General features: G+C 72.1%; 68 protein-coding genes and 3 tRNA genes (1 of these 71 only partly in view). 34 read left to right on the top strand and 37 right to left on the bottom strand.

The annotated features are described in order from the left end of the window. From EXE57_RS11175 to EXE57_RS11160, 4 genes are all read right to left on the bottom strand, one after another. On the bottom strand, positions 1–429 hold the start of the coding sequence (locus EXE57_RS11175; RefSeq protein ID WP_244246791.1) for an adenylate/guanylate cyclase domain-containing protein. 642 nt of this gene lie to the left of the window's left edge; the window shows 429 of its 1071 coding nt (coding positions 1–429); it begins with the start codon at positions 427–429; its stop codon lies off the left edge, out of view. A gap of 20 nt (positions 430–449) precedes the next feature. Continuing rightward, positions 450–818 carry a cyclic nucleotide-binding domain-containing protein gene (locus tag EXE57_RS11170; RefSeq protein ID WP_135077514.1) on the bottom strand — a complete coding sequence of 123 codons (369 nt, stop codon included), beginning with the start codon at positions 816–818 and terminating at the stop codon, positions 450–452. Between the two features lie 77 nt (positions 819–895). Then, positions 896–1486, bottom strand: a complete 591-nt coding sequence (locus EXE57_RS11165; protein WP_135077512.1) for a TMEM165/GDT1 family protein — start codon at positions 1484–1486, stop codon at positions 896–898. Further along, a complete protein-coding gene (locus EXE57_RS11160) occupies positions 1486–2328 on the bottom strand; it encodes a prephenate dehydratase (protein ID WP_135077510.1) in 843 nt (280 codons plus the stop codon). The genes EXE57_RS11165 and EXE57_RS11160 overlap by 1 nt, the downstream gene beginning before the upstream one ends. A 69-nt stretch (positions 2329–2397) precedes the next feature. Here EXE57_RS11160 and EXE57_RS11155 point away from each other — a divergent pair, with 69 nt between their 5' ends. Both EXE57_RS11155 and EXE57_RS11150 read left to right on the top strand, forming a co-directional pair. Then, a complete protein-coding gene (locus EXE57_RS11155) occupies positions 2398–2793 on the top strand; it encodes a DUF4446 family protein (protein ID WP_244246790.1) in 396 nt (131 codons plus the stop codon). Positions 2794–2856: 63 nt separating this feature from the next. Beyond that, a complete protein-coding gene (locus tag EXE57_RS11150; protein ID WP_135077508.1) occupies positions 2857–3711 on the top strand; it encodes an endonuclease/exonuclease/phosphatase family protein in 855 nt (284 codons plus the stop codon). A gap of 28 nt (positions 3712–3739) precedes the next feature. Here the strand turns inward: EXE57_RS11150 and EXE57_RS11145 are convergent, their stop codons facing one another. The 4 genes from EXE57_RS11145 to EXE57_RS11130 form a co-directional block, all read right to left on the bottom strand. Further along, complete coding sequence (locus EXE57_RS11145) at positions 3740–5317, bottom strand: bifunctional phosphatase PAP2/diacylglycerol kinase family protein (protein WP_244246789.1); 1578 nt, start codon at positions 5315–5317, stop codon at positions 3740–3742. A 199-nt stretch (positions 5318–5516) separates the two neighbouring features. Then, the gene (locus EXE57_RS11140; protein ID WP_135077506.1) at positions 5517–5825 is read right to left on the bottom strand and encodes a hypothetical protein; all 309 of its coding nucleotides are present in this window, start codon (positions 5823–5825) and stop codon (positions 5517–5519) included. Between the two features lie 46 nt (positions 5826–5871). Next, positions 5872–8247, bottom strand: a complete 2376-nt coding sequence (locus EXE57_RS11135; protein ID WP_135077504.1) for an AAA family ATPase — start codon at positions 8245–8247, stop codon at positions 5872–5874. Then, on the bottom strand, positions 8139–8951 hold the full coding sequence (locus EXE57_RS11130) for an AfsR/SARP family transcriptional regulator (protein ID WP_167305880.1): 813 nt from the start codon (positions 8949–8951) through the stop codon (positions 8139–8141). Before EXE57_RS11130 ends, EXE57_RS11135 begins: the two co-directional genes overlap by 109 nt. Before the next feature lie 55 nt (positions 8952–9006). Between EXE57_RS11130 and serS the strand changes: the two genes are divergently transcribed. Genes serS through EXE57_RS11105 form a run of 5 tightly spaced genes read left to right on the top strand, consistent with a single transcriptional unit; the run spans position 9007 to position 12934 of the window. Then, positions 9007–10278, top strand: coding sequence for a serine--tRNA ligase (serS, locus tag EXE57_RS11125; protein WP_135077500.1), 1272 nt, complete (start codon positions 9007–9009; stop codon positions 10276–10278). Next, the gene (locus EXE57_RS11120; RefSeq protein ID WP_135077498.1) at positions 10275–11093 is read left to right on the top strand and encodes an HAD family hydrolase; all 819 of its coding nucleotides are present in this window, start codon (positions 10275–10277) and stop codon (positions 11091–11093) included. Before serS ends, EXE57_RS11120 begins: the two co-directional genes overlap by 4 nt. Further along, on the top strand, positions 11087–11563 hold the full coding sequence (locus EXE57_RS11115) for a GNAT family N-acetyltransferase (RefSeq protein ID WP_244246788.1): 477 nt from the start codon (positions 11087–11089) through the stop codon (positions 11561–11563). The genes EXE57_RS11120 and EXE57_RS11115 overlap by 7 nt, the downstream gene beginning before the upstream one ends. A gap of 1 nt (position 11564) precedes the next feature. Then, the gene (locus EXE57_RS11110) at positions 11565–12353 is read left to right on the top strand and encodes an HAD family hydrolase (RefSeq protein ID WP_135077496.1); all 789 of its coding nucleotides are present in this window, start codon (positions 11565–11567) and stop codon (positions 12351–12353) included. A 17-nt stretch (positions 12354–12370) separates the two neighbouring features. Beyond that, positions 12371–12934, top strand: coding sequence for a hypothetical protein (locus EXE57_RS11105; protein ID WP_135077494.1), 564 nt, complete (start codon positions 12371–12373; stop codon positions 12932–12934). Positions 12935–12948: 14 nt separating this feature from the next. Here EXE57_RS11105 and EXE57_RS11100 read toward each other — a convergent pair whose 3' ends face one another. The 4 genes from EXE57_RS11100 to mobA are packed head-to-tail and all read right to left on the bottom strand — an operon-like array spanning position 12949 to position 15473. Continuing rightward, positions 12949–13551 carry a bacterial proteasome activator family protein gene (locus tag EXE57_RS11100; protein WP_135077492.1) on the bottom strand — a complete coding sequence of 201 codons (603 nt, stop codon included), beginning with the start codon at positions 13549–13551 and terminating at the stop codon, positions 12949–12951. 16 nt (positions 13552–13567) lie between these two features. Further along, complete coding sequence (locus tag EXE57_RS11095) at positions 13568–14545, bottom strand: NAD(P)H-quinone oxidoreductase (RefSeq protein ID WP_135077490.1); 978 nt, start codon at positions 14543–14545, stop codon at positions 13568–13570. Further along, positions 14542–14868 carry a DUF6457 domain-containing protein gene (locus EXE57_RS11090; protein ID WP_208542826.1) on the bottom strand — a complete coding sequence of 109 codons (327 nt, stop codon included), beginning with the start codon at positions 14866–14868 and terminating at the stop codon, positions 14542–14544. The genes EXE57_RS11095 and EXE57_RS11090 overlap by 4 nt, the downstream gene beginning before the upstream one ends. 56 nt (positions 14869–14924) lie before the next feature. Continuing rightward, complete coding sequence (mobA, locus tag EXE57_RS11085) at positions 14925–15473, bottom strand: molybdenum cofactor guanylyltransferase (RefSeq protein ID WP_135077488.1); 549 nt, start codon at positions 15471–15473, stop codon at positions 14925–14927. A gap of 57 nt (positions 15474–15530) precedes the next feature. On the opposite strand from mobA, the gene EXE57_RS11080 reads away from it, so the two are divergent. The 4 genes from EXE57_RS11080 to EXE57_RS19965 all read left to right on the top strand — a co-directional run bounded on the left by EXE57_RS11080 (position 15531) and on the right by EXE57_RS19965 (position 18327). After that, positions 15531–16286: a carbon-nitrogen hydrolase family protein gene (locus EXE57_RS11080; protein WP_135080854.1), complete on the top strand. Its 756-nt coding sequence runs from the start codon at positions 15531–15533 to the stop codon at positions 16284–16286. Positions 16287–16390: 104 nt separating this feature from the next. Beyond that, the gene (locus EXE57_RS19760) at positions 16391–17503 is read left to right on the top strand and encodes a hypothetical protein (RefSeq protein WP_167305879.1); all 1113 of its coding nucleotides are present in this window, start codon (positions 16391–16393) and stop codon (positions 17501–17503) included. 24 nt (positions 17504–17527) lie between these two features. Then, positions 17528–18136, top strand: coding sequence for an alpha/beta fold hydrolase (locus EXE57_RS11070; RefSeq protein ID WP_208542825.1), 609 nt, complete (start codon positions 17528–17530; stop codon positions 18134–18136). Next, positions 18019–18327, top strand: a complete 309-nt coding sequence (locus EXE57_RS19965; protein WP_208543126.1) for a hypothetical protein — start codon at positions 18019–18021, stop codon at positions 18325–18327. Before EXE57_RS11070 ends, EXE57_RS19965 begins: the two co-directional genes overlap by 118 nt. Positions 18328–18353: 26 nt before the next feature. Here EXE57_RS19965 and EXE57_RS19755 read toward each other — a convergent pair whose 3' ends face one another. Next, positions 18354–18494, bottom strand: coding sequence for a hypothetical protein (locus tag EXE57_RS19755; protein WP_167305878.1), 141 nt, complete (start codon positions 18492–18494; stop codon positions 18354–18356). A gap of 82 nt (positions 18495–18576) precedes the next feature. Between EXE57_RS19755 and EXE57_RS11065 the strand changes: the two genes are divergently transcribed. Beyond that, positions 18577–18807 carry a biotin/lipoyl-binding carrier protein gene (locus tag EXE57_RS11065; protein ID WP_135077486.1) on the top strand — a complete coding sequence of 77 codons (231 nt, stop codon included), beginning with the start codon at positions 18577–18579 and terminating at the stop codon, positions 18805–18807. Positions 18808–18910: 103 nt separating this feature from the next. Here EXE57_RS11065 and EXE57_RS11060 read toward each other — a convergent pair. Beyond that, positions 18911–18999 (bottom strand) — tRNA-Ser (locus tag EXE57_RS11060). A gap of 48 nt (positions 19000–19047) precedes the next feature. After that, positions 19048–19407, bottom strand: coding sequence for a hypothetical protein (locus EXE57_RS11055; RefSeq protein ID WP_135077484.1), 360 nt, complete (start codon positions 19405–19407; stop codon positions 19048–19050). A 114-nt stretch (positions 19408–19521) separates the two neighbouring features. Here EXE57_RS11055 and EXE57_RS11050 point away from each other — a divergent pair, with 114 nt between their 5' ends. The 3 genes from EXE57_RS11050 to EXE57_RS20365 all read left to right on the top strand — a co-directional run bounded on the left by EXE57_RS11050 (position 19522) and on the right by EXE57_RS20365 (position 20459). Beyond that, positions 19522–19971, top strand: coding sequence for a hypothetical protein (locus EXE57_RS11050; RefSeq protein WP_135077482.1), 450 nt, complete (start codon positions 19522–19524; stop codon positions 19969–19971). Positions 19972–20047: 76 nt separating this feature from the next. Next, positions 20048–20137: transfer RNA gene (locus EXE57_RS11045), tRNA-Ser, on the top strand. Positions 20138–20327: 190 nt separating this feature from the next. Then, complete coding sequence (locus tag EXE57_RS20365; RefSeq protein WP_279633132.1) at positions 20328–20459, top strand: hypothetical protein; 132 nt, start codon at positions 20328–20330, stop codon at positions 20457–20459. Positions 20460–20604: 145 nt separating this feature from the next. Here EXE57_RS20365 and EXE57_RS11040 read toward each other — a convergent pair whose 3' ends face one another. Further along, positions 20605–21639: a phospholipase D-like domain-containing protein gene (locus EXE57_RS11040; RefSeq protein WP_244246787.1), complete on the bottom strand. Its 1035-nt coding sequence runs from the start codon at positions 21637–21639 to the stop codon at positions 20605–20607. A 41-nt stretch (positions 21640–21680) separates the two neighbouring features. Further along, positions 21681–23495, bottom strand: coding sequence for a phosphoenolpyruvate carboxykinase (GTP) (locus tag EXE57_RS11035; RefSeq protein ID WP_135077480.1), 1815 nt, complete (start codon positions 23493–23495; stop codon positions 21681–21683). 258 nt (positions 23496–23753) lie between these two features. Between EXE57_RS11035 and EXE57_RS11030 the strand changes: the two genes are divergently transcribed. Together EXE57_RS11030 and EXE57_RS11025 are read left to right on the top strand one after the other, a co-directional pair. Then, the gene (locus tag EXE57_RS11030; protein WP_135077478.1) at positions 23754–24413 is read left to right on the top strand and encodes a response regulator transcription factor; all 660 of its coding nucleotides are present in this window, start codon (positions 23754–23756) and stop codon (positions 24411–24413) included. Between the two features lie 199 nt (positions 24414–24612). Further along, positions 24613–24685, top strand: a tRNA-Arg gene (locus EXE57_RS11025). Positions 24686–24798: 113 nt separating this feature from the next. Here the strand turns inward: EXE57_RS11025 and EXE57_RS11020 are convergent. Genes EXE57_RS11020 through EXE57_RS11010 form a run of 3 tightly spaced genes read right to left on the bottom strand, consistent with a single transcriptional unit; the run spans position 24799 to position 26760 of the window. After that, a complete protein-coding gene (locus tag EXE57_RS11020) occupies positions 24799–25137 on the bottom strand; it encodes a hypothetical protein (RefSeq protein ID WP_135077476.1) in 339 nt (112 codons plus the stop codon). After that, entirely contained in the window at positions 25134–26513 is a 1380-nt protein-coding gene (locus tag EXE57_RS11015) for a DUF4331 domain-containing protein (protein WP_135077474.1), read from the bottom strand. Before EXE57_RS11015 ends, EXE57_RS11020 begins: the two co-directional genes overlap by 4 nt. A 1-nt stretch (position 26514) precedes the next feature. Then, positions 26515–26760, bottom strand: a complete 246-nt coding sequence (locus EXE57_RS11010) for a twin-arginine translocation signal domain-containing protein (protein ID WP_135077472.1) — start codon at positions 26758–26760, stop codon at positions 26515–26517. Positions 26761–27260: 500 nt separating this feature from the next. Between EXE57_RS11010 and EXE57_RS11005 the strand changes: the two genes are divergently transcribed. The 4 genes from EXE57_RS11005 to EXE57_RS10990 all read left to right on the top strand — a co-directional run bounded on the left by EXE57_RS11005 (position 27261) and on the right by EXE57_RS10990 (position 29070). Then, positions 27261–27614 (top strand): hypothetical protein, encoded by a 354-nt coding sequence (locus EXE57_RS11005; protein ID WP_135077470.1) that lies wholly within the window; start codon positions 27261–27263, stop codon positions 27612–27614. Between the two features lie 112 nt (positions 27615–27726). Then, on the top strand, positions 27727–28113 hold the full coding sequence (locus EXE57_RS11000; RefSeq protein WP_135077469.1) for a nuclear transport factor 2 family protein: 387 nt from the start codon (positions 27727–27729) through the stop codon (positions 28111–28113). Between the two features lie 177 nt (positions 28114–28290). Continuing rightward, positions 28291–28647, top strand: a complete 357-nt coding sequence (locus EXE57_RS10995) for a hypothetical protein (protein ID WP_135077467.1) — start codon at positions 28291–28293, stop codon at positions 28645–28647. A 135-nt stretch (positions 28648–28782) separates the two neighbouring features. Beyond that, entirely contained in the window at positions 28783–29070 is a 288-nt protein-coding gene (locus EXE57_RS10990) for a hypothetical protein (protein WP_135077465.1), read from the top strand. Positions 29071–29274: 204 nt separating this feature from the next. On the opposite strand, the gene EXE57_RS10985 is transcribed toward EXE57_RS10990, so the two are convergent. The 7 genes from EXE57_RS10985 to EXE57_RS10955 form a co-directional block, all read right to left on the bottom strand. After that, the gene (locus EXE57_RS10985; protein ID WP_135077463.1) at positions 29275–29760 is read right to left on the bottom strand and encodes an SRPBCC family protein; all 486 of its coding nucleotides are present in this window, start codon (positions 29758–29760) and stop codon (positions 29275–29277) included. A 134-nt stretch (positions 29761–29894) separates the two neighbouring features. Beyond that, positions 29895–30239, bottom strand: a complete 345-nt coding sequence (locus EXE57_RS10980) for an ArsR/SmtB family transcription factor (RefSeq protein ID WP_135077461.1) — start codon at positions 30237–30239, stop codon at positions 29895–29897. Beyond that, a complete protein-coding gene (locus EXE57_RS10975; protein ID WP_135077459.1) occupies positions 30236–30694 on the bottom strand; it encodes an SRPBCC domain-containing protein in 459 nt (152 codons plus the stop codon). Before EXE57_RS10975 ends, EXE57_RS10980 begins: the two co-directional genes overlap by 4 nt. A gap of 92 nt (positions 30695–30786) precedes the next feature. After that, positions 30787–32097 carry a chloride channel protein gene (locus EXE57_RS10970; RefSeq protein WP_135077457.1) on the bottom strand — a complete coding sequence of 437 codons (1311 nt, stop codon included), beginning with the start codon at positions 32095–32097 and terminating at the stop codon, positions 30787–30789. A gap of 51 nt (positions 32098–32148) precedes the next feature. Beyond that, the gene (gene gad / locus EXE57_RS10965) at positions 32149–33519 is read right to left on the bottom strand and encodes a glutamate decarboxylase (RefSeq protein WP_135077455.1); all 1371 of its coding nucleotides are present in this window, start codon (positions 33517–33519) and stop codon (positions 32149–32151) included. After that, positions 33516–34112: a hypothetical protein gene (locus EXE57_RS10960; RefSeq protein WP_135077453.1), complete on the bottom strand. Its 597-nt coding sequence runs from the start codon at positions 34110–34112 to the stop codon at positions 33516–33518. Before EXE57_RS10960 ends, gad begins: the two co-directional genes overlap by 4 nt. Before the next feature lie 314 nt (positions 34113–34426). Further along, the gene (locus EXE57_RS10955; RefSeq protein ID WP_135077451.1) at positions 34427–35035 is read right to left on the bottom strand and encodes a TetR/AcrR family transcriptional regulator; all 609 of its coding nucleotides are present in this window, start codon (positions 35033–35035) and stop codon (positions 34427–34429) included. A 54-nt stretch (positions 35036–35089) separates the two neighbouring features. On the opposite strand from EXE57_RS10955, the gene EXE57_RS10950 reads away from it, so the two are divergent. Then, positions 35090–35371, top strand: a complete 282-nt coding sequence (locus tag EXE57_RS10950; protein ID WP_167305877.1) for a glutaredoxin domain-containing protein — start codon at positions 35090–35092, stop codon at positions 35369–35371. Positions 35372–35600: 229 nt separating this feature from the next. Continuing rightward, complete coding sequence (locus tag EXE57_RS10945) at positions 35601–35921, top strand: VOC family protein (protein WP_208542824.1); 321 nt, start codon at positions 35601–35603, stop codon at positions 35919–35921. Positions 35922–35939: 18 nt separating this feature from the next. Here EXE57_RS10945 and EXE57_RS10940 read toward each other — a convergent pair whose 3' ends face one another. Continuing rightward, on the bottom strand, positions 35940–36404 hold the full coding sequence (locus EXE57_RS10940) for an SRPBCC domain-containing protein (RefSeq protein ID WP_135077447.1): 465 nt from the start codon (positions 36402–36404) through the stop codon (positions 35940–35942). A gap of 185 nt (positions 36405–36589) precedes the next feature. Between EXE57_RS10940 and EXE57_RS10935 the strand changes: the two genes are divergently transcribed. Together EXE57_RS10935 and EXE57_RS10930 are read left to right on the top strand one after the other, a co-directional pair. Next, positions 36590–36946, top strand: a complete 357-nt coding sequence (locus EXE57_RS10935) for a YciI family protein (RefSeq protein ID WP_135077445.1) — start codon at positions 36590–36592, stop codon at positions 36944–36946. Further along, a complete protein-coding gene (locus EXE57_RS10930; RefSeq protein ID WP_135077443.1) occupies positions 36943–38184 on the top strand; it encodes an RNA polymerase sigma factor in 1242 nt (413 codons plus the stop codon). The genes EXE57_RS10935 and EXE57_RS10930 overlap by 4 nt, the downstream gene beginning before the upstream one ends. Before the next feature lie 50 nt (positions 38185–38234). Here EXE57_RS10930 and EXE57_RS10925 read toward each other — a convergent pair whose 3' ends face one another. Continuing rightward, positions 38235–38861 carry a TetR/AcrR family transcriptional regulator gene (locus EXE57_RS10925; RefSeq protein WP_208542823.1) on the bottom strand — a complete coding sequence of 209 codons (627 nt, stop codon included), beginning with the start codon at positions 38859–38861 and terminating at the stop codon, positions 38235–38237. 94 nt (positions 38862–38955) lie between these two features. Here EXE57_RS10925 and EXE57_RS10920 point away from each other — a divergent pair, with 94 nt between their 5' ends. After that, positions 38956–40512, top strand: coding sequence for an MFS transporter (locus EXE57_RS10920; protein ID WP_135077439.1), 1557 nt, complete (start codon positions 38956–38958; stop codon positions 40510–40512). A 24-nt stretch (positions 40513–40536) separates the two neighbouring features. Here EXE57_RS10920 and EXE57_RS10915 read toward each other — a convergent pair whose 3' ends face one another. The 3 genes from EXE57_RS10915 to EXE57_RS10905 form a co-directional block, all read right to left on the bottom strand. Beyond that, complete coding sequence (locus tag EXE57_RS10915) at positions 40537–40896, bottom strand: MmcQ/YjbR family DNA-binding protein (protein ID WP_135077437.1); 360 nt, start codon at positions 40894–40896, stop codon at positions 40537–40539. Between the two features lie 91 nt (positions 40897–40987). Beyond that, a complete protein-coding gene (locus EXE57_RS10910) occupies positions 40988–41803 on the bottom strand; it encodes a hypothetical protein (RefSeq protein ID WP_135077433.1) in 816 nt (271 codons plus the stop codon). A gap of 9 nt (positions 41804–41812) precedes the next feature. Next, on the bottom strand, positions 41813–42154 hold the full coding sequence (locus EXE57_RS10905; RefSeq protein ID WP_208542822.1) for a PepSY domain-containing protein: 342 nt from the start codon (positions 42152–42154) through the stop codon (positions 41813–41815). A gap of 79 nt (positions 42155–42233) precedes the next feature. Between EXE57_RS10905 and EXE57_RS10900 the strand changes: the two genes are divergently transcribed. Then, complete coding sequence (locus tag EXE57_RS10900) at positions 42234–42914, top strand: response regulator transcription factor (protein WP_208542821.1); 681 nt, start codon at positions 42234–42236, stop codon at positions 42912–42914. Further along, positions 42911–44263 carry an ATP-binding protein gene (locus EXE57_RS10895; RefSeq protein ID WP_135077429.1) on the top strand — a complete coding sequence of 451 codons (1353 nt, stop codon included), beginning with the start codon at positions 42911–42913 and terminating at the stop codon, positions 44261–44263. Before EXE57_RS10900 ends, EXE57_RS10895 begins: the two co-directional genes overlap by 4 nt. A 22-nt stretch (positions 44264–44285) precedes the next feature. Here the strand turns inward: EXE57_RS10895 and EXE57_RS10890 are convergent, their stop codons facing one another. The 5 genes from EXE57_RS10890 to EXE57_RS10870 form a co-directional block, all read right to left on the bottom strand. After that, positions 44286–44636: a hypothetical protein gene (locus EXE57_RS10890; protein ID WP_135077427.1), complete on the bottom strand. Its 351-nt coding sequence runs from the start codon at positions 44634–44636 to the stop codon at positions 44286–44288. A gap of 66 nt (positions 44637–44702) precedes the next feature. Continuing rightward, positions 44703–45185: a hypothetical protein gene (locus tag EXE57_RS10885; RefSeq protein WP_135077425.1), complete on the bottom strand. Its 483-nt coding sequence runs from the start codon at positions 45183–45185 to the stop codon at positions 44703–44705. After that, the gene (locus EXE57_RS10880; protein WP_208542820.1) at positions 45182–45340 is read right to left on the bottom strand and encodes a hypothetical protein; all 159 of its coding nucleotides are present in this window, start codon (positions 45338–45340) and stop codon (positions 45182–45184) included. The genes EXE57_RS10885 and EXE57_RS10880 overlap by 4 nt, the downstream gene beginning before the upstream one ends. A gap of 65 nt (positions 45341–45405) precedes the next feature. Continuing rightward, positions 45406–46527 carry an O-antigen ligase family protein gene (locus tag EXE57_RS10875; RefSeq protein ID WP_135077421.1) on the bottom strand — a complete coding sequence of 374 codons (1122 nt, stop codon included), beginning with the start codon at positions 46525–46527 and terminating at the stop codon, positions 45406–45408. After that, positions 46524–47639: a hypothetical protein gene (locus EXE57_RS10870; RefSeq protein WP_135077419.1), complete on the bottom strand. Its 1116-nt coding sequence runs from the start codon at positions 47637–47639 to the stop codon at positions 46524–46526. The genes EXE57_RS10875 and EXE57_RS10870 overlap by 4 nt, the downstream gene beginning before the upstream one ends. A 148-nt stretch (positions 47640–47787) precedes the next feature. Here EXE57_RS10870 and arr point away from each other — a divergent pair, with 148 nt between their 5' ends. The 6 genes from arr (at position 47788) to EXE57_RS10840 (ending at position 52651) form a co-directional block, all read left to right on the top strand. Next, entirely contained in the window at positions 47788–48216 is a 429-nt protein-coding gene (gene arr, locus EXE57_RS10865) for an NAD(+)--rifampin ADP-ribosyltransferase (RefSeq protein WP_135077417.1), read from the top strand. Between the two features lie 70 nt (positions 48217–48286). Beyond that, positions 48287–49096: a helix-turn-helix transcriptional regulator gene (locus EXE57_RS10860; RefSeq protein WP_135077415.1), complete on the top strand. Its 810-nt coding sequence runs from the start codon at positions 48287–48289 to the stop codon at positions 49094–49096. Positions 49097–49426: 330 nt separating this feature from the next. After that, on the top strand, positions 49427–50038 hold the full coding sequence (locus EXE57_RS10855; protein ID WP_135077413.1) for a hypothetical protein: 612 nt from the start codon (positions 49427–49429) through the stop codon (positions 50036–50038). Further along, complete coding sequence (locus tag EXE57_RS10850; RefSeq protein WP_135077412.1) at positions 50023–51279, top strand: DUF3892 domain-containing protein; 1257 nt, start codon at positions 50023–50025, stop codon at positions 51277–51279. The genes EXE57_RS10855 and EXE57_RS10850 overlap by 16 nt, the downstream gene beginning before the upstream one ends. Before the next feature lie 52 nt (positions 51280–51331). Further along, entirely contained in the window at positions 51332–51712 is a 381-nt protein-coding gene (locus EXE57_RS10845; protein WP_135077410.1) for a DUF1304 domain-containing protein, read from the top strand. Between the two features lie 75 nt (positions 51713–51787). Then, on the top strand, positions 51788–52651 hold the full coding sequence (locus EXE57_RS10840; protein WP_135077408.1) for an SGNH/GDSL hydrolase family protein: 864 nt from the start codon (positions 51788–51790) through the stop codon (positions 52649–52651). Positions 52652–52663: the final 12 nt, after the last annotated feature.

Raw genomic sequence — 52663 nt, 5'->3', positions numbered from 1 at the left:
GGCGCTCGCGAGGTGGCGACGCCAGACGTAGTCCTGCAGCTCCTCGACCCGCGGCGTCACCTCCCGCACCAGGTCGACGATGGCCTGCTCGGGGTGGTCGTCGGCGAGCGCGAGGCCCGCGAGCAGCTCGGCCTGCCACTCGGCGAGCCGGGCGTAGCTGCGGCCCCAGGTGCGGACCAGGGCGGCCTGCGAGCCCGAGCCGAGGATGCCGAGCGAGACCAGCTCCGCCGTACGCCGCAGCGCCTCGACGTCGTGGGTGGTGAACGCGACGTCGTCGTCGGCGGTCCGGGCGAAGCCCAGCTGCCCCCACAGCTCCTCGGCCAGCTCGAGGGGTACGCCGGCCTGATCTGCGACCTCGACCCGCGTGAGGGTCGGCCGCGCGCCCAGCAGGAAGCGCTCGATGTCGTCGAGCGGGACGTCCTCACCCACCGCAGCGTCCTCGTGGCTCGTCAGGAGGTGCCGAGGCGATCCTGCGCCACCCGGTCCAGGGCGCGGCCGAAGGCCGGGATCTCCTCGCGGAGCCGGTTGACCTGCTCGCGGCTGAAGTGGATCAGCTCGAGCTTGGTCAGCGTGACGATGGAGGCGGACCGGAGGGCGTGGTTGACGATCGCGGACTCCCCGAAGATGTCACCCTCCCCGAGGCGCGCGATCTCCTCGCCCCTGCGCCGCACCGAGGCCTCGCCGGAGACGATGATGTAGGCCTTGTCGGCGGGGGTCTTCTCCCAGATGGGCGACCAGTCCGCGGGGAGCGTGACGTGCGTGCCGGTGTTCTTGATCGTGTCGATCTCGCGGTCGCTGAGGTCGTCGAAGATGGTCATGCAGGCGCCTCTCTCACGTCAGTCCTCCCGGTCGGGATCCTTGCCCACCGGTGAACAACTGTCCAGCGTGTCAGGCGTCACGCCAGCAGCTCGTAGGCCGTGAAACCGGCGAGCGCCAGGCACACCGCTGCGCCGACGTAGTGGAGGGTGTGGAGCGGCACGACACGCAGCAGCGCCCGGCCGATCAGCACCGCCAGCCCGCTCACGGCGAGCAGCGCGCCGAGGGCTCCGACGAAGACGCTGACGGGGTCCTCGTAGCGCGCGACCAGGGTCAGGGTGAGCAGCTGGGACAGGTCGCCCCACTCGGCGGCGAAGAGCACCACGAAGCTGGCACCGATCGCCTTGAGGCCCGACGCGTCGCCGGCCTTCTCGGCGTACTCGTCACCGGAGTCGAGGTGGTGGCTGCGTCCCTGCCGGAACAGGATCACCGCGCCGACGAGGAACATCACGAGGGCGACCAGCCGCACCACGTCGGTGGGCAGGAAGGAGGCGGCGTGGCCCAGCGCGACCGCGACCAGGGTCTGCACGGTGAAGGCAAGCCCGACCCCGATCCAGACCAGGATGGGACGGAACTTCGTCGCCAGCACGAGGGTGGCGATGAAGGTCTTGTCGGGCAGCTCGACGACGAAGATCGCGCCGAAGGTCAGCGCGACGACCACGAGATCCATCAGTGCTGGACCCTCTCGGGTGCGGCGGGGTAGACGCCGAGCACCTTGACGTCGGTGGTGAAGAAGGCCAGCTCCTCGAGGGCGTGGGCCACGCCGGTGTCGGCGGGGTGGCCGTCGACCTCGGCGAGGAACTGGGTCGCGGTGAACTGGCCGTCGACCATGTAGCTCTCGAGCTTGGTCATGTTGACGCCGTTGGTCGCGAAGCCGCCCAGCGCCTTGTAGAGGGCGGCCGGGATGTTGCGCACGTTGAAGACGAAGGAGGTGACGACCGGGCCGTCGCCGTGGGGCGCCTCGACGTAGTCGCGGGCCAGGACGACGAACCGGGTGGTGTTGTGGTCCTCGTCCTCCACGTCCTCGCGGAGGATGTCGAGCCCGTAGATCTCCGCTGCCAGCGGCGGGGCGATCGCGGCCTGGCTCGGGTCGGCGATCTCGGCGATCTCGCGTGCGGCGCCGGCGGTGTCGCCGGAGACGATCGGCGCGAGGCCGAGCTCGCGGATCACCTTGCGGCACTGGCCCAGCGCGTGGACGTGGCTGTGGACGGTGCGGATCGCGTCGATCGAGGCGCCGGGGATCCCCATCAGCGTGAACTGGATGCGCAGGAAGTGCTCGCCGACGATGTGGAGCCCCGACGTCGGCAGGAAGTGGTGGATGTCGGCGACCCTGCCGGCGATCGAGTTGTCGATCGGGATCATCGCGAGCTCGGCCTCACCGGCCTCGACGGCCGCGAAGACGTCCTCGAAGGAGGCGCAGGCGACGGCCTCGTGGTCGGGGTGGTGTCGCCGGCACACGAGGTGGGAGTTGCTGCCGGGCTCCCCCTGGTAGGCGATGCGTCGCGCTGTCACTGCCTCATTTTCCCATGCCCCCCTCGCGCCGCCGACGTCCGCCCGGTCCGCGGTCATAGGGTCGGCCCCGTGTGGATCCTGTCCGTGGCCGCGCTCGTCGTCGCCCTGCTCACCCTGGTGCTCGCCGTCGTCGCGCTGCGTCGTACGCAACGCTCGCGGGGCGGGGGTGCCGACGCCCTGCCCGAGGACGTCCGCGGACTGCGCCAGGAGGTCGCCGCGCTCAAGCGCGAGGCGGGCGACGCGCTGCGCCACCTGGCGGTGGTGAGGTACGACGCCTTCGGCGACATGGGCGGGCACCTCTCCTGGTCCCTCGCGCTCCTCGACGACGGCGGCCACGGGGTCGTCGTCACCTCGATCCACGGCCGCAGCGAGGCGCGGACCTACGCCAAGAACATCAGCGGCTGGACCTGCGAGCAGCAGCTCTCCCCCGAGGAGGACGAGGCGATCTCGCACGCCCGTCCCTGACCGCCCCGACGCGCTTGCCCTAGGCTCCGACCCGACGTTGCCTCTTCTCGGGAAGGACCACGCATGTCGTACCTCGGCAGGCTCACGTGCGCGCTGGCGCTGGCTCTCACAGGCTCGGTCGCTGGTGCGGCGACGGCCCAGGCGTTGCCGGACACCTCCGACAACAAGATCCAGGTCGTCCAGCACAACCCCGACGCGCTCGGCCCCGGACCCGCCATGCAGGCGGCGGCCGACTGGGGCGGCGTCGACGCGATCACCTTCCAGGAGCTGTGCAAGTCGCAGGTGGCCGAGCTCACCGCCGCGGGCTACCGGGTCCACTGGCGCGAGCAGCGCGCCGCGACCGACGCGTCGTGCCGCAAGGGCAACGCGATCGCCTCGGTCCACACGTTCGGCGACACCAGCACCCGCACGCTGATCACGCGCGGCACGGGGAAGAAGAAGCGGGTCTTCAAGCTGCTCTGCGTTGACCTCCAGGGAACCGGCGTGGCCCGGACGACGGTCTGCACCTCCCACTTCCCGCTCGACTACAACGGCAAGAACACGGCGCCCAGCGGCGAGCAGAACCGGGTCACCGTGGCCAACAAGATCCGCGGCATCCTCGACACCAAGATCGAGAACCGCCGCCGGGTCGTGATGACCGGTGACTTCAACGACGGCCCGAAGTCGGCTCCGCTCGACCGCTTCTACAAGGTCAAGGGCAGCGGCCGGTTCTGGGAGGGCGACCAGAAGTGCGGCAAGACGTCCGTGTGCCGTGCCATGGCGCCGACCACCGACAGCGGCCGCGAGCTGGACTACTTCTTCGCCAGCGCCCCGGGGGTCAACAAGCTGTCCGGGGTTTCCAAGCTGCCGGTCCCCGACTACGACCCCGTCGGCCACTTCGTCGTGCGCGGCTCGGTGAAGTTCGGCGCGCTGCCCTGATCGACGGCCCCGGCGGCGGGCGAGGAGGTCAGCGGGGGACGCGGACGAGCAGCCGGCCGTGCAGGCACTCCATGTGCAGCTCACGGCCGGGGCCGACCGCGTCGCCGTCGAGCTGGCGCGGGGTGTCGGCGTGGGCGCGGACCACGATCGTCTGACCGGTCATCCGGTTGATGGTCTCGTCGGTGCGGGAGCGCTTGGCGAGCACCCGGATCGCGAGCGGCACCCACGACAGGAAGCGCTTGGGGTGCAGCACCACGACGTCGAGCTGGCCGTCGTCGATGGCGGCGTCGGGGAGCAGTGGCATCCCGGCCTGCAGGAAGCCGACGTTGCCGACCACGACGGTGCGCGCCCGGGTCCGTACGAACTCAGCGCCGTCGACCGAGATGTCGATCCGGACCGCCGGGAACATCAGGGCCTTGAGCGCCGAGAGCACGTAGGCGAACCAGCCGACCTTCTCCTTGATCCCCTCGTTGACCCCCTCCATGATCGCGGCGTCGAAGCCCATGCCCGCCATCACCATGAAGTGGGTGTCCTCGGGGATGCCGTCGCCGCTGACCGCGACCAGGTCGATGGCCCGGTCCTGGCCGTTCAGCGCGACGTCGATGGCCGAGCGGAGGTAGAGCGGGATGTCGAGGTTGCGCGCCAGCAGGTTGCCGGTGCCGGCCGGGATGATCCCGACCGGGATGCCGGTGCCGGCCAGCTCGGCGCACACCTCGCGCACCGTCCCGTCGCCGCCGCACACGAGCACCAGGTCGGCGCCGGCCACCGAGGCGGCCTCGGCCATGCCGGTGCCGGGGTCCTCGACGGTCGTGAGGTGCCAGGTGGGGGCGGACCAGCCTGACTCGCGCGCCATCTGGGTGACGATCGAGCGGAACTGGCCGACGTCCTCGACCTTGATCGGGTTGAGGACCACGGCGAGCTTCTTCTCGGTCGCGAACACCTCGGGCAGCGGCTCGGCCTTCGGGGCGTGCGCGCGGGGCCGGGGGTCCAGCACCACCAGGAAGAGCAGCACGAAGCCGGCTCCGAGCAGCGACCCCGCCAGCACGTCGGTGGGGAAGTGCCGCCCGAGCAGCACCCGGTCGAGGCAGACGACCAGCCAGACCACGACGAGCACCGCGGTCGTCGTACGCCGCATGGAGGATCGTCGGACGAAGACCCACGCCAGCACGATGAGGATCCCGACGAACGCCGCGACCGAGGAGGCGTGGGCGGACGGGAACGACCTGGTCGTCAACAGGTCGACCGACGACTGCCACTCGGGCCGGGTCCGGCCGAGGGTGGCCTTGATGATCGTGGTGGCCAGCGCCGTCACCGACATCACGACCACGGCGTACGCCGCCGCGCGTGGATGCCGGCGCACGAGCAGGATCACCGCGAGCACGACGGTGGCGACGGTCATCGCGATGGTGGCGGTGGCGACCTCGACCCAGCCGAGCAGGGTGATGAGCAGGTCGTGCTCGTCGGCCCAGTCCTCGGCTCGGCGTCCGAGGTCGTCGAAGGAGGTCAGCGGTGTCCGGTCGCGGGTCACCGCCAGCGCGAGGACCGCGAACAGCACGAAGCAGGCGGTGGACCAGGCGAGGAGGAGGTGGCGGGGGCGGTCGAGCACGGGCCCCAGTATGACCACCGGGGTGCGGCCGGGCCGCCTGTCCCCCCGGCAGGTCGGCCCGGCCACCAAGCCAGGGGCCGGCCCCCGCTCCCCCGCGGAGGGGGCCGGCCCACCAGGTGGTTGAGGAAGACGATCCCCGGCGCGTGCAAAGGGAGTGCAAAGGCGGCGCGGACAGGACCCGACGCCGAGACGTCGGGCGTCAGTGCCCCGTCATCTTGATCTCGACCTCGAGCAGCTCGACCGGCTGCCCGTCCTGGTGCGTGAAGCTCATCGTGAACGGGACCCCGGCGTTCTCGCACCCCTGGATCACCGAGATCAGCTCGCGCGCGGTGCGGGGGCTCCAGAAGCGGCTGCGGAGGTACGCCTCCTCCTCGGCGCTCAGGTCGATCCCGCGGCGCCGGCACTCGGCGACCAGGTCGGGCCGTCGCGTCCGGCCGACCTTCCGGGGGACCCGGTTCGTTCCGTACTCGGTGGTGCCTGTGGCGAGCCGGCCTCCTGGCTTGGGCATCACGTCACCTCATCCTTCGGGTGCGTCGGCGGTGGTGCCCCGTCGCTCAGGTGTCCGGGACCTCTGAGAGCCACCACGACGCGTCCATCGAAGTACAGCGCATCCGGGCGTGCGCGGCCCAGTACTTCGCTGAACCGGTGTCGCCGTCGAGGGTCGCCAGACCGGACAGCACGGTCGCGACCGGGCCGAGCGAGCACACCGCCGGACCGAAGGTGACCCAGCACTTCCCGTACGGCTCCAGCGCCTCACGCAGGCGGGGTGCGGGGACGCCGGCGGCCACGGCGGCGCGGCCCGCGAGCGCCAGCTCGGCGACCCGCCGCCACCCCGCCGGCGCGGCCACGACCCGGTCCAGACCGGTGGCGACCTCGTCCGGCCCGGCCTGCCCCGCGACGACCCGGCAGAGGAGCAGCGCCGTGGCCGGGACCAGGTCGGGGATCCACAGCGAGTCGGGCCCGTCGGTCACCTCGTGCAGCGCCGCGGCGAGCTGCTCCCAGTCGCCGAGCACGAAGAGGATGACCAGGCTCTGCAGCTGGAGCAGCTCGACCCGGAGCTGCTCGGGCACCCGCGGCCAGGCGTCGTGGGCCTCACGGGCGGCGAGCAGCGCGTCCTCGGCCTTGCCCCGCCGGAGCAGGGTGTCGACCGACATCAGCTGCACCCACCAGCGGGCCTGGGCATGGCGGCGAGTGCGGGAGATCTCCTCGAGCCGCGCCAGCCGCGCGGCGAGCTCCTCGCCCCAGCCGAGCGCGACCAGGTCGTCGAGCAGGTGGCGGGTCATCCGCACCTCGAGCTCGGTGTCGGCGAGCTGCGCGGCGAGGTCGAGCGCCTGCATGGCGAAGCGGGCGCGCCGGGTGGGCTCCTCGCCGCGGTAGTGGGAGAGCCGCCACTGGGCCTCGAGCGCGCAGAACTGGGAGTACGGCGAGCCGGCCCGCTCGCACTCCGCCAGGAGCTCCTCGGTCCGCGCCGCCAGCTGCGCGACGTCGACCGAGCGGGTCAGCGCGTCGAGGACCGCGACCCGCCGGTCGGGAGCGAGCCGGTCGCGGCCGAGCAGCCAGCGGGTGTGGCGCTCGACGACGTGCATCTCGCCACCGTCGAGCCGGAGCATCCCGATGTAGTCGTCGATGCAGCGGGCCAGCTCCTCGTCGAGGCCCTCGGCCCGCAGCTCGTCCATCAAGGGCATCAGCAGCAGCCGGGCGTCGACGATCCGGCCGGCGGCGACGAGCGACCGCGCCAGCAGGGTCCGGGCCTGGCGTGCGCGGGCGGGGTCGTCGTCGGCGGCGGCACGCTCGAGGTGACGGGCCGCGCCGTCGAGGTCGCCGCCGAGCAGGCTCTCCTGCCCCGCCGCGAGCGCCCAGCGGGCGACCAGGGCGGAGGGCAGTGCGGGCTCGAGCTCCTCGACCGCGTCGGCGACGACCAGCGCGGGCGCGTCCCAGCCGCTCTCGAGCACGTCACGCAGCACGGCGGTGCAACCGACGTACCCGAGCGAGCGACGCAGGCCCTCCTCGAGCCGCGGATGGAGGAAGCGGATCCGGTCGCCGTGGACCTCCAGCACCCGTGAGACCAGCAGCTCCTCGACCGCCTCGGTCCCCACCAGGCTGCTGAGCGCCGCGACCGGGACCGGGGTCTGCACGACGGCCAGGGTCCGTGCGCCCGCCCGGGCATCCTCGCCCAGCGGAGCGAGCAACCGCTCGCCGACCGCGTCGAGGCCCAGCTCGGTCGAGACGGCGTGCTCGGCGAGGAGCGGGACCCCACCGATCGCCGCGAGCTGGTCGTCGTCGAGCACCGCACCGGGCCGGATCCGCGCCACGAGCTGGCGGGTCTCGTCGTCGCTGAGCGGACCGACCTGCAGCTCGACCGGCGCCAGCGCGCTCCACTCCCGCAGCAGCCGGCGGCCCGGGCGGCGCGCGACCACGAGCTGGGTACCGCGCCCCACCAGCCGGCGCAGCAGCTGCAGGCTGAGCAGGTCGACCGTCTCGGCGTCGTCGACCATCAGCACCGCCGACCCGACGAGGTAGCGGTCGGCGAGGTCCTCGGCGAGCAGGTGCAGGTCGCCGGTCTCGTCGGGCGCGCGGCGCCGGCTGCGGAAGTCGGCCCAGTCGGGGTCGTCGCGCGCACCCGCGTGGACGTCGAGCAGGTCGTGGAGGAGGGAGTACGGCGTTCCCGCGGCGGCGGCCGAGACCAGCACCGCGTCCGGGACGTCCCGGTGCAGCTGCCGCAGCAGCGAGGTCTTGCCGATCCCCGCCTCCCCGTGGAGCAGCACGCTGCGTCCCTCGTCGAGCTGGGCCCGCACCTGGCCCAGCAGGGCGTCGCGGCCGATCAGCCGGCTGCCGGTGGGGGCAGGCGCCGCTGCCCGGGGGCTGTCGCCGTCACCGGCGCCCAGGCGGGGTCGTGGCGCAGCACCGCCTGCTCGGCCTCCCGCAGCCACGGCGAGGGCTCCAGCCCGAGCTCCTCGTCGAGCTCGTGGGCGAAGTCGCGCAGCAGGGAGAGGGCCGGCTCCTGCCCCGACGCGGCGTACGTCGCGCGCGCCTGCAGCAGCATCAGCTCCTCGTCCCAGGGGTCGTCGGCGCGCAGCCGACCCGCCTCGTCGCGGGCGGTCGTGGCCTCGCCGACCTCCAGCAAGGAGTGGACCAGGTCGACGGCCGCGGTCCGCCGGAGCCCGGCGAGCCGGCCGCGCTCGGTCTCGAAGAACGCCCCCGGCAGGCCGTCGTACGGCTCGCCCCACCGTGCCAGCGCGGTCTGGAGCAGCCCGACCGCCGAGCGGTGGTCGCCCTGGTCCAGCAGCGCTCGCGCCTGGCCGACCTCGGCGGTGAAGAGCGTGGCGTCGCACTCCTCGGGCTCGAGCCGCAGCCGCCACCGGTCGTGCGAGCGGCCCACCCTGGTCGACACGGCCCGGTCCCGGCCAGGCTCGAGCGCGTCGCGGAGCTTGGCGAGATGGACCCGCAGGGCAGCGGGCGCGGTCGGCGGGGGCCGGCCTGCATAGAGCTCCTCGAGCAGCAGGTCGGCGTCCACGCCGGACTCGCCGGCCGCGACGAGCAGCGCGAACAGCAGGCGCAGTCGTGGCGCCAACGGCACCTGCTCGTCGTCGACCCTGAGCCGGATCCCTCCGAGGACCCCCGCATCCAGCCCCATGCTCCCGAGGGTAGGGATCCCGGACACCCCGGCGCCACCGACTAGCCTCTTGGTCATGATCGATCCCCGCATCCTCCGTGACGACCCGGACCGTGTCCGCGCGGCTCAGGCCAAGCGTGGCCTGACCGACGAGAGCGTGGACCAGGCCCTGGCCGCCGACTCCGCACGGCGTACGGCGATCGGTGAGTACGAGTCCCGGCGGGCCGAGCAGAAGCAGCGCGGCAAGCTGGTCGCGCAGGCGCAGGGGGAGGAGAAGCAGGCCCTCCTCGCGCAGGTGAAGGACCTCGCTGCCGAGGTCAAGCGGCTGGAGGCCGAGCAGGCCGCCGCCGAGGAGGAGTGGCGCCAGGCACTGATGGCGATCCCCAACCTCGCGGCCGACGAGGCGCCCGCCGGCGGCGAGGACGACTACACCGTGCTCGAGCACGTCGGCACCCCGCGGGAGTTCGACTTCGAGCCTCGCGACCACGTCGAGCTGGGCCGGATGCTCGCCGCGATCGACCTCGAGCGCGGCGCGAAGGTGTCGGGATCGCGCTTCTACTTCCTCACCGGGATCGGCGCCCGGCTCGAGCTCGCGCTCGTCAACATGGCGATGGACCAGGCCCGGGAGGCCGGCTTCACCCAGGTGATCGCCCCGTCGCTGGTCAAGCCGCGCGCCATGGAGGGCACCGGCTTCCTCGGCCAGGCCGCCGACGACGTCTACCGGATCGAGGGTGAGGAGATGTACCTCGTCGGCACCTCGGAGGTGGCGATGGCCGCCTTCCACTCCGAGGAGATCCTCGACGTCGCCACGCTGCCGCGCCGCTACGCCGCCCTGAGCCCGTGCTTCCGGAAGGAGGCCGGCTCGCACGGCAAGGACACCCGCGGCATCATCCGGGTCCACTGGTTCGACAAGGTCGAGATGTTCGTCTACACCACCGTCGAGGACTCCTACGCCGAGCACCAGCGACTGCTCCAGTGGGAGAAGGACTTCATGGCCAAGCTCGAGCTCGCCTACCGCGTGATCGACACCGCGGCCGGCGACCTCGGACTCAGCGCGCAGCGGAAGTTCGACATCGAGGCGTGGATCCCGACGCAGGGGCGCTACCGCGAGCTCACCTCGACCTCCAACTGCACCGACTTCCAGAGCCGTCGGCTCGACACCCGCGGACGGCTCGAGGACGGGACGATCACGCCGGTGGCGACCCTCAACGGCACGCTCACGGCGATCCCGCGGACCATCGTGGCGATCCTCGAGACCCACCAGCAGGCCGACGGGTCGGTCCGGGTCCCCGAGGCGCTGCGGCCCTACCTCGGCGGGCTCGAGGTCCTCAGCCCGGTCACCGCGTGACCTGGCAGCCGGCGCTGGTCGCCCTGGACATCGACGGCACCCTGCTCAAGTGGGTCGACGGGGTGGGTGCGACCTACGAGGAGATCCCCGAGGGGACGCGTGAGGCCGTACGCCGGGCCCACGACGCCGGCGCCCACGTCGTGCTCGCCAGCGGCCGCTCGCCCCACGGCATGACCCGGATCGCCGACCTGCTCGGCCTGCCCCCGGACGACGCGGACCGGCTGTGGGTGGTCGCCTCCAACGGGGCCGTGCTCTTCCGCTACCCGCCGCTCGAGGTGGTCCACGAGGAGGTCTTCGACGCGCGACCGGCCGTCGAGGCCGTTCTCCGGGAGCGCCCGGGCGCCCTGGTGGCGGTCGAGGAGCGGGGCGTCGGCTACCGCGTCAACCGGCGCTTCCCCGACGGTGAGCTGTCGGGCGACATGATCGAGACCGACGTGGCCGACCTCGTCGCCGACCACGTCAGCCGGGTGATCATCCGCGACCCCGAGGCGACGGCGGACGACTTCGTCGAGCTCGCGGCCCGGCTCGGCCTGCACGGCACCGACTACGTCGTCGGCTGGACCGCCTGGCTCGACCTCTCGCCCGTCGGCGTCTCCAAGGCCTCCGGGCTGGCGCGGGTCGCCGAGCACCTGGGGGTCGAGCAGGCCGACGTGCTCGCCGTCGGCGACGGTCGCAACGACATCGAGATGCTGCGCTGGGCCGGTCGCGGCGTCGCGATGGGCCAGGCCGTCGAGGAGGTCCGCGAGGCGGCTGACGCGATCACCGGCACCGTCTACGACGACGGCGTCGTGACCGAGCTGGAGCGCTGGTGGTGACGCTGCCCGAGCGGATCGCCACCGAGCGGCTCCGCCTGATCCTGGTGACCCCCGCCGACGCCGTCGACATGCGCGAGGGGCGGCGGCAGGAGCGGTGGCACCCGTCGTACCCGCGGCGCGACGACGTCGACGCCGCGTCGATGGTGCGGGCCGACGACCCCTGGGGACCACGCCACATCGTGCTCGGCCACGAGGCCGTGGGGTCCATCGGCTGCTTCGGTGAGCCCGAGGCCGGCGAGACCGAGGTCGGCTTCGGCCTCGTGCCCGAGGTCCGCCGCCGCGGGCTGGCCACCGAGGCCCTCCGCGCGCTGCTGGCCGAGACCGACGCCCTCGGCGTACGGCTGCGGGCGAGCGTGGCTCCCGACAACACCGCGAGCCTGCGGACCCTGGCCCGCTGCGGCTTCAGCGAGCTGCGCGGCAGCACCGAGGCCGGTGAGCTCGTCATGGCGCGACCGCTGCCGGTGGGCTGACGTGCTCCCGCGGCTGGTCGCGACGGACCTCGACGGGACCCTGCTCCGGACCGACGGGTCACTCTCCGACCGCACCCGGGACGTCCTCGCCACCCTGGACGCCCGCGGGGTGCCGGTCGTCATCGTGACCGGCCGGCCGATGCGCTGGCTGGCGGACCTGCTGCCGGTCGTCGGGGAGCACGGCCTCGCCATCGTCTCCAACGGCGCCGCCCTCTACGACGTGGCCGCCGGCGAGGCCCGCGACGTCCGCGGGATCGAGGCCGCGGCGGGGCTCGAGCTGGCCCGTCGGATCCGCGAGGTCCTGCCCGGTGCCACGTTCGCCGTCGAGTCGGTCACCGGGATCGCGCTCGCCCCGGGCTTCGTGGACGTGGAGCGGGTCCCCGCGGGCAGCCGCGTGGGTGCGCTCGACGAGCTCTGGACGGACCCGGCCCTCAAGCTGCTGGTGCGCCACCCACGCGCCGACCACGAGCAGCTGCGGCGCGGCGTGGAGGAGGCGGTGGGCGACCTCGCCACCCCGACCTGGTCGATGCCGGGCCTGGTCGAGATCTCGGCGGCGGGCGTCACCAAGGCGACCGCCCTCGCGGCGCTGGCCGAGGACCTGGGCGTCGACGCGGAGGAGGTGATCGCCTTCGGCGACATGCCCAACGACGTGCCGATGCTGACCTGGGCCGGGCAGGCGTACGCCGTCGCCAACGCGCACCCGGAGGCCCGGGCGGCCGCAGGCCGGTTGGCGCCGGCCAACGACGAGGACGGCGTCGCCTCCGTGCTGGCTGGCCTCTTCGAACTCTGATCTGTGACGATGTGAGCGTGCCCCACCTGATCCGACGGCTGCTGCTCGCCCTCGCACTCGCCTGCTCCGGCGTCGTGCTGGTGCAGCTGCCCGCCCAGGCGTGCACGTGCGAGATCCCCGACGTCGGCCCGGCCTCGCGGCAGGCCGACGTCGTGTTCACCGGCGTGCTGCTCGGCGAGGAGCGCGGCAACCGCCGCTCGACCCTGGCCCTCGAGGTCGACCGGGTCTTCAAGGGCGACGTCGCGACCAGCCCGATCGAGGTGGCCTCGCCGACCGACAGCTGCGGGCTGCGGCTCTCCCCGGACCAGACCTACGTGGTCTTCGCCGTGGACGGGACCAGCGGCCTGACCTCGGAGCGCTGCGACGGCACCACCCGGGCAGACCGCCAGACGCTCACCGCGGTCGAGCGCGCGCTCGGGCCGGGCCGGACCTACGAGGAGCCGACGCCCGAGCCGCCGCCGCCGACGTACACCCGGGTCCTCGACTCCGACCCCCCGGAGTTCACCCGGCTGGCCGCCCCCGGGGCGGCGCTGGCGATCGTCGGCCTGCTCGGTTGGGTCGTCGTCCGCCGCCGCGCCTGAGGCCTGACGTCCCGTCAGAGGTACATGCCGCCGGACTCGCCGGGCGCGTGGCCGGGCTGACCGGGCTGCTGGGGCAGCACGCCGTCCGGCGGGGTGGCCCCCGGCGGCAGCTGGCGCCGCATCTGCTCGAGCTGGGCCCGCGCCGCCATCTGCTGGGCGTAGATCGCGGTCTGGATGCCGTGGAAGAGCCCCTCGAGCCAGCCGACGAGCTGCGCCTGCGCGATGCGGAGCTCCCCCTCGGAGGGGGTGCCGTCCTCGGTGAAGGGCAGCGAGAGCCGCTCCAGCTCCTCGACCAGCTCCGGGGCCAGGCCGCTCTCGAGCTCCTTGATGGAGGCGCGGTGGATCTCCTTGAGCCGGGCCCGGCTGGCCTCGTCGAGCGGGGCCGCCTTCACCTCCTCCAGCAGCTGGCGGATCATGCTGCCGATCCGCATCACCTTCGCGGGCTGCTCGACGAGGTCGGAGACCCTGCGGCCGTCCTCCTCGTCCTCACCACCCTCGTCGGCGGCGGGGGCACCCGCGGTGGCCGCGGCGATGACGCTGGCCGGGACGCCGACGGGCTGCCCGTCGGGGCCGATGACGACGACGTGCTGCTCCTTCTCGGAGGACTCCTCGCTCATCCCGCCAGCCTACGCATCAGGTCGTGAGCACCACCTTGCCGACGTGGTCGCCCGACTCGAGCAGGCGGTGGGCATCGGCGACCTGGTCCAGCGGCATCGTGCGGTGCACGATCGGGCGGAGCCGACCGTCGCCGACCAACGGCCAGACGTGCTCCACGACCGCGGCGCAGATGGCCGCCTTGTCCTCGACCGGTCGCGAGCGCAGGGCGGTCGCGATGACGGCGCCCCGCTTGCGCAGCAACGCGCCCAGGTCGAGCTCACCCTTGGTCCCTCCCTGCATGCCGATCACCACGAGTCGGCCCTCGGTCGCCAGGGCGGCCACGTTGCGGGGGAGGTACGAGGCCCCCATGTTGTCCAGGATGACGTCGGCCCCGTGGCCGTCGGTGGCCTCGCGCACCACCTCGACGAAGTCCTGCTCGCGGTAGTCGATGGTCACCTCGGCGCCGAGCTCCTCGCAGAGGGCCCGCTTCGCAGGAGTCCCGGCGGTCGCCATCACGTGGGCGCCGACGGCGGCCGCGAGCTGGATCGCCGTGGTGCCGATGCCCCCGGCTCCGCCGTGGACGAGCACGTGCTCCCCGGGGCGCAGCCCGGCGACCATGAAGACGTTCGACCACACCGTGCAGGCGACCTCGGGCACGGCAGCGCTCGTGACCAGGTCGAGGCCGGGCGGCAGCGGCATCAGCTGGCCGGCCGGCACGGCCACGCGCTCGGCGTACCCACCTCCGGCGAGGAGCGCGCAGACCCGGTCGCCGACGGCCCAGCCGCTGACCCGCTCACCGACCGCGGCGACGGTGCCCGAGCACTCGAGGCCGATGATCTCGGAGGCCCCCGGGGGTGGTGGGTAGAACCCCTGGCGCTGCAGCAGGTCGGCGCGGTTGACGGCGGTCGCGGCCACGTCGACGAGCACCTCGTCGGGGCCGATCGTCGGGTCGGGGACCTCGACGACGTGCAGCACCTCGGGGCCTCCCGGCCCCGCGGCGACGGCCGCCCTCACTCGTCCTCGAAGCGGTCGGTGCTGTGGTCCACGGTGCTGTCGTCGGGCACCTCGTCCTCGATGTCGTCGGGGTCGGGGGCGCCACGCGGCCGGTCCCAGCCGGTCGCGAGCGTCTGGGCCTTCGCGGCGAGCACCTCGATCCCCGCCGGGTCGGCGCCGTGGACTCCCGCGGCGTACCCCAGCAGGTAGGTGGTGATCGGCGCGGCCACCTTCGTCACGTCATGGGCTGCGGACCGGGCGAGGTCGAGGACGAGGCCCTCGTCGACCTCGGTCTCGACGTCGAGCACGTCGCACAGCTCGTCGATCCAGTCGTGGAGGTTCACAAGGTCAGCGTGTCCACTGGGGAGCCGACTCGCAACCCCGGGGGCCTGCGGGGTGCTCACCGGGGGAGGTCGCGCAGGTCGCGCCAGGTGTCGACGCCCCACGCCTCCTCGCCGACGGCCTCGACCCGGGCGAGGTCCAGACGGTCCAGCAGCGAGCGGACCGAGCTCCCGTGGGGTTGCTCGGGCGTGGCCTCGTCGAGCGCCGCGAGGCGTACGACGGCGACCAGCTGTCGCCGTCCGTCGTTGTCGTGCAGGGCGGCTCCGTCGTGTCCGGCCGCGGCGGCGAGCAGCCGGTCGACGGTCGCCGCGGTGACGAACGGCATGTCGACCGCCAGCACCAGCAGCGCGTCGGGCGTCCGGGCCAGGACCCGTCGGCCGGCGACCAGTCCGGCCACCGGGCCGCCGAGCGGCGGGTCCTCGCGGACGAAGGTCACCGCTCGGCTGGTCGGCACCTGCTCGCCGACGACGACCACCTCGGCCGCGGCGGCGGTGGCGGCGAGCGCCCGCTCGAGGAAGGTGCTGCCCTGGTGCTCCAGCGAGGCCTTGTCGGCACCGTCGAGCCGGGCAGCGGTCCCGCCGGCGAGGATCACGGCGGCCAGCTCCATCGCGCCAGTGTGGCAGGGCACGGATCGCCGCGGAGGTGGCAGGCTGGGGGGGTGACGATGAGTGTGGCCCTGGTCCAGCACGCCTCCGGCCTCGAGCCGGAGGACAACCGACGCCTCCTCGGCGAGCTGACTCCCGGGGATGTGGCCCTCGTCGTGCTCCCGGAGGCGTTCGCCCGTGACTTCGGGCCCCCGGGGTCCGACGTGAGCGGCTACGCCGAGCCTGTCGACGGTCCCTTCGGCCGCGAGGTCGCCCGGGTGGCCGGCGACCGGTCGACGACCGTGGTGGCCGGCATGTTCGAGCTGTCGGCCGACCGGGACCGGCCCTACAACACGCTGGTCGTGCGCGGCGCCGCCACGGCCGACTACCGCAAGGTCCACCTCTACGACTCCTTCGGCTACCGCGAGTCCGACCGGCTCACCGCGGGCCCGGTCGAGGCGGTGACCGTGCCGCTGGCGGGCTTCACCCTCGGCCTGATGACCTGCTACGACCTGCGGTTCCCGGAGCAGGCGCGGGCCCTCGTCGACGCGGGCGCCGACGTCCTGGTGGTCCCGGCGGCCTGGGTGGCGGGGGAGCGCAAGGTCGAGCACTGGCGGACGCTGGTGCGGGCGCGGGCGATCGAGAACACCGCGTACGTCGTGGCGGTCGGCCAGCCGGGCCCGCGCTACTCCGGCCACTCGATGGTCGTCGACCCGCTGGGCGACGTGCTCGTCGAGGCCGGTGAGGAGTCGGCGGTCCTCCGCGCCACGCTCGACCCGTCGGTCCTCGTCGAGGCGCGCCGGACCAACCCCTCGCTCCTCAACCGCCGCAGGTAACCTTCGGCCACGTGGCCGCCAGCAGTCCCCGTCGACGAGCCGAGAAGGCCCGTCCGTGGACGCGGCAGCGCCCCGAGCGGGTCGCCCCGACACCCGGTCGACGCGTGGCGAGCCGCGACCGGGAGACGGCACCGCGCCAGGCCTCGCGCCCGGTGCCCGTCGCGGCGGCTCCGGCCCCTCCCGAGCCACCCGCCGAGCCGATGGTCCAGCCGGCCGTCGAGCCGGAGCCGGAGAGTCGCTGGCGGCTCCGGGCCCTGGCCGCGCTCTGGCTGCTGCTGACGGCCGCCGGCCTCGCAGCGCTGGTCGCCGGCATCGTCCCGTGGGGGCCGGAGCGGCTGCCGGAGGTGGGCGCGGTCGTGGTCGCCACGACGTACGTCTGGGCGCTCGCCGCCCGGACCGGCGGCCGCCCCGTCGTCTTCGGCGCGCTCACCCTGGCGGTCGGGATCGCCGTGCTGGTCTCCGACCACGAGGTTCTGCGCAACGGCGCCGCGGTCATGACGTGCGCCGTGAGCGCGATCCTCGCGGTCGTCGCGACCGTGCCAGCGGTGACCGCGCGGGTCGCGGTGCGCGAGGTGCTCGTGGCGGTGCTCGTGGCCGCCGGCGGTGGCCTGGCCACCGCCGGCCTCGAGCCGACGACCGCGTTCCTGCGCTTCGAGTACGTCACGCTGGCGATGGCGCTCGTGGGCTGCCTCGTGGTGGTCTACCGGCTCGGCGCCGGCCTCCACGGCCTGGGCCGCCGCGGCCTGTTCATCGTCGTCTTCGGTGGGGTGGTGCTCGCGCTGACGCTCGCCTACGGGGAGCTGCTCCGCCGCTACGGCGCCGCCTCGCTGGTCCAGGGTGTCGACGAGGGGATCGTGTGGCTGCGGGAGCGCGCCGGGGCGTCGCCGCGCCCGATCGTGGCCGTGCTCGGGGTCCCGGCGCTGTTCTGGGGGGTCCACATGCGCGCCCGCCGGCGGCAGGGCTGGTGGGTCTGCGCGTTCGGGGTCGCCGCGACGACGCCGATCGCCCAGGTGCTGGTCGACCCCGACGTGCCGTGGCCGGAGGCCGAGCTCGCGCTGGCCTACGGCGTGGTCGTGGGACTGGTGCTCGGCTTCGTCCTGATCCGCGCCGACCTGGCGTTCACGGGCGGTCGCAGCACGCGCGGCCGGCGTGGTCGGCGCGCCGAGGAGGCCGCCGCGCTGCGCCCAGAGCCGTCGCGGATCGATCCGCTGCTCTGAGCGGTTGCCCCCGTCGGGTGCCTGATGCACGCTGCAGGGGTGAGTGCCTGGCGCGCCGTGCTGCTGCCGGGAGTCGTCACGCCCGCCGCTGTCGCCTTCGCCGACCTCCTCGACGAGCTGGGTCTAGGCGTGGACGCGGTGGCCAAGGAGCTGGAGCTGTATACCCACGACGCTCCGCCGGCGGGCTACTCGCTCGACATGGAGGTGGCCGGGGTCCTGGCGGCCGCCGACGAACGAGGGTGGGACCGCTTCCACCTCGTCGGCTTCTCCGGAGGGGGATCCGTCGCGCTCGCGCTCGCGGCCGGTCATCCCGAACGGCTGCGCAGTCTCGCCCTCCTCGAGCCGGCGTGGGCCGGCATCTGGGACGACACCAGCCCCGCCCACCGGGCGCTGTGGGCCGAGTACGCCCGCCTGGCGACCCTGCCGCCCTCGGAGGCGTTGCCCGCGTTCGTACGGATCCAGCTGCGCCCCGGGTGGCGCCCCCGCCACCGCCCCCCGATCCCCCGCCGGCCTGGATGGCGGCCCGCCCGGCGGGCATCCGGGCGATGGTCGAGGCGTTCTCGCACCACGACCTCGACCGGGAGGCGCTGGGTCGCTTCGACCACCCGGTGTACTTCGCCCTCGGGGCCCTGAGCAACCCCGACCAGTTCGGGGAGGAGGCCGAGCGACTGGCCCGCGTCCTCGGGGACTTCTGGCTCCAGGTCTTTCCCGACCGCCACCACTTCGACCCGCCCCACCGGGTCGAGGCGCCCGCGCTCGCGGACGCGCTCCGCAGCCTGTGGCAGCGCGCCGAGACGGCCCGCAGGCCGCGGGGCGGTGGGTGAGGCTCGGACTCGCTGCCCGGCCCCCCTCAGCCGAGGTCGATGACGCCGGTGACCAGCAGCAGGCCGACCGGGATGGCGTACAGGATCAATGGCAGCAGCAGGTCGGCGACCAGCTCGCGCAGCACCCCACGGGCGGAGTCACGTGCGGTGGGGCAGTCGCGGCACATGCGGGAACCTTTCCGAGAGGAGGCGCCGCGATGATATTCCCCGACCCTGTCCTACGCACGGGTAACGACTAGCGTCGGAGCCATGCCCCGGGTCCAGGAGATCGAGATCGTCGCCGAGATGGTCGCCAACGTCATGACCGTCTACGTCGCGCCCGGTGACGTCGTCGCCGCGGGCGACACGGTGGTGCTGCTGGAGTCGATGAAGATGGAGATCCCGGTGATCGCGGAGAGCGGCGGGACGGTCAGCGGCATCTGGGTGGGCTCGGGCGACGTCGTCCAGGAGGGCGACGTCCTGCTCGCGCTCACGGTCTGAGCGTGCGGCCGACCCGCCGCCCAGCCCGGTAGTCCCCGAATCTCCTGTCGCCGGTCGCGGGTCCTCGCGACCAGAAGTCCGGGGACTACCGAGCTCGTTCGCGCAGAGGGGGCGGGATTCGAACCCGCGGCTGACATCTCTGCCAGCGACCGCTTTCAAGGCGGTTCCGATCGGCCACTCCGGCACCCCTCCGTGCTGTCCGTGGACGGCACCCGAGGAGTGTACGGGCCGCAGTCGGGCCTACTCCGACCCGCCGATCTCGAGCTCGACCTCGTCCCAGTGCAGGTCCCGCTCCCGCTGCCGGTGACGGGCCACGTCGTCGACGAGCCTGCGCAGCTGGGCCTGGACCGCGGAGCGTGAGCCGGTGTGGACGAGTGGACCGAGCGCACCCAGGCGACGCAGCAGCACGTCCCGCTCGCGCATCACGCGGCCGCCCCGGGCGGCCAGCCACCCGTCGTACGCCCCGGGAGGCTCGGCGACGAGCTGGTCCCGCACCTCCGCGAGCATCCGGCGGGCGTCCCAGCGCCAGCCCTCGCCGGTCGCGGCGTCGGACGTACCGGGCGTGCCCGGCTCTGGTCGGGTGGCGGAGGTCACGATCATGATGGCTCCGAGTGGGGTGAGGCCCGAGGGGGAACTCCGAGTGTCACTCCGTCGATCGCCCGGCGACAACCCCCGAGGGAGTCCACTTCCGGCCATTCGGGAGAATCGGTGACCATGTCGTCCGGTTATCGACTCGCCCCGGCCCTCGCCGCCCGGCTGCTGGGACTGCTGCTCGTCGTGCTGGCGCTCGTCGTCCTCGTCGTGACGCTGCTCGTCGCCCTCCTCGGGGGCCCGCCGGTCGTGCTGCTCGTCGCGGCCGCGCTGGCGCTGGCGGCGGTGTTCGTGCTCGGCCACCTGCTGCGCAACCGGGTGAAGGTGATGGAGCTCGACGACGACGGCTACCGGGTCCGCCTGGTGCGGGGGGCGGGGGTCAAGGCGGCCAGGTGGCAGGACGTCGAGGACGCCGTCGCGGCCAGCCCGCACGGGGTCGACTGCGTGGTGCTGCGGCTGCGCGACGGGCGTACGACCAGCATCCCCGTCGATGCCGTGGACGCCACCCGCGAGGACTTCGTGGCCGACCTGCGCGAGCACCTGCGACGCGGGCAGGGGCTGCGGCCGCTGTGACCGGAGGCCGATTCGGCCCCCCGGGTGGGCTGCTTGTAGCCTGAGGCCCCGCCGTCGGTCCTCGGACCGCGGCGGAGGAGGCGTCGCCTAGTCCGGTCTATGGCGCCCGCCTGCTAAGCGGGTTGAGGGCAAACCCCTCTCGCGGGTTCAAATCCCGCCGCCTCCGCCGTACGGTTGAGGGCTCCCTGCCGGGCACGTCCCGGCGGGGAGCCGCTCCCCGCTGCAGGTTCCTGCATGAAAGTGCATTGCAAGTAATTGGCCCACCGATTCCCTGCCAACCGGTCGTGAGCACCCGGAAACTAATGACAGAGGCCCCTCCCCGCGGGGCAGACCCCAAATCACCAGGTGGAGTGCATATGAAGATCGCCAAGAAGGTCGCCACGGCCCTGACGGCTGTTGTCCTGTCCATCGGTCTTCTCGGAACCATGGCCGGCCCCGCCGTCGCCGACAGCAGCTGGGGCAAGGGAGGCCGGGTCGCCATCCCGTGACCCGCTCCGCCTGACGCACAGCTGAACAGACTTGAGACGAGGACCGAGTCCCCCACGAATTTCGGTCCGGAGCCACCCCCGGCCCGTCTCAACCCCACGAGGGCAGTGACCACGTCACTGCCCTCGTGCGTGTCCCGGGGAGGGTTCAGTCCTCGTCCTGGCCGCGCTCGCGGCCGGAGATCCCCTGACTTCCCATCGTGTAGCCGAGCTGGAAGCGGGTCTCGGACTCGTACTCGCGCTTGAGGTCGGCGACGTAGCCGGCGTAGGTCCGGGGACTGACGCCGAGCCGCTTGGCGCTCACCGGGTCGGCGTGGCCCTCGATCAGCATCCGGATCGTCATCGCCCGCTGCTCGGCAGCGATGTCGCGCAGCATCCCGGTGTCGCGGCTGGAGAACGGACGGCCGCGCTCCCACGCCCGCTCGAAGACGTCGACGAGGTAGTCGACGACGGAGGGCTCGCGGATCACGATCGCGGTGTCGAGGTCCTCCTGCTTGCCGGGGATCACCGCGATCCGGTGGTCGAAGACGATCAGCCGGTTGAAGAACTCGTCGAGGGTGCGGACCTCGGCCCCGCGCTCGGTGACGGCGGCGACGTAGTCGGCCGTGACCGGGCTGCGTCGCGCGCTGTGCTGGTAGAGCGTGCGCATCCTGGTCCCGCGCTCGAGCATCTCGGTGTCCCGTACGGCGGCCGCCGCCAGCGTCTCGGCGTCGCGGCCGGCCTGCGGCTGCGCCGTGAGCATCTCCTCCTCGCACTCGGCCACCAGGCCGGCGATGTAGGAGTCGATGCGCGAGCGTCCGCCCTCGTCGGCGTCGTCGTGCAGCACCATGAACGAGCCCTGGCTGGTCGCCGGGGCACGCCGCCACGCCTGGGTGGCCGGGGCGAAGGCCCGCGCCCAGCTCGACGACTCCTGCAGCAGCCGCGACCCCTCGTTGCCGAGCGGCGCGATGATGCGCGACTGCACGGTCGCGGGGTCCACGGCCACGAAGCGGGTCGACGTCTCGTCGAGGCTGACCATGCCGAGCTCGACCAGCAGGTCGAAGGCGGGCCGGTCCGGGGACTTCTCCGAGATCCGGGCGTCCGTGGTCTCGATGCCGCCCTCGGCGACGACGTCCTCGTAGAGCGCGGTCGCGACCGACTCGAACAGAGCACGGTCCTCGGGACCGAATTCGCGCACTGCCACCCCTCTTCCTCCCCCGTGCCCTGCAGGAAGGATAGGGGGTGTCACCGACCCAGGCGCGCCCTGAGCCCGTCGAGCTCGGTCCACAGCACGGCCGGGAGCTGGTCGCCGAAGGTCTCGAACCACGTCTGGATCTGCGGCAGCTCCTCGGCCCACTCGTCGGGGTCGACGCGGAGCGCGGCCTCGAGCCGTGCGGCGTCGAGGTCGAGCCCGTCGGTGTCGAGGGCCCCCGGAGCCGGCACGTGCCCGATCGGGGTCTCCACGGCTGCGGCCTGGCCGTCGATGCGCTCGACGACCCACTTGAGCACGCGGCTGTTCTCGCCGAAACCAGGCCACAGGAAGTCGCCCTGCTCGTCGCGGCGGAACCAGTTGACGTAGAAGATCCGCGGCAGCCGGGACTCGTCGTGGTCCTTGCCCATGCTGATCCAGTGGTCGAGGTAGTCGCCGGCGTGGTAGCCGATGAAGGGCAGCATCGCCATCGGGTCACGTCGTACGACGCCGACCTGGCCGACCGCGGCCGCCGTCGTCTCGCTGGAGAGCGTCGCGCCGAGGAAGGTGCCGTGGGTCCAGTCGCGGGCCTCGAAGACCAGCGGGACGGTCGTCTTGCGGCGACCGCCGAAGAGGATCGCGTCGATCGGGACGCCCCGCGGGTCGTCGTACTCGGCGGCGAGGATGTCGCACTGCTTGATCGGGGTGCAGTAGCGGCTGTTCGCGTGGCTGGAGAGCTCGTCGCTCTCCGGGGTCCAAGGCTGCCCCTTCCAGCTCGTGGCCCGCGCGGGAGGGTTCTCGAGGCCCTCCCACCAGATGTCGCCGTCCTCGGTCAGCGCGACGTTGGTGAAGACCGAGTTGCCCTTGTTGATGGTCTTCATCGCGTTGGGGTTGGTGTGCTCGTTGGTGCCGGGCGCGACGCCGAAGAGGCCGAACTCGGGGTTGACCGCCCAGAGCCGCCCGTCGTCGCCGATCCGCATCCAGGCGATGTCGTCGCCGAGCGTCTCGACCTTCCAGCCGGGGATGGTCGGCTGCAGCATCGCGAGGTTGGTCTTGCCGCACGCGCTCGGGAAGGCGGCCGCGACGTACTTCACGGTGCCGGTCGGGGCGGTGAGCTTGAGGATGAGCATGTGCTCGGCGAGCCAGCCCTCGTCGCGGGCCATCACGCTGGCGATGCGCAGTGCGTAGCACTTCTTGCCGAGCAGGGCGTTGCCGCCGTAGCCGGAGCCGAAGGACCAGATCGCGCGCTCCTCGGGGAACTGCACGATGTACTTGGTGTCGTTGCAGGGCCACGCGACGTCGGCCTGGCCCTCCTCGAGCGGCATGCCGACCGAGTGGATGGCCGGTACGAAGTCGGCGCCGAGCTCGGTCATCCGGTCGAGCACGTGGCTGCCCATCCGTGCCATGACGCGCATGCTCGCGGTGACGTACGCCGAGTCGGTGAGCTCGATCCCGAACATCGGCTTCTCGGCCTCGAGGTGGCCCATCACGAACGGGATGACGTACATGGTGCGGCCGCGCATGCAGCCGGCGTACAGCCCCCGCATGATCTGCTTCATCTCCTCGGGCGCCATCCAGTTGTTGGTGGGCCCGCAGTCCTTCTCGTCGACGCTGCAGATGTAGGTCCGGTCCTCGACCCGCGCCACGTCGGTGGGGTCGGAGGCGGCGTGGAAGCTGTTGGGCTTGAGGGCGGGGTTGAGTCGCGTGAAGGTGCCGGTCGACTCCAGGGCCGCGGTCAGCTCCTCCCACTCCTGGTCGGAGCCGGTGCACCAGTGGATCCGGTCGGGCTGGGTGAGCTCGGCGACCTCGGCGACGAAGTCGAGGATGCCCTGGTGGGTGGTGGGGGCGTCGGTGCTGATGGTGGTGGTCATGCAGGTGATCCCTCTCGCGCACTCGCGGGTCATCGCACGGCGTCGTCGACGGCGACCTGGAAGATTGCGCGGGACGCTACCGGCGTCCGCCCTGCGGACATATTGGATCGATCTACGGACTGTGACCCGGGTCGCACGGGGTGCTGGCCGGTCGGTCACCGGCCCCAGAACCGGTAGTCCCCGAACCTCCTGTCGCGCGACGCGGCTCTCGGCGACACGAGGTCCGGGGACTATCCCGACCGCGCCTATGCTGCGGGCATGTCAGGGACACCGGTACGGGTGGCGGTCGTCAACGACTACGAGATCGTCGTCGTGGGCATCGCCGGGATCCTGGAGCGCTTCCCCGACCGCGTTCGCGTGGTCGAGCTCGACAGCGGGTTGCCGGTGAAGGCCCAGGTGGACGTCGTGCTCTACGACTCCTTCGGCCAGGCCCAGGGGGCGGCGCTCGACCTCCCGGCCGTCCTGGGTACTGCGGACGCGCGGGTCGTCGTCTTCAGCTGGAACGTGCACCGCGACCTGGTCGAGGCCTCGCTCCGGGCCGGCGCGGCCGGGTACGTGTCCAAGGGCGTGTCGGGGGAGGAGCTGGTCGACGTGCTCGAGCGGGTGCACGCCGGGGAGACCGTGCTGCCGCCGGGGGAGGACGAGACCGAGGGCGCCTTCGGCGCGTGGCCGGGTGAGGAGCACGGGCTGAGCCCTCGGGAGTCCGAGGTGCTCGCCCTGCTCTGCCAGGGGCTGAGCAACCAGCAGGTGGGGGACCGTGCCTACCTCGGCCTCAACACGGTCAAGAGCTATCTGCGCACGATCTACCAGAAGCTCGGTGTCGAGAGCCGCACCCAGGCGGTGCTGTGGGGCGTCGACCACGGCTTCCGGCCCGACCGGGTCCGGCACGAGGTCGCTGCTCCCCCCGCCGACGACTGAGGCGCGATTCCACACTCTCGGGGGTGGTCGGTCCGGCCACGCTCTGGTGGGCTGTCGACGCAGGGCGTCCCACCGGGGCTCACGCAGACCCGACTCGGTGTGGGACGCCCTGCGCGACGGACTTCCGTACGGACGTCGATTCGGAGCCGTCGGCCGGGTCGGCTATCCTCGTCCAGTCGCTCGGCACGTCGGGCGGCGGGCGCCTGTAGCTCAACGGATAGAGCATCTGACTACGGATCAGAAGGTTTGGGGTTCGAATCCCTACAGGCGCGCAGACCAAGACCGCAGGCAGCCCACCCGCTGACCTGCGGTCTTGTGCGTCGTGGACCCTGCCGGCACAGGCGCCGGACCCGGGACCGCGTCACCGGTCCCGGATCCAGCGGGGTCACCGTTCTGGCCAGGCGGTCTGGGTGACCTCGGCTCCGTGCACGGTCGCGGTCAGCACGACGTCGCGGGTGCCCTTGAGCGACAGCGCGTAGCTGCCCGCCACGAGCTCGGGGTAGACCAGCGAGGGGACGCCGGCCCCGCCCGCGACCGGACGGTCCACCACCGCCACGTGCGGCGTGTGCCCGCCGTCCTCGACGGCGTCGGCGGCCCGGATGTCGACCTCCTCGCCGAGCATCGACCCCGGCATGGTGACGACCAGCGCACCCACGTCGCCGCCGATGTCGAGCATCACCATTCCCTGCCCCGCGTGGGGGTTCTCGTGGGTGTGGCCGTTCATGAGGCCTGCGTGGTGCCGGGCTGGGTCTGGTACCCACCGCCGGGCAACCCGAGGTAGGGGAACTCCTCGAGCAGCGGGGCGTTGGTGTTGCTCGTCCCGTCCTCGACGGCGCTCGCTGCGCCGTCCGGCTCGTACGACGGGTCCACCAAGGGGATGGTCAGTCCGGCGATCGCTCGGAGCTCGATGGTCACCACGTCGTCCCCGATCCGACGTCCGTTGGGGAAGCCCGCGGCGTCCCCGGCAACCAGTCCGAGCTTGTCGGGCTGCGCGGTTGGCGGTACGGCCACGTTGAGACGCAGCATGTCGGCCCGGGTCGTGCCGGTGTAGTTCTGGAAGCCCGGGACGACTCCCTCGGGCAGGCCGGTGAGCAGGATCGCCCGCAGGTCGGCGCGCGGCTTGGCGTAGGCCTCCAGGTTGGGGAACACGCCGGGGTAGAGGAAGGGCAGCAGCGCCTGCAGCTCCGGGTTGGTGACGTACTTGGCGTAGCGCCGGTCGCCCTGCGGCGGGCGGGTGTTCCAGACGTCCTTCTCCGCCATCGGCACGATGACCTCGTTGAAGAGGGGGTTGCCGAGCCGGGAGACCTGCTCCCACGGCCCCTTGCCGACGTAGCGGCCCTTCTTGGCGTCGAACATCCGTGCCTTGCGGCGGCTGGCCGTCGACCAGACGCCGATCACCGCGTCCTCGTCGAGCGGGTCGCTGGGCCGGGTGCGGTTGCGGGTGAGCTGCCGGATCGGCACCTGGAGCGCGATGGTGTGCACGTTGTAGGACTGGACCGAGTTGATGCCGTCCATGGCCGCGAGCGGGATCAGGTGGGCGTTGTTGAACGGACGCAACGCGCCGAGGTCGAACACCGAGCCGAGGTCGACGTGGAAGGCGTCGGCACGCTGGCCCGCGAAGACCGTACGGCCGCGCCCGATCGGGTGCACCGCCTGCTGGGCCAGCGCCGCGTAGTCGGGCGTGCTGCGCTTGCCCACGTTGACGGGCGGGCAGGGGAGGTCCTCCGCGAGGACGCGCGTGCGGCCGTTCTGGACCTGGGTGAGGGTGTAGAACTGCGGCCGGTTCCAGGTCTCGTCTCCGATGTCGGTGATCTGGCCGGTGTTGTAGAGGAACGTCTTGTCGTTGCGGATCCGGGTCCGGAAGGTGAAGCGGTAGATGATGTCGGACTCGGCGGTGCCGCTGTTGGAGACGTGGATCTCGTAGCGCACGTCGTCGCCGAACTCGTAGAAGTTCGGCCCGCTGTCCGGCTTCTGCAGCGGGATGAAGTTGGCCACCAGCGTCACCGTGTCCGGCTTGTCGGGGCTGACGAAGGCGTAGGTGTCGGTGCTGTCGGCCACCGGGTCCTTGGAGATCTCCGGGGCTTCGCGGTGGGAGGACATCTCAGTTGCCCCCGGCCGCGTTGAGGATCCGGGTCACGAGGTCGCGGTCGTGCACGACCACCTCCCGCTCACCGACGAGGACGTGGAGCTCCGAGCGTCGGTGGTCCGGCACGTACGCCACGACGGACTCCTGCGCGCTGTCGGCGTGGGGGGTCGCGGCCTGGGCCGATCCGGCGGCCGCGACGGTGCCGGCCACGGCCCCCGCGCCTGTGGCGGCCAGGAACTTCCTTCTGCTGGTGTCGGTCATGTGCTGTGCCTCCCGTTACCCGCGAGCCGTTGTGACCCGCGACACATCGGATTCGGAGACGTCGGCGAACCGGATGGGACCAGGCCATGCCGGGGTCACGCGAGGAGGGTGGGAAGCAGGCCCGCAGCGAGACCTGGCCAAGCTCGTCGTCGGCCTCACGCATGCAGTACCGACAGCGGCACGAGGGTGCGTAGCGCTCGAGCGGTCGAGCGGGTTCTGGCCTCACCCCATGAGCGACGGAACATCCCCGCCACGAGCCTGGCATCGCTACGGCATGGGGCACCTGATCAACGTCGTCTGGTTCGATCCTCGCGTGAGCACGGCCGAGGCGCTCGCGCTCGACGACGCCTGCGACACCTTGGTCGTGCGTGACGAGTGGCGCGACCAGGCCCGCGCCGACAGCCCGCCCAACAACCTCTTCCTCGCCAGCGACTGTCGGCCGGACGGTCCGCCCAGGCAATCGCGTCTCCCAGGGCCGCCGACTCCGGCACACTGTGGCCGTGGGCGACAGGACGGCGACCGGGCAGTCCCGGCTGACGCGCACGCACGTCGTCGTGGTGATCGGCCTGCTGGTGCTGGCGTTCCTCGTCGGCACCCGCTACCCGCACACGCTCGAGATGAGCGTGCTCTGCGACACCACCAGCGATGAGGTCCGTTGCGAGACCGACGACGGTCTCTACCTCACCGTCAGCGACGACGGGGTGTGGCAGGACGCCAACCACGTCTGGCGCAGCGGCCGACCGGAATGCCTCGAGGGCACCGGAGACGACGTCGGCCCCGTGACCCTCGGGGTCGTCGAGGGCGGCGACGACGGGATGGCGTGGCGTCAGGTCGTCTGGGTCGGTTGTCCGTGACCGCGCGTCCAGCAGCGCGAACCGCCCGACGTGCGGCGTGAGAGTGCGGTCGCGAGGGAATGCGTGGCGCTGACGCCCCGTTCCGTCCGCACGACACGAGGAGTGGTGAGTCATGGCTTCGGACCTGGAGCGGAACAAGGAGAACGTGAAGGCGTTCTACGACCTCATGTTCAACCAGTGCCGCCCCCGGGAGGCCATCGAGCGCTACGCGGGTGACGAGTACCGGCAGCACAACCCGCACGTGGCCGACGGCAAGGAGGCGTTCATCGCGTACTTCGAACGCATGGCCGAGGAGTACCCCGGCAAGCACGTCGACTTCGTCCGGGCCATTGCGGAGGGCGACCACGTCGTCCTCCACTGCCACCAGACCTGGCCCAGCTCCGATGACTACGCGGGCATCGACATCTTCAGGCTCGACCCCGCCGGGAAGGTCGTCGAGCACTGGGACGTGCTGCAGGTGCTCCCGGAGACCTCCGCCAACGACAACGGGATGTTCTGACGTCGCGACGTCTGACCCCGAACAAGCTGAGCTGCCTCTGTCACTCGACCGGCGGCGTCGTCACGGCACCGCGCGGTGTGACGGGTCGGATCACCCGCTACGCGTCATGACAAAGGCGGGCGACGTCGGCTCAATGGAGGCAGGGCAGAACCGCTGCCCGTGGGAAAGGGGTGAGCCATGGCAGACACGGAGAGCACGACGAGGCAGTGTCCGTACTGCAAGGAAGAGATCCGCAGCGACGCGCTCCGGTGCAAGCACTGCCGCGCCGACATCGCGCCCGGCTTCGGGTCGGCGATCGGCAGCACGAAGGCGGTGCCACACGGCACCCGGCTCGCCGATGCAGTCGGGGGTGGGCTGAACCTCGACCCGCGGGTGTTCGGTGAGCAGTCGATCAAGCAGGACAGCAGCAGCCAGTGCCCGCCGCTCGACAGCGACGACCAGGGCATCTGGGTCTACGTCGCCGAGAACGAGACCGACTGCTTCTACGAGCTGGTCGTCGAGTGGCACCCCAGCCCGTACGGGGTCTTCCGCTGACCGGCACAGCAGGCGAGCCGGCGATCCCACTCCCGCAGGGGTGTCCAGGGACTGCCGCCTCCGCCGGGCGGGACACGGTACGGCGCCACCTGGAGGGGATGGCGCCTTCCGTCTCCGGCGAGCAGACTGGCCGTCGTGGCCGTCCTGATCCAGCTGCACATGTCTCCGTCGGCACAGGAGTTGTTCGACGACCTCGACTCGCGCGTCGGCGAATCCATGGCGTCAGCGGGCGGTCCGCCTGCAGGACTCATGTCGCATGTTGCGTACCCCGAGGACGGTGGATTCGTGATCGCTGACGTGTGGCGGACCGAGCAGGAGGGCCGCACCTACATCGACGAGGTGCTGACGCCACTCCTGCTCGAGGTCGGTCTCACCCTGCGTGAGATCTCAGCGCGCCCGGTCTGGTCCTTCGCTCGCCCCTGACCCGCGGGCCCGATCGCAACGCTTGTCCGTTCACGGTGACGAGAGTCCTTCCGGGACCGCGACGGCCAGGTCTGGCCTCCAAGGAGCGGACTACTGGTTCGTGAAGCACTGGCGGATTCACGTCCAGCAGTGCCTGCCCTGACCTCCGTCGCAGGAACCGCCGCGGGCGTCGGATCCGCAGGACGAGGTCTGCTGCCGCCGTGCCTACGACCGGGTCGCGGCGTGCTGCCGCACGGCCGCCTGGTCCTCCTCGCGAGTACGCATCGTGCCCTGGCCGGTCGCGATCCGCTGGGCCAGGCTCTCGGTGATGTAGTGACGCCAGGCGTCGTGGCAGACGTCGAAGCACTCGTCGGCTGCGGCGAGGCCCTCGTGGGTGAAGGTCACTCGCGTCCGGGCGCCGTCGGAGGCGATGTCGAAGCGAGCCGTCGTCCCGATCCACTCGCCCTTCTCCGTGATGAAGTCGAGGTAGCCGTCGGTGAACTCCCACACCACGCGCTCACCGGGGGCGAGCTCGGTGGTGCGCTGCTTGGAGTAGTGGATGTCCGGCACCAGGTAGAACCAGTCGGCGCCCACGTGGTCGGTGCGCCCGACGATGTTGGTCGCACCCCACCACGAGCGGACGTCGATGATGGCCTCATAGACCTCCTGCGGAGTCGCATCCGTCGTGAAGGTGTGGGTCAGGTCGCTCATGTGTCGTTCCTTTCGTGACCAGGCGGTGGATCCCGCCCTCGAACTGGTTGCTTCGTGCGTGGGGACGACAGCGAGCTGTCGTGGTCGAGAGCTCCTGGTCCCGGCCGTCGCGCAGCGCAGGGCGTCGACCCGACTCACGGCTCTTCCTGCGCGTTCGCCTGCAGCGCCTCGGCCAGGCGCTTGAGGCGTCGGAGCCGGCCGTCCCAGGCGGTGCTCACGGTGGTGAGCTGCGCGAGCGCGCGGGCGAACTGCTCCTCGTCGATCCGGTAGTGCCGCTCACGGCCGGCCGCCCGCCCGTGCACCAGCCCGGCCCTGTCGAGCACGGCAAGGTGCTTCGCGACCGCCTGCCGGCTGACCGGAAGCCGCTCGCTGAGCGAGGTCGACGTTCCCGACCCGGCCGCCAGCAGCAGGTCGAGCATCCGGCGCCGGGTGGGGTCGCCGATCGCCGACCACAGCTCGTCGTCGATCCGGTCGGTCATGGCCGGGCGTCCAGCGTCGCGGCGTACGTGACGAGGCGCGGAAGGAAGTAGTCCCAGCCCTGGACGTGGTCCTGGTAGCTCGCCTCGAGAGAGGCTGCGGTCCAGCCCCGCTCGCGGAAGCCGGTCTCCCGGAAACGCACCAGCGTGCCGGCGCCCTGGGGGACGAGCTCGAAGGTGACGAGCAGGGAGTTGCCCTCGGCCGCCTCGTCCCCGGCCGGATGCGTCCAGCGGAACGAGAAACGGGTCGGCGGCTGCACGTCGACGACGGTGAACGCCTCGACCTTCCCCCCGTCGGCGTCGGCGAACAGGATCTCGCCCGCCGACCCGACCACCGTCTCGTAGCGTGCGTCGTCGGACCACCACTGCTTCACGTGGGCCGGGTCGCTCACCACCTCGAACACGATCTCGGGCGTCGCCTCGACGTAGAGCTCACGCTCGATGGATCCCAGCTCCATGACCCCTCCCGCAACGTTTGGTTGCTCATGAAGGTAGCCGACGCAGCAGGGATGCGCAACCTTCGATTGCGTGAGTTGGCAGGCCCCTGGGGTCAGGTCGCCGCGCGGGTGGTCGGCAGCATGGTGGTGACGAGGAAGGCCACGGCGACGGCCACCACGACCTGGGGAGTCACCGAGACGCCGTCGGCGCCGAGCAGCAGGGTGGCCAGCAGCGTCGAGGTCAGGGGCAGCCGAAGCATCGCCGAGCACATGGCCCCGATCCCCATGCCGATCGCGGGGGCCAGGCTCATGCCGGGTAGCCCGGCGGCAGCGATCCCCAGCACGGCACCGATGAACATCGCAGGGAACACCGGTCCGCCGCGGAAGGCAGCCAGCGAGAGTCCGTAGGCCAGGGTCTTGCAGAGCGCGAGCAGGAGGAGGACGCCGGTCGAGTAGCCGGCGGCATCCGCCACCAGGGCGGGCAGGTCGTCCTGGCCGGAGAACAGGACCTGGGTGAAGGGGTTGCCGGTGGTCAGCTGGTACGCCATGGCGGCCGATCCGATGAGCAGCCCCAGCACCGAGGTCACCACCACGCGGTTGCGGTGCACCACCGGACGGAGCGTCAGACCGACCCAGCGGATCAGCCAGCCGAGCAGTGCCGCAGCCACGCCGACGGGAAGGGCCCAGGCCATGGTGGCCAGGGTGGGGCTCACCGCCGGTGGCACCGAGGTGAGGGCCAGCGAGAAGCTCCCGAGGCCGGTCCAGCTGTCGAGGCCGACGAAGACCAGGGCGCCGACGCCGGACGCGAGCAGCCCCGGCAACGCCACCAGGCTCAGGGTCGCGCCCCCGATGCCGGCCGCCTCCATGATCAGGAACGCTGCCAGCACCGGGGATCCCAGCAGGGTGCTGATCGCCGCGAAGCTGCCGGCCGACGCCATGATCGTGAGGGCCATCGGCGGCGCATCTTTCCTCGCCAGGTGCACGGTCAGTGCCGCCAGGCCGCCACCGATGGCGATCAGAGGCGCCTCGGGCCCGAGCACGGCGCCCAGGCTGAGGGTCGTCAGGGCGGCCAGGATGACGCCCGGGAGCTCCTTGGGAACCGGCGGACCTCCGCCCGCGTGGAAGCCGAGGGCGGGCGAGTGGCCTCCGTTGCCGGGCAGGTGTCGGATGGTCAGGCCGGTCAGCAACCCGCACAAGAGCAACCAGGGCACCGGCCACCAGGCCGGCGGTCCTGCCTCGAACAGATCGCCCGGCAGGTCGTGGAACACCAGCTCCTGGACCGCGGTCACGAGTGCCAGGAAGCCGTAGGCGGCCGCCGAGATGGGGACGCCCAGGACCGCGGCGAGCAGCAGTGCGCCGAGGTAGGGCTTCGAACGCACCGTCGCCGCGACGTCGATCGCCGGCGGGCTGTCCGCGTCGGTCATCAGGTCGACTCCTCGGGCATCACTCGGTCCAGGGTGTTCGGGTCCCGGCGGTCAGTACCCGGTGCCCCGTTTCACCTGTTGACGCTCGGTCTGCGTCGTCCCGCCCTTCTCGTCGAGGGTCGTGCAGGCGTCCGCGATGTCCTGGGTGAGCCGCTCGACCTGCTCCCGGCTCATGGTCTCCTTCACCAGCGCACGCATGATCTTCACCTCCTGCGCGTTCGGCGGAAGCGTGTACGCCGGCACCATCCAGCCGCGCTCGGCCGACAGCTGCCACGCGATGTCGGACTCGTCGTACGACGCGTGGTCGCCGGCCAGCCGGAAGGCCACCAGCGGGAGCTGCTCGAGGTCGTCGCCGATCACCTCGAACCGGCCGCTCTCCCGCAGGTTCGTGGCCAGGGTGTTCGCGTTCTGCTGCATCTGCTTCATCACGTAGGTGTAGCCGTCGCGTCCGAGGCGCACGAAGTTGTAGTACTGCGCGAGGACCATGGCTGCGCCCGTCGAGAAGTTGAGCGTGAAGGTCGCGTCGGTCTTTCCGAGGTAGTTCTCGTAGAAGACCAGGTCCTCGGCGAGGTCGGACTTCTCCCGGAAGACCAGCCACCCGATCCCGGGGTAGACGAGCCCGTACTTGTGCCCGGACACGTTGATCGACCGGACCTGCTCCAACGCGAAGTCCCACTGCGAGTCGGGGTGGAGGAAGGGCCAGACGAACGCGCCGCTGGCGCCGTCCACGTGGAGCGGGATGTCCAGGCCGCGACGGCTCTTGATGTCGAGGAGCAGCTGGTTGATCCCCGGGATGTCGTCCATGTGGCCGGTGAACGTGGTGCCGAGGACGGCCGCCACCCCGATCGTGTTCTCGTCGAGGTGAGGCTCCACGTCCGCGGGTCCGATCGTGTACTTGTCCTTCTCGAGCGGGACGATGCGTGGTTCGACGTCGAAGTAGCGGCAGAACTTCTCCCACACCACGTGGACGTCCCCTCCGAACACGAGGTTCGGCCTGTCGGTCGACCGGTTCTCGGCCTCCCTCCGCTCCTTCCACTTCCACTTCAGGGACAGGGCGCCGAGCATGATGGCCTCCGAGGATCCCTGGGTCCGGCAGCCGGTGGTCTCGCCGGGGGCGTGGAAGAGGTCGGCCAGCATGCGCACGCAGCGTTGCTCGATCTCGGCTGAGATCGGGTACTCCGCGTGGTCGATGAAGTTGCGGTGCAGGTTCTCGGCGATGATCCGTTGGGCCTCGGGCTCCATCCAGGTGGTGACGAACGTCGCCAGGTTGCGTTGCGGGTCGCCTTCGAGGTTGAGGTCCTCCGCGAGCAGGCGCATGGCATCGGTCGGCCGCATCCCGTTCTCGGGGAACGTGGTCGACGGGGCTCGCTCGGTGAGGAACCGGTTGCCGAACAGGGCTTCTGCTTCATGGGATGTCGTCATGGGCTGTGTGAACCGCCGTTCTTGGTAGACGTGGGTGTGTCGAATGCCTGGACGAGCCCCCCGACCGCGAAGCAGACCGCGCCGGCGAAGGTGCCCCAGTTGACGAGGCCGACGTCGACTGCGCGGGAGGTGGCTGGACGTGTGAAGGCGGCGAGCCCAGCGAGGAAGAAGAGGACCGATCCGAGCTGGTTGACCGCCACGACCCACCAGCCCAGGACGTGGGGTCGGATCCTGACCCGGCCCCCACCCACCTCGAGCATGGCGAGGTGTCCCGAGACGAGGAAGCAGACGCAGCCGCAGATGTCAGGCAGCCAGATCCACCCGTTGGACTGTCGGGGGGTGAGGCCCTCGGCGAAGGCCGCCACGAGGCTGACCGCGAACAGCAAGGTCCCGACGAACAGGATGACCGCGCTGCGCCACTGCCGGTGGTGTGGCGGAGCGAGCAGGATCGACACGTAGCCGCCGAGGCTGAAGAAGACGCCACCGATCAGGTAGGTGACGTTGACCGACACCAGGGTCCCGATGCCGAGCTGGGCGAGAGCCGCGCCCAGCGCGAACAACGAGCCCCCGACGACGAACGCCAGGGCGGCCACGAGGTTCCTGCTACGGGAGGCAACGGGCCTCGTGGCCGTGATGTCGTCGCGAGGTGTCTGTCGCATGAGGACTCGAGTCACGCCTTGGTCGCGTGCGCGGCCGCGTCAGTCTCCAGCCCGACGCGAGATCCGGACTCGTGGACACGCGCAGACGACTGCTGAGGCCAGGGAGTTCATGGCCCTCCTCTCGGTGCTGCTGCTCAGGCTGTCTGATGGGGGCGGCGAGAGGCTCATCCGGAGCGGGTGAGTTCGCCGCGGAGCCCCGTCATCGGGGAACCGGGGTGGTGGTCCGCCCGGTCACGGTGCGGCCGCCCTCAGTCCCGGAGCAGCTGGCCGACCAGGGATGCGGCGAGCCACGTCTCGTAGCGGCGGTGGCTCCATCCCCGCTCGGCGACCAGCAGGTGGAAGACCTCCGGCAGGGTGAGCGCCAGCGTGACGTCGAGGGCGGAGTCGACCGTGAGCTCCGGTCGGAGACGTGGTGCTACGGCTTCGATGAGCCTGCGGACCTCGCGCTCCCGAGCGGCCAGGACGTTGCGCAGGGTGTCGGCCATCTGCGGGTCCGACGCCGCAGCCTCCTGGTAGATCGCGACGACGTCGGAGCCGGCCTGCATCTGGCGCCGGTTGAGCTCGGCGAGCAACCTCAGCTGCCGGGCGGGGTCCGCTTCCTCGAGGTACGCGGCGGCGCGTGCGGTCGTCTCGGCCTCGGCCATCCAGAGCTCGGTGATCTTGTCGAGGATCTTCGCCTTCGACCCGAAGGCCGAGTAGATCGTCTGGACCGGGATGTCGGCCTCGGCGGAGATCCTGCTGATCGTGGTGGCGACGTAGCCGTGCTCTGCGAAGAGCGCCCGGGCGACGCGTGCGACCTCCAGCTTGGTGGCCTCGGCCTGCCGCTGGCGGTGTCCACTGGTTCCCTTGACAGCCACGCGTCATGGTAGCACTATGGTCGTCATAGTGACGCTATGACGGAAGTTGGTCCGATGTCGCAGCCGATCGTGTACTTCAAGCCGGGATGTCCGTTCGGCATCAGGCTGAGGACTGCCCTGACCCTCCACGGGGTGTCCCACCGCTCCGTGCGGTTCCGCGACGACGAGGTCGGCGCCGCCCGGGTCCGCGAGGTGAACGACGGCAACGAGGTCTCCCCGACCGTCCTCGTCGAGGACCGGTGGCTCACCAACCCCGGCTGGCGCGAGGTCCGGGACGCCGGCTCCAACGCTGAACGCGGCATCGAGCCGGGTGCACCGTGGACCGAGGGGCCTTGACTGCCGGGTCAGTGGCCGCCCTGTCCACTCCACGCTGCGCGTCGCGCAAGGACGGATGGCTCAGCGGGTCGGGTGGGTCAGGGCCGTCGCGCTGACGACGGGGCCGTTGCCGGTCGTGCCCCGGGAGGACGATCATCAGGGCCATGGAGTCCGGCCCCGCCCTGCACGCCTACCTGAGCTACCGGGACTGCGAAGCCGGTCTCGCCTGGTGCAGGCGGTGGGCTTCGAGGTGACAGCCCAACAGGCCGGACCGGACGGCTCGGTCCTCCACGCCGAGGTCCGCTACGGCGACGCCGTGCTGATGGTCGCGACCGCCGACGGGGACTACCAGGTGCCGCCCCTCCTCGGGCTGAGCACGGGCGGCGGGCTCTACCTGTGGATGGATGATGCAAGCGCCGTGGATACCTGGTTCGGCCGTGCCGTGGAGGCCGGCGCCCGGTCCGTGTTCCCACCCGAGGACACCGCGTGGAGCACGCGACGGGCTCGGGTGCTGGATCCCGAGGGCCACGAGTGGAGCGCCGGGACCTACCGGCCGGGCCGGTCCTGGTGACGGGAGGGCCCCGCTCGATCAGGCGCGAGGCCCGGACATCGGCTGCCCGGTCTCGAGCAGCGTCTTGAGGCCCGAGAGGATGGAGACCCAGCCGATCTCGAGGTGGTGCGCGATCTCGGTGTCGGGCAGGCCCTCGTGCCGGCAGGTGAGGACGGTGACGCCGGGCATGGGCATGAACGGGTCCTGGATGCCGAAGGTGACGACCGATTCGGGGAGCTCGGCGACGGCGGGGTCCCAGTGGCCGTTGAAGGTGGACCTCAGCTGACGCCCGGCGTCGGCCTCGAGGACCTCGCCGGTGATCATGTCGCCGCCGCCGGCGGTGTAGGAGTACGGCGCCCCGGGGGTCAGGTCGTCGTAGTGGGCCTCGAACCCGAGGTAGTACGAAGGGGTGACGTCCCCGTCGGTGAGGGCCTGCCAGACCCGCTCGGGTGTCGCGCGGATGGCGATCCGGATGGTCTGGGCCGTGGTCTCGGTGGTGGTCATCGTGTGCTCCTGGTGTCAGGGTGCGGATCGCGGGCCGGAAGGACCTGCTCAACCTGCAGACGTCGGAGGTGCGAGGGTTTCGACATCGGTGACTGCTCGCTGCGGTCCGGGCGATGTCGAAACCGCAGTCGCCCGGACGTCTGCCCTGTGGAGGCAGCACCTGCCCCGAGACCCAGGAGGCCACCATGCACTACCTCATCCAGGCGCTCGAGGACGACGACGCCTTTGCCACCCGGGACCACCCCGAGCGCAGCGGCGAATACTGGGAGTCCTGGCAGGGCTACATCGACGCTCTCACCGAGAGCGGCCTGCTCGTCGGTGCGGGTGGCCTGCAACCCCCGTGGACGGCGACGACCGTGCGTGTGCGCGACGGGAGGCGCCGGGTCCAGGACGGTCCCTTCGCGGACACCAAGGAGCAGCTCGGGGGCTACTTCGTCATCGACGTCCCCGATCTCGACACCGCCCTGGCCTGGGCCGAGCGGTGTCCCTCGGCGAGCTATGCCTCGGTCGAGGTGCGCCCGCTGCTGCCCCCGCGGACGTGACCAGCCCCACGGCTGCGGCCGTCGACGAGGTCGCCCGGACGTCGTACGGCCGCCTGGTCGCCTACCTGGCGACGGTCTCGGGCGACCTTGCTGCCGCCGAGGACGCCCTCGGCGACGCCCTGGTCGCCGCCCTGAGCACTTGGCCCGATCGCGGCATCCCGGAGCGACCGGAGTCGTGGCTGCTCACGGCTGCGCGGCGGAGGATCATCGATGCGTCCCGGCGCCGCGACGTGGCGCGCTCGGCCCTTCCGGAACTGGCTCGGGCGATCGAGGAGCGCTGGGAGCAGCAGCCCGCCGGGGAGATCCCGGACGACCGGCTGCGCCTGATGTTCGCCTGTGCCCACCCCGCGATCGCCCCCGAGATGCGTAGCCCGCTGATCCTGCAGGCCGTGCTCGGGCTGGATGCCGCGAGGATCTCCCGGGCGTTCCTGGTGGCTCCGACCACGATGGGGCAGCGGTTGGTGCGGGCCAAGGCCAAGATCAAGGACGCCGGCATCCCGTTCCGGGTCCCCGGACCCGAGGAGCTCCCGGAGCGTCTCGACGCCGTGCTCGAGGCCGTGTACGCCGCCTACGGGACCGGCTGGGACGACGTCGACGGCCTCGACGACGCCCGACAGGAGCTGGTGCCCGAAGCGATCCGACTCGCCCGGCTGCTCACCGAGCTGCTCCCCGGGGAGCCGGAGACCCACGGGCTGCTCTCCCTGATGCTGCACTCGCACGCCCGCCACGACGCGCGCCGTGACGCGAGCGGGGCGTACGTGCCGCTGGCCGACCAGGACGTGACCTCGTGGTCGCGCGAGCTCGTCGGCGAGGCCGAACGTCACCTCGCCGTCGCGCTCGGGGGAGGCCGCCTCGGGCCCTACCAGCTGCTGGCGGCGATCCAGTCCCTCCACAACCGACGCAGCGCCACCGGCCAGACCCACTGGAACGGCATCGTCCAGCTCTACGACGGGCTGATCCGGCTCGCCCCCACCACGGGGACGGCCGTGGCCAGGGCTGCGGCGCATCGGCAGGTCAGCGGAGCGAGCACGGCCCTCGCCCAGCTGGACGCGCTCGTCGCCGAGCTGGGTGAGGCTGCCGTGGCCGGCTACCAGCCGTACTGGGTGCTGCGGGCGCTGTGCGAGCAGGAGCTGGGACTGCCGACCGCACCGGCCTCGGCCGACCGCGCCGTCGCGCTCACCACGTCGCCGCACGTCACCGCGCACCTGCGCCGGACCCTCCGCCCGGGCTCGGCGTGACCGTGGCCCGCCCCAGGGTCCGTGGCACGCTGGGGGCGTGGACGCCCTTGCTAGGCGGGATCACCCAGTCCCCGGTCGACGGTGTCGAGCAGTCGGGTCAGGACCTCCTCCCGCTGTGAGGACGGGAGCAGGCGGAGCGGGCCGTCCAGGCACAGCTCGGCGAAGCCGTGCACCGCGGACCAGCACGCGACCTCGGAGCCGGCTCGGCGCGCCGGATCGAGGTAGCCGGTGGCCACCAGCTCGTCGAGCACGTCGTTGAGCAGGCCGTACGGGCCTTCTCCCGTCGGCGGACCCAGCGGGCTCTCCGCAGCCCCGTCGGCCTTGCTCGCGAACGCCACCCTGAACAGGCCGGGCTCGGCCAGGGCGAACTCGACGTAGGCCCGACCGACCTCGCTCAGGCGTCGACGGGCGCCTGAGACCGGATCCAGTCGTGTCGAGACGGCCTCGATCCGGGTCCGCATGGCCTCGGTGAGCTGCTCCATGGCGTGGGCCGAGATCTCCGTGAGCAGCGCCTCCCGGTCCGCGAAGTGGCGGTAGGCCGCGTTGTGCGACACGCCGACCCGGCGGGCGACCTCGCGCAGGGCCACCCCGTCCGGTCCGGACTCGCGGGCCATCGCGAGTCCGGTCTCGATCAGGGCGGCACGCAGGTTGCCGTGGTGGTACGTCGCGCTGGTCACCACCGAAGAGTAGCCGAGTGTTGACAGCGCCCACATTGCGGAGCATGGTGATGTTGACACCATCCACATTCCTTCGGCTCCGAGTGAGGCACCCATGCCTGTCATCAGGTCCAGGTCCGCGATCCTCGCGACGGTCTGCGTCGCGGTGCTCGCCATCAACCTCAACACCACGATCGTCAACATCGCCCTCCCCACCCTGTCGCGTGAGCTGGATGCGGGGACGCGTGAGCTGCTGTGGATCGTGGACGGCTACAACCTGTCGTTCGCGGCGCTGGTGCTGGCTGCGGGAAGCCTCTCGGACCGGTTCGGGCGCCGGCCGGCGTTGGTCCTGGGCCTGCTCGGCTTCGGTCTGGCCAGCCTCGCCGCCGCCCTCGTCGACTCCTCGGGCGCGCTGATCGCCACCCGCTTCGCCGCCGGTGTCTGCGCCGCCGTCATCTTCCCGACGACGCTGTCGATCATCGCGAACGCCTACACCGACCGTCGTCAGCGCGCCGCGGCGCTGGGGATCTGGGGCGCAGCCACCGGGGTCGGGGTCGCGGCCGGTCCGGTCGCCGGCGGGTGGTTGCTCGAGCACTTCGCCTGGCAGAGCGTGTTCTGGGCGATGGTCCCGGTGGCGGTCGTGGCCATCGTGATGGCGATCGCCTTCGTCCCGGAGTCCCGGGACCCGGGGGTCCCGCCCCTGGACCTGCCCGGGTTGGGGGTCTCCGTCGGCCTGCTCGGGCTGCTGACCTGGACCATCATCGAGGCCCCTGAGGCGGGATGGACGAGCACCCAGACCCTGCTCGGATTCGGCGCCACGCTGGTGCTGCTGTCCGTCTTCCTGCGCCTGGAGCACCGCGCCGAGCACCCGATGCTCGACATCACGCTGTTCCGCGACCGGCGGTTCTCGGCAGCGGCTGCTGCGGTCACGATCAGCTACTTCGCCCTCTTCGGCTTCATCTTCCTGATCACCCAGTTCTTCCAGTTCGTGCGCGACTACTCCGCCCTCGGCACCGGCACCCGGATCCTGCCGGTGGCCCTGAGCATCGCGATCTCCTCGATCGTCGGCGGGCTGCTGGCACCGCGGATCGGGGTCAAGGTCGTGGTCGCCACCGGCATGGCCCTCCTCGGCGCCTCGTTCCTCTGGATCTCGACGATGGAGGCCGACGCCGACTACGCGACCACGATCGTCGGGCAGATGATCCTGATGGGGGCCGGCCTCGGCCTGATCTCGACGCCGGCGACGGAGTCGATCATGCAGGTGCTGCCGCCCGCGCGAGCCGGCGTCGGCTCGGCGGTCAACGACGCCACCCGCGAGCTGGGTGGCACCCTCGGCGTGGCCGTGGTCGGGTCGCTCTTCTCCTCGCTGTACGCGTCCCGGCTCGTCGAGCTCCTGGAGGGTCGGCTCCCCTCGGACCAGCTGCGAGCCGCTGAGGACTCGGTCGGCGTCGCCGACGCCATCGGCGCCCAGGTGCCCGGGGTGGCCGCAGCGATGGAGGAGGCCTTCATGTCCGGGTTGGGTGCGGCGTGCGTGATGATCGGGGTGCTGTGCGTGGCCGGAGCAGTCTTCTCCCTGGTGGCGCTGCCGGGCAATCGATTCGTGCCTCCCTCGGAGCGCGGGGATCTCGCCGACGACCCCGGGCGTCCGGTGACGACGGCGCCGCCCGCCTAGGTCCGTGCCTTCTCGATCCTCACCTCAGCCCGGGCCGCTGGGGTGCGCGAGGTCGTACGCCCGCGAGAGCTTCTGGGGGACGACCATCCGCCACGCGTCGACGACGAGCTCGCGGGCCTCGGTCGGGTCCAGGGCCGCGAGGTCGGCGTGGACCCAGTGGAAGCGCAGGTCGGAGGTCGACGGGAGCTGGAACTTCTGCGGCTCGCTCGCCACCAGCGCCGCTCGCTCGTCCCGCGGGAAGGCGAAGCCCTTCACGGTCTCGTCGAGGGAGAACGCGACGTAGACGATCTGCTTGACCCGGAACTTCAGCCGGCCGCGCACGAACACCTCGTAGGACCGCTCGAGCTCGCTGCCGAGCGGCCGTACGTCGTCGACCACCGCCATCGCGTCCGCTCCTCGCGCTCGTCGTCCCGGATGGGTCGACCTCGGTGGGACCCGGGACTCATCGGTACCCGGGACCCGGCGGGCGAGGCGGTCAGGACGGACGGCCCAGCGGTGTGGTGCCGGAGCGGTGTGCCTCGGCAGCGTCGACCCGGGCCACCGACACCAGCTCTTCGCGGGCCGTGGACTCGAGGTCGACGGTGAGGACCAGCCCGACGCCCTCGGCGTAGAACTTGTGCTCGAGCACCGCGGCTTCGAGGGGGGTCGTGTCGGCGGTCTGGAGGAGCCCGTCGTAGCTGCCGGCGGGCACGGTCGCCCGCTGGTGCAGCGCCAGCACCTCGCCGCGGTCCTCTGCCTCACCTGCGTAGAACTCCTGGCGGTAGGTCATCCCCACCTCGGGGGAGGCCGGCATGATCACGCCCGCCTCCGCACCGTCGACGCCCGCCTCGAAGGATCCTGCGCGCGTGGTCACCTCTCCGTCCTCGAGCTCGGCGGTGTCCTCGCCGAGGTACCAGACGGTCCCGGCGTCGTCCTGGGCGTACCAGTCGAAGGTGTCCTCGATGATCTCGCCGTCGAGGGTGACGGTGTCACGCACGACGCGTGCGGTCACGCCGTTGGCGACCACTCGGGTCTCGGCGGTGGCGGTGACGACGACCCGCACCCTCTCGCCGTCCTCCGTCGTCTCCAGGTAGGTCCAGCGTGTCCCCGGCTCGAGCGGGAACCAGGGGTTGGTCACGTCCGCGGTGAACGCGGAGGGGTCCAGCTCGACGGGCTCGCCGGCCTGCGGGAGCGCGGGCGACGGTGCTCGGCCCGGGGGATCCTGCAGTGCCCCGGGGGTCGATCCGTCACCGCCGCAGCCGGCGAGCGCGGCGAGCAGCGCGGCGCCGAGCACGGCCGGCACGGTGCGCATGGCGCGTGCTCACTCGCCGTCGGACTCGTCGTCGGTGCCGTCGTCCTCGGTGCCGACGACCTGGAAGTCGGTGTCGAGCTGGACGTCCACCTGCGTGCCGTCCTCGAGGCTGACCTCGACCTCGTACTTGCTCTCCTCGTCGTCGACCTCGGTCTCGGTGACGGTGCCGCCGCCCGTCTCCTCGAGCGCTGCCTGCTCCGCCTGCTCCAGGTCGGCCGCAGGGATGGGCTGCTCCCGCCGGTCGTCGTCACCGCCGGTCAGGGCGTAGGCGCCGCCGACGGCGCCCAAGGTCAGGACGGCGGTGGCGCCGAGCACCACGGCGATCCTCTTGGGTGTCAGGTTCATGTCCATGCTCCGACGGTAGGTCGCAGAGATGAGGCGTCGATGAGGCTCTCATCCGGTGCTCATCCACCTCCCTAGCATGGGTGGCGTGCGAGTGCTGCTGGTCGAGGACGAGGCGAAGCTCGCTGCCCTGGTGGCTCGGGGCCTCACCGAGCGCGGCGACGTGGTCGACGTCGTCGGGACGGGGACGGAGGCATTGGGCTCCGCGCGGAGCGGGACCTACGACGTGGTGCTGCTCGACGTGCGGCTGCCCGACCTCGAGGGATTCGAGGTGTGCCGACGGCTCCGCGCGGAGCGGAACTGGACGCCGGTGCTGATGCTGACCGCCCGTGCCGCCGTGGCGGACCGGATCACCGGGCTGGACAGTGGTGCGGACGACTACCTGGCCAAGCCGTTCGCCTTCCAGGAGCTGCTGGCCCGGATGCGTGCGCTGGCGCGACGAGGGCCGGTGCCGCGCCCGACCGATCTCGAGGTGGGGGACCTGCGCCTCGATCCGGCAGGACGGCGGGTCCGTCGCGGCGACGTCGAGGTGTCGCTGTCGCTGCGGGAGTTCTCGCTCCTGGAGGCCTTCATGCGCCATCCGGACCAGGTGCTGACCCGCGAGCAGCTGCTCCACCTCGCCTGGGGCAGCGACCACGAGGTCGCCTCCAACGTGGTCGACGTCTACGTGCGCTACCTGCGGGCCAAGGTCGACCGCCCCTTCGGTGTGACGACGCTGCAGACCGTGCGTGGCGCGGGCTACCGGCTCACGGACGGGACTCCTGGATGAGGTGGTCGGCGGCACGGTGGCCGCTGCGCGTACGGGTCGCCCTGGCCTTCCTCGGCACCACCCTCGTGGCGCTGACGGGCCTGGGGGTGTTCGTGCACGTACGGATGTCCGACGCCCTCGAGGAGCGGCTGCGCGACACCCTCGCGCTCGAGGCCGACAGGCTGACCGCTCTGTCGCCGCAGGCGCGGCTGGAGGCCGTGCAGGCGCTCGGGGGCGAGGTCCATGCCCAGGTGGTGGCGCCGGGGGGCGAGGTGCTGGCCTCCTCCCCGCTGGTGGCCGCGCCCCTGCTCGGCTCCGGGTCCACCGAGGAGGCGCTCCGAGGCACCGGGACCGGCTACGGCCGGAGCACGGTCCTGATCCTCGACGACGACGCATCCGCGGAGGGTCGGCGGGACGCGGAGCGGGAGACGTCGCTGCTGCTGGTCCGGCCGACCGACGACGGCCGGCTCGTCACGGCCGTCTCGAGGGAGGACGCCGACGAGGCGATGGCCGACCTGCGAGCCCAGCTCCTGGTGGGCATCCCGCTCGCCCTCCTCGTGGCGGGGGTCCTCGGCTATCTCGTCGCAGGTGCAGGGTTGCGGCCGATCGAGCGCATGCGGACCCACGCCGCCACGATCTCGCACCGCAACGCGGGGGAACGACTCCCGCTCCCCGACGCCGACGACGAGCTCCGTCGCCTGGCCCTCACCCTCAACGCCATGCTCGACCGGCTCGACGCCGGGTTGCAACGGGAGCGGGGGTTCGTGGCCGAGGCCAGCCACGAGCTGCGAACGCCGCTGACGCTGATGCGCACCGAGATCGACCTGGCGCTGGCGCGGCCACGCGACCCCGAGGAGCTGACGGCAGCGCTCCGCTCGGTCCACGACGAGGTACGCCGACTGATGGCCCTCGTCGAGGACCTGCTCGGTCGTGCCGCCGGCGACGGGAGCTCCCTCTCGATCCGGAGCGACACCGTCGACCTGGCGGCGACCGCTCGGACTGTCGCCGATCGCTTCCGGCCGGCCGCCGGGCCCCGGGAGATCACCGTCCTCGCACCAGGACCCGTCGAGCTCGAGGGCGACGGTCCCCGCCTCGACCGGGCGTTGTCGAACCTCGTCGACAACGCGCTCCGCCACGGCGCCGGCGCCATCGAGGTGGAGGTCCGGACCACCGGTCACGGTGCGGTCGTCACGGTCACCGACGAGGGTGATGGCTTCCCGCCGGAGGACGGGTCCCCCGCGGGAACCAGCGGCCTGGGCCTGAGCATCGTGCGGGAGATCGCCCGGGCACACGGTGGCTCGGTCGAGGTGCTGCGCCGCGACGGTCGGACCTGCGTCCGCATGGAGCTGGCCTCGCCGACCACCACCTAGGGAGCGCCGGCGGGGCCCACCTTCAGAAGTCGATGCGGCGCCCGACTCGGAAGTCACCCGCGTTCGGATCGGTGACGAAGGCGTACGCGCCGTCCATCAACCGGTGCTCGACGACGACGCCTCGAGCGGCGGCCACGAGGGCGTCGACGTCGGGTCCGAACAGCCAGACCACCCAGTAGTCGTCGAACTCGTCGAAGTCGTCGGTGCCGCCGACCCCGGTCCCTTCGACGGCCGCGTCCAACGCCTCGTGCAGCTGCTCGATCGCCGCGACCTCGGGAGCGATGCCCGGCTGCTCCGACACGACCCCGCGAGCCTCCGCCGACCGGCGGAGGGTCTCGGACGTCACCCGGACCTGGACCTCGTGGTCAGCCATGCGCCGAGCCTAGGCACACCGGAGCCGGGTCACCGTGCGTGGCGCGCCACCGGGCCGGCGGCGCGGTCATGCCCCGCGGCCGAGAGCGCGGTGCGCCAGGTCGGCGTGGAGCCCGGTCAGACGTGCGAGCTGGTCCGTGGCCCTGGCCCGCAGCTGCTCGAGGTCGACCCCGATCGCCAGCCCGTCCCGCTGCTGCATCGCCAGCAGGGCATCCCACACCGATGCCTTTCCGGCGACGGCGCTGCGGAGGGCTTCGACCTCCAGGACGTCCGACACCGGAGAACGGCGCAGCAGGCGGCCGTTGGGCTTGAGGCGTCCCATGCGCTCCAGGACGCGGGCGGCGAGTGGGCCGACGTGGCCGCGGTCGCAGCCGAGCTGGTCCATCACCTCGGCCAGGGACGTGCGGTCCTCACGGATGTCGGTGGCGATGGTGGCGAGGGGCGGCCCGAGGTCGGTACCCCGGTGTGATCCCGCGACGCGGTGGGCCAGGTCCACGCCCCCGGCCGCGGCGGTCCAGTGGTTGCGGAGGTAGGTCTCCAGCTCGTTCACGACGACGGCCCGTCGTGCGCGTCGACCTCGTCGGACCCGTCGTCGGGGTCGGTCGCCGGCCCCTCGGGCACGGCGCCGCCCTCACCGCTCCAGTCCGTCGAGGTGCCGTCGTCCAGGCTCGGGTCGGAGGACTCGTCACGGGGGTGCTCGCTCATCCTGCTCGCGTACCCCGTCCTGCCACCGTCCATGCACGCTGTGACGGGCACCACCCGCGGGTCCGTCACGCAGGTCGCACGCGGGTGTCGCGTGACGTGGCGCGGGACGCCGGAGGTGCAGCCGCCCGTGGGGGAGGCGGGTCGGTCAGGCCGAGGGTCGCGAGGGCGGCGGCGACGACGGCGAGCGCCGTGATCCGGAGCGTGAAGTCGACCAGCCCGGCGGACAGCAGGATCGTGGCGGCCAGGAGCGCCCATCGGTCGCCCTGACCATACGGACGCGTGGTCCGAACAGCGAGCACCAGCACCAGCAGCGCGAGCCCGACGCCGACGAGGCCGTACTCGACCCCCCACTGCAGCAGCTCGTCGTGGGCGTGGGTCGTCGCCCGCGCGTCAGCAGCCGAGAGGCTGAATTCCGCCGGCTCCGGCCCGGCGCCCATGAGCGGGTGGTCGGCGATCCGGGCGAGGGCCTCCCGCCACAGGTGGGGGCGCGGCTCGGGCGGCTCAGTCGCGAACCGCCACGCGACCATCGCGCCGCCGGCGAGGACCCCACACGTGGCGACCGCTCGCGGCCGCCAGCCGGGGCGGCTGGCGGCGTACCCGACGAGCAGCACCGCCGCGAGGGCGATCGCGGTGCGACTCCCGGTGGCGATCACGGCCGCCCCCTGCACGAGCAGCGCCAGCGCCGGCAGCCGGCCGCCACGGTGGGCGATCTCCCGGACCGTGAGCACGGACGTCGCCACCAGCAGCATGGCCAGGCCGTTGGAGGATCCGAGCAGGGAGTCGACGCGCGCCGGGTACGGCAGCCGCTGCGACACGGCGACGGCGAGCTCGCCGAGGGCCACCACTGCGTGCAGGCACCCCAGGACGACCATGCCGCCGAGGAAGACCTCCCTCTCGGCGTGGTCCAGGCGGCGGGTCGCGAGGACCGTGAGCACCACCCCCACGACGAGCAACGGCACGCGGACGCCCTCGAGCGTCAGGCCGGTGCGAAGTGGTCCAGCGACCAGCAACCACAGGAGGAGGGCGACCATCGTGACACCGAGGGACACGTGGCGCGGCGGGCGGGCCCGCGCGGTCACCACCGCGAGGGCGAGCAGCACCAGCACCAGCGCCAGGTCTCGGGGACCCGTCCCGCCGCGGGTGGCCACCGCCCATGCGACGGCGGCGAGCAGCACGTACGCCGTCACGGTGCCGGGTCTGCCGGCGGCGGTGGGCCCGTGCCCTCGTCTCCTGCCGCCGGCCCGGCCGTGGCGTGCGCCTGCTTCCTCTTCGACCACGCCGCCCACAGCCCGACGAGCGTCGCGGCGAGCGCCGCGAACGGCGCCAGGTAGAGAACAGGTCGTTGCAGGGCCTCCCAGAAGGAGTCCCCTGGCTCGACGGCCCGGACGGTCGCCACGATCGGCACGTCCTGCTGCAGCGCCCGGTCCCCTGCCCGTCCGGCCACCGCCGCCGTGAACACCAGGTCCACCTGGCCGGGCTCGTCGGGGATGACGGTCCACCGCCGCTCGACGACGTCGTCGGCCGCGACCGCCCCCACCGGAGTCATGGCCTGCGGTGCGGCCGACGAGCCGGTGATGGTGACGTCGGCCGAGGTCTCGCCCTGGGTGAGGCTGATGTCGGCCGCGACCGTCCCGGCGTGCCCGGCCAGGGACATCGTCGCGCTGACGTCGTGCTCCTCGCCCACGGTCATCTCGTCGGGGAGCTCGGTGTCCATGTCGTTGGCCGCCACGACCACGTCGTCGAAGTCGCGCTGCACCGGGTTCACGTCCACGGTCACCTCGACGGGCTGGTTCACGTCCGCCAGCTCGGGAACCTGCTTCCCCTCGACCACCACGGACGGGTGGATGCCGACGACGAGCGTCTGCTCGCCCGGCAGCAGCGGGGTGACGTCCCAGGTCCAGTCCACCGCGAGCCCACCACCCGGCCGTCGGGTGCCTTGGCTGAGGAACTTTCGGGACGGAGACGTCGGCAGGATGACGAAGGCGTCCTCGTCCTGCGCCGTGAGCGTGGCCTCGTTGCTCCAGGACACCTGGACCGTGGGCAGCTGGGGGTTCGTCGCCGTGCCGTAGATGAGGGTGGCCGTGAACGGGACGGTCTCGAACTGGGTGACGTCGTCGGAGGCGAAGCGGGCGTCGAGGTTGGCCTCGTCGAGCGCCTCGTCGATGGTGTCGGCGTCCGGGGGTGGGTAGACCTGCGCGTACAGGGGCGCGACGGCCGGGACCGCGAAGGCGAGCAGCGTGACGGCGGCGACCACGGCCCCCGCGCGTACGGACCTGCTCGACCTCGTCTCCCCGTTCATCGCCTCTCCTCGAGCCAGCGCTCGGGAATGCCCAACCCTTTACCTTACTCCCGTCCGGCACCGGGCGCACCGGTCGCGCGAGTGGGGGCGCTCGACGGTCCGGGGACGACCGGGCAGGGTGGTCCGGAGTCGATCGCAGGAGGAGTGCATGGACGACGAACCGACGCCGACCGAGGGTCCGGACCCCGGACCGTTCTTCCACGGCACCAAGGCCACCCTGGCTCCCGGGGACGTGCTGGAGCCCGGCCGCGCCTCCAACTACGGCGCACGGCGCAGGGCGAACTACCTCTACCTGACCGCCACCATGGACGCCGCCGTCTGGGGAGCGGAGCTGGCGGTGGGGGAGGGCCCCGGCACCGTCTACCGGGTGGAGCCCACCGGCCCCTTCGAGGACGACCCGAACCTGACCGACCACCGGTTCCCCGGCAACCCCACGCGGTCCTACCGCACCGCCCACCCGCTCCGGGTGGTCGACGTGGTCGAGCACTGGGAGGGGCATCCGCCGGAGGTCCTCCAGGCGATGCGGGACCACCTCGCCGAGCTCGAGCGCCGCGGCATCGAGGCGATCAACGAGTGAGTGGTGGCCCTGTCGGGCGCGCCCTGTCGTGGATAGGCTCCTCGTAGCTCTGGCTCTTGGGACCGAGTGGGTGAGCAAGGTGGAGCAGATCCTTGCTCCGTGGCTCGAGCTGGCCACGGAAGCACTGTCAACGACAGCCGCGGACGTCGACTGGTCGGTCGCTGCCGCCCTCCTGAGGGCGCAGTTGCACGCGCCGTTGGCGGGGACTTTCACCTGGCACGCCGCTGGTGGTGCCGACGTGACGGGCTTCCCGCCTCCGACCGGCTACGACCTCGCCGACGTGGCTGGGAGGGCGCCGGGCCTGCATCCGCTTGCCCGCCACTATGCCGAGCACCGTGAGCGAACCGTGCTCAGCATCGATGACGTGCCACCGGTGACCGGTCCCGACGCCAGCGACTACCTGGTGGAGCTGGCCGAGCATGGCATCGAGAAGCACCTGTGGATCCCCCTCCCGCCCGTCGATGGGACTCGGCGCGTGTGCGGCGTGTGCCGGGCCGGCGACGCGTACACGGACCTGGAGCTGGAGCTGGCCACCACGCTGCAACGGACCCTCGCGGGGTTGCAGCTCCACGCTGACGTCATGGCTGCCTGGCGAGCCGGCCACGCTCGGGTGGAGGCGCTGCCTCGCGCGTACGACACGGCTGAGGCGATCCGGCTGACCGCTCGCGAGGTCGCGGTGATGTCCCTGTGTGGGGAGGGGTTCACGACCGCCCGCATCGCGCGGCGTCTGGGAATCTCTCCCCGGACTGCGGAGAAGCACCTGGAGAACGCGTATCGCAAGCTGGGCGTGCAGGAGCGGGTGTCGGCCGTGCGTCGTGCCGAGGCCATCGGGGTCCTGGCGCCCCGCGGGGCACCCGATGGCGTAGCAGCCGCTACGTAGATCTCCGTATGGTCCGGGCGCTGGGTTGGGCGGATCCTCCGAGCAGGGAGGCACGGAGAGGGTGTGCCCCGAGCCCGGGAGGCTGCTGTGAGGCAAGAGCGCGTCGTGGACCATGTGTTGCTCCCCGGACCGCAGACGACGGCGATCTCGGTTCGCGTTGACGGGCTGGACGCCGAGGACGCCGCAGAGATCAGGCGCAGGGTCCAGGAGTACGCAGGAGCGCGTGTCGAGGCGACCGGGGTCACGGAGAGGCAGGTCGCGGCCGACGAGCGGAGATCGCAGCCGGAGTCGATGCACGGGTCTGGGGGTCGCCGGCAGCTTGAGGTCACGATGGATGGGCTGACCACCTCGTCGACCGAGATCGACGAAGCGACGCGGGCTGTGCGCGTCGCCGTGGCGGCCACCACCGGCAGCGACCGGGCAGCCGACGGTGTGCGGGTGTGCGCCACGAGGATCCCGGGCGACGTCATCACGATTGATCCGGTGCCCTGGTGGCAGGGCGGCGGTTGGCGTCTGCCGAGCGGCCCACGTCCACCGGGGCTGCCACCCGATGCGTGGGTGGTGGCGATCTACCTCGACCAACATGGCTGGAACGCGGCTCGCATGGTCGTCCTCCCCCGTCGCCCCACGGACCCCGCTGGGTCCTTCCTCCCCAAGTCCGACTCGCTCGTCGGGCTGTCGAACGACACGGACTGGGCCAAGGAGATCCGCGCGGAGAACGTGTGCAGTGGCTCCGTGCGATCTGTGTTCCAGCCGGGACGCAGCGCGAGCACGCGCTGGATGACGCTCGGCGCTGCATCGGGAGACGACGGGGAGGACACGGTGCTGTTCCGCAAGCCCGGGTTCCTCGGCATCTGGCACGACGTGGGTCACTTCCGCAGCGACCAGTACTGGGCGGCTTTCGGCGGAACGTCGGTCGACTACCGGTGGCGTCGCGGCTGACCGGCATCGGTGAGGCGGAGGACAACATGTGTGTGCGGATCGATTCAGTCGTACAGTCCGGCGGGCGTCTCGAGCTCGTCGGCGGACCGAGCGGGTGGGGAGACGGACGCTGGCTCCTGCCGGTGAAGGACGTGGTCGCCCTGATCGAGGAGCCCACGCAGCAGTGGGACTTCTTCGTCGAGGAGCCGGTCGGCGATCGCGTGAGCGTCGTGACCAGGACGAGCGGCGGGACCACGTACCTCACCACCGTCCCAGACGGTGTCCCGAACGCCCAGAACAACCTCGCCAACCTTCCGCAGCCGCCTGGTGGGGGAGAGCAGAAGCCGCCCCAGAACGCAGCCTGGCTCCCAGGTCCGCGGATGCCACGAATGGACCAGTTCGGGCGCTTCAAGAACACCCCGGGGCCTTCGGGCGCCTACTACGCGCTGCCGACGACGGCTGTGAGCTTTCGTCTCGTTGCTCCGTGGCCGGGGGACCTGCGATTCACGGTGAGGCGCCTCATGGACGGGCAGCCCAACCTCGAGGTCCCGCTGCCGGCCCGCCGACCCGATCCGCCCTGGGTCGACCACACACCGTTGGAGCCTGGCTTCGTGAAGCGGGACCTGAGCCTGTGGTGGGCGCAGGTGGCGCTCCCGGCGCCGGCGCTCGGGGTCTGGGTGCAGGCTGAGACTTTCGAGATCGAGGTCCGGCACGAGTCGTTCAACCCGTACTGTCCAGCGCCCCGGCTGAGCGATCCGCTGCGCATCCTGCTCGGACCGAGAAGGGTGGGGCACAACACGGTCACTGTAGGAAGTGGAGGTGGGGGCGCGGGGCCCACCACGGGTGTGATCACCGTTCCGTTCGTCGGGGTCGGAGAGGGGCGGCCGGGGCACCCGACGAGCTTCACCGCCGACACCCGTCAGGTGGCGGGGGTCCCAGCGGGAGCTGTCATCACGTCCACGGTCAACGCGTCGCAGACCGCGCCGCAGGCCGCGGGGGCCGTTCGTGCGCGGCAGCCACTCGGAGGGCTGCGGTACTCGCTCACCGATGTCACGGGAGCAGCCCGTGGCATGTCCGGTAGCGCGGATGCGCAGCTCGGGGCCGGTGCCGCCACGTCGATGTTCAACGGGCTGCAGGTTCGGGGGACGTGGACGGCTGACTACGTCGGGGGAAGCGTGGCCTTCCTGTATGAGGGCGCAGGCGCGTCGACCCCGCGGCTCAATCCAGTGATCGCGCTCCGGGTGTCGTGGGCGGTGGCCTGAGCGAACCAGGTTCAGCCCGACGTCGACCCTGGATGCCGCGCTAGCCTCGACCATGCAGATCGTCGCCGCCACCTTCGCGGCCTTGGCCGCGCTCGTGCACGTCTACATCTTCTACCTCGAGTCCCTCGCCTGGGAGGCGCCCGCGACGCGGCGGACCTTCGGGGTCACCGAGGCGGAGGCGAGGACCACGCGGTCACTGGCCTACAACCAGGGCTTCTACAACCTCTTCCTCGCCGTCGTCACGGCCGCGGGGATCGTGTCGCTCGGGATCGACGAGGCCGTCGGGCTCGCGCTGCTGGTCGCAGGGACCGGCTCGATGCTCGCGGCCGCCCTGGTGCTCGTGACCTCCGACCGGTCGAAGGCGCGTGCCGCGCTCGTCCAGGGTCTCCTTCCCCTGGTGAGCCTGGGCGCGGTGGTCGGTGCGGTCCTGTGAGGTCGGCGCCGGCGTGACTCCGCGCCCGTCGCGACGTTGAGAGGGGCGTACGCCACCTCGACCCCCGGAGCCCCCATGCCGCGCCGCGCCCCGCTCGCCGTCGTCCTCGCCGCCCTGCTCGTCACCGCCGCAAGCCCGGTCGCCGGCGGCGAGGTGGCCCCGCAGGAGCGCCCGCTGCGCTACGTGGCGATGGGCGACTCCTACAGCGCCGCCTCCGGTGTGCTGCCCCTGGACCCGACCGCACCGCCGCAGTGCCTGCGCTCCACGCGCAACTACCCCCACGTGATCGCCGAGCAGCTCGGCGCCCGGCTGACCGACGTCACCTGTGGTGCGGCCGAGACCGCTGACTACCGGCAGGAGCAGTACCCCGGCGTCGCCCCGCAGCTCGACGCACTCGGGCGCCGGACCGAGCTGGTCACCATGACCATCGGCGGCAACGACAACGGCGTCTTCATCGGCGCCATCGCCAAGTGCGGCACCGCCGGCCTCTCCACTGCCGGGACCGGAAGCCCCTGCCGGGAGCAGTACGGGCAGTCGTTCGTCCGGACGATCCGGAACAAGACCGCCCCGGCGCTCGTGCGGGCACTCCGTGCCGTGCACCGGAACGCGCCGCGGGCGCAGGTCGCGATCCTCGGCTATCCCTGGATCGTGCCGACCGAGGGCGGCTGCTTCACCAGGCTGCCGATCGCCGAGGGCGACGTGCCGTACCTCCGCAACCTCCAGCGGGTCCTCAACCTCGCCGTCGAGCGCGCAGCCGCACGGACCGGCTCGACGTACGTCGACCTGAGCGGGGTGTCCGACGGGCACGACGCCTGCCAGGACCTCGGCGTGCGGTGGGTCGAGCCGGTCGTCACCAGCACCAACCCGGTGATCGTCCACCCCAACGCGCTCGGCGAGCGGCGGATGGCCCGGCGGGCACTGCGGGTGATCGGCCGCTGATCCGCCGGCCGG

This window comes from Nocardioides euryhalodurans, from assembly GCF_004564375.1.
In the GTDB taxonomy this organism is placed as follows: domain Bacteria; phylum Actinomycetota; class Actinomycetes; order Propionibacteriales; family Nocardioidaceae; genus Nocardioides; species Nocardioides euryhalodurans.
This window is presented reverse-complemented; position numbering and strand designations above follow the sequence as displayed.

Excerpts from the sequence above, each read along its gene's own strand:
- EXE57_RS11170 (WP_135077514.1), bottom strand. The coding sequence starts at position 818 with ATGACCATCTTCGACGACCTCAGCGACCGCGAGATCGACACGATCAAG.
- EXE57_RS11165 (WP_135077512.1), bottom strand. The coding sequence starts at position 1,486 with ATGGATCTCGTGGTCGTCGCGCTGACCTTCGGCGCGATCTTCGTCGTC.
- EXE57_RS11150 (WP_135077508.1), top strand. The coding sequence starts at position 2,857 with ATGTCGTACCTCGGCAGGCTCACGTGCGCGCTGGCGCTGGCTCTCACA.
- EXE57_RS11140 (WP_135077506.1), bottom strand. The coding sequence starts at position 5,825 with ATGCCCAAGCCAGGAGGCCGGCTCGCCACAGGCACCACCGAGTACGGA.
- EXE57_RS11130 (WP_167305880.1), bottom strand. The coding sequence starts at position 8,951 with ATGGGGCTGGATGCGGGGGTCCTCGGAGGGATCCGGCTCAGGGTCGAC.
- serS (WP_135077500.1), top strand. The coding sequence starts at position 9,007 with ATGATCGATCCCCGCATCCTCCGTGACGACCCGGACCGTGTCCGCGCG.
- EXE57_RS11100 (WP_135077492.1), bottom strand. The coding sequence starts at position 13,551 with ATGAGCGAGGAGTCCTCCGAGAAGGAGCAGCACGTCGTCGTCATCGGC.
- mobA (WP_135077488.1), bottom strand. The coding sequence starts at position 15,473 with ATGGAGCTGGCCGCCGTGATCCTCGCCGGCGGGACCGCTGCCCGGCTC.
- EXE57_RS11080 (WP_135080854.1), top strand. The coding sequence starts at position 15,531 with ATGAGTGTGGCCCTGGTCCAGCACGCCTCCGGCCTCGAGCCGGAGGAC.
- EXE57_RS11070 (WP_208542825.1), top strand. The coding sequence starts at position 17,528 with ATGCACGCTGCAGGGGTGAGTGCCTGGCGCGCCGTGCTGCTGCCGGGA.
- EXE57_RS19965 (WP_208543126.1), top strand. The coding sequence starts at position 18,019 with ATGGCGGCCCGCCCGGCGGGCATCCGGGCGATGGTCGAGGCGTTCTCG.
- EXE57_RS19755 (WP_167305878.1), bottom strand. The coding sequence starts at position 18,494 with ATGTGCCGCGACTGCCCCACCGCACGTGACTCCGCCCGTGGGGTGCTG.
- EXE57_RS11065 (WP_135077486.1), top strand. The coding sequence starts at position 18,577 with ATGCCCCGGGTCCAGGAGATCGAGATCGTCGCCGAGATGGTCGCCAAC.
- EXE57_RS11055 (WP_135077484.1), bottom strand. The coding sequence starts at position 19,407 with ATGATCGTGACCTCCGCCACCCGACCAGAGCCGGGCACGCCCGGTACG.
- EXE57_RS11050 (WP_135077482.1), top strand. The coding sequence starts at position 19,522 with ATGTCGTCCGGTTATCGACTCGCCCCGGCCCTCGCCGCCCGGCTGCTG.
- EXE57_RS20365 (WP_279633132.1), top strand. The coding sequence starts at position 20,328 with ATGAAGATCGCCAAGAAGGTCGCCACGGCCCTGACGGCTGTTGTCCTG.
- EXE57_RS11035 (WP_135077480.1), bottom strand. The coding sequence starts at position 23,495 with ATGACCACCACCATCAGCACCGACGCCCCCACCACCCACCAGGGCATC.
- EXE57_RS11030 (WP_135077478.1), top strand. The coding sequence starts at position 23,754 with ATGTCAGGGACACCGGTACGGGTGGCGGTCGTCAACGACTACGAGATC.
- EXE57_RS11020 (WP_135077476.1), bottom strand. The coding sequence starts at position 25,137 with ATGAACGGCCACACCCACGAGAACCCCCACGCGGGGCAGGGAATGGTG.
- EXE57_RS11015 (WP_135077474.1), bottom strand. The coding sequence starts at position 26,513 with ATGTCCTCCCACCGCGAAGCCCCGGAGATCTCCAAGGACCCGGTGGCC.
- EXE57_RS11010 (WP_135077472.1), bottom strand. The coding sequence starts at position 26,760 with ATGACCGACACCAGCAGAAGGAAGTTCCTGGCCGCCACAGGCGCGGGG.
- EXE57_RS11000 (WP_135077469.1), top strand. The coding sequence starts at position 27,727 with ATGGCTTCGGACCTGGAGCGGAACAAGGAGAACGTGAAGGCGTTCTAC.
- EXE57_RS10995 (WP_135077467.1), top strand. The coding sequence starts at position 28,291 with ATGGCAGACACGGAGAGCACGACGAGGCAGTGTCCGTACTGCAAGGAA.
- EXE57_RS10985 (WP_135077463.1), bottom strand. The coding sequence starts at position 29,760 with ATGAGCGACCTGACCCACACCTTCACGACGGATGCGACTCCGCAGGAG.
- EXE57_RS10980 (WP_135077461.1), bottom strand. The coding sequence starts at position 30,239 with ATGACCGACCGGATCGACGACGAGCTGTGGTCGGCGATCGGCGACCCC.
- EXE57_RS10975 (WP_135077459.1), bottom strand. The coding sequence starts at position 30,694 with ATGGAGCTGGGATCCATCGAGCGTGAGCTCTACGTCGAGGCGACGCCC.
- EXE57_RS10970 (WP_135077457.1), bottom strand. The coding sequence starts at position 32,097 with ATGACCGACGCGGACAGCCCGCCGGCGATCGACGTCGCGGCGACGGTG.
- gad (WP_135077455.1), bottom strand. The coding sequence starts at position 33,519 with ATGACGACATCCCATGAAGCAGAAGCCCTGTTCGGCAACCGGTTCCTC.
- EXE57_RS10950 (WP_167305877.1), top strand. The coding sequence starts at position 35,090 with ATGTCGCAGCCGATCGTGTACTTCAAGCCGGGATGTCCGTTCGGCATC.
- EXE57_RS10940 (WP_135077447.1), bottom strand. The coding sequence starts at position 36,404 with ATGACCACCACCGAGACCACGGCCCAGACCATCCGGATCGCCATCCGC.
- EXE57_RS10935 (WP_135077445.1), top strand. The coding sequence starts at position 36,590 with ATGCACTACCTCATCCAGGCGCTCGAGGACGACGACGCCTTTGCCACC.
- EXE57_RS10920 (WP_135077439.1), top strand. The coding sequence starts at position 38,956 with ATGCCTGTCATCAGGTCCAGGTCCGCGATCCTCGCGACGGTCTGCGTC.
- EXE57_RS10915 (WP_135077437.1), bottom strand. The coding sequence starts at position 40,896 with ATGGCGGTGGTCGACGACGTACGGCCGCTCGGCAGCGAGCTCGAGCGG.
- EXE57_RS10910 (WP_135077433.1), bottom strand. The coding sequence starts at position 41,803 with ATGCGCACCGTGCCGGCCGTGCTCGGCGCCGCGCTGCTCGCCGCGCTC.
- EXE57_RS10905 (WP_208542822.1), bottom strand. The coding sequence starts at position 42,154 with ATGGACATGAACCTGACACCCAAGAGGATCGCCGTGGTGCTCGGCGCC.
- EXE57_RS10895 (WP_135077429.1), top strand. The coding sequence starts at position 42,911 with ATGAGGTGGTCGGCGGCACGGTGGCCGCTGCGCGTACGGGTCGCCCTG.
- EXE57_RS10890 (WP_135077427.1), bottom strand. The coding sequence starts at position 44,636 with ATGGCTGACCACGAGGTCCAGGTCCGGGTGACGTCCGAGACCCTCCGC.
- EXE57_RS10880 (WP_208542820.1), bottom strand. The coding sequence starts at position 45,340 with ATGAGCGAGCACCCCCGTGACGAGTCCTCCGACCCGAGCCTGGACGAC.
- EXE57_RS10870 (WP_135077419.1), bottom strand. The coding sequence starts at position 47,639 with ATGAACGGGGAGACGAGGTCGAGCAGGTCCGTACGCGCGGGGGCCGTG.
- arr (WP_135077417.1), top strand. The coding sequence starts at position 47,788 with ATGGACGACGAACCGACGCCGACCGAGGGTCCGGACCCCGGACCGTTC.
- EXE57_RS10855 (WP_135077413.1), top strand. The coding sequence starts at position 49,427 with ATGGATGGGCTGACCACCTCGTCGACCGAGATCGACGAAGCGACGCGG.
- EXE57_RS10845 (WP_135077410.1), top strand. The coding sequence starts at position 51,332 with ATGCAGATCGTCGCCGCCACCTTCGCGGCCTTGGCCGCGCTCGTGCAC.
- EXE57_RS10840 (WP_135077408.1), top strand. The coding sequence starts at position 51,788 with ATGCCGCGCCGCGCCCCGCTCGCCGTCGTCCTCGCCGCCCTGCTCGTC.